Source organism: Burkholderia seminalis (assembly GCF_001718535.1).
Classification (GTDB): domain Bacteria; phylum Pseudomonadota; class Gammaproteobacteria; order Burkholderiales; family Burkholderiaceae; genus Burkholderia; species Burkholderia seminalis.
Map to the genome: position 1 here is coordinate 2446855 of NZ_CP013398.1, position 57671 is coordinate 2504525.

Annotated in this window: 50 protein-coding genes, 3 tRNA genes, 3 rRNA genes and 1 pseudogene (2 of these 57 only partly in view); 24 read left to right on the forward strand and 33 right to left on the reverse strand. The window is 63.3% G+C overall.

Features of this window, described 5'->3' with window-relative positions:
* The 9 genes and pseudogenes from WJ12_RS11040 to WJ12_RS11080 form a co-directional block, all read right to left on the reverse strand.
* Positions 1-143: the 5' portion of a TerD family protein gene (locus tag WJ12_RS11040; RefSeq protein WP_034190370.1), read on the reverse strand. 514 nt of this gene lie to the left of the window's left edge; 143 of the gene's 657 nt are visible here — the first part of the coding sequence; the start codon lies at positions 141-143; the stop codon falls past the left edge of the window.
* A 100-nt stretch (positions 144-243) separates the two neighbouring features.
* The gene (locus WJ12_RS11045; RefSeq protein WP_034190369.1) at positions 244-1260 is read right to left on the reverse strand and encodes a DUF475 domain-containing protein; all 1017 of its coding nucleotides are present in this window, start codon (positions 1258-1260) and stop codon (positions 244-246) included.
* Between the two features lie 44 nt (positions 1261-1304).
* Positions 1305-2045 carry a VWA domain-containing protein gene (locus WJ12_RS11050; RefSeq protein WP_059560150.1) on the reverse strand — a complete coding sequence of 247 codons (741 nt, stop codon included), beginning with the start codon at positions 2043-2045 and terminating at the stop codon, positions 1305-1307.
* 20 nt (positions 2046-2065) lie between these two features.
* The gene (locus tag WJ12_RS11055) at positions 2066-3151 is read right to left on the reverse strand and encodes a toxic anion resistance protein (RefSeq protein ID WP_059560147.1); all 1086 of its coding nucleotides are present in this window, start codon (positions 3149-3151) and stop codon (positions 2066-2068) included.
* A gap of 422 nt (positions 3152-3573) precedes the next feature.
* Positions 3574-4924, reverse strand: a pseudogene (locus WJ12_RS11060) (virulence factor).
* 22 nt (positions 4925-4946) lie between these two features.
* Entirely contained in the window at positions 4947-5210 is a 264-nt protein-coding gene (locus WJ12_RS11065) for a PAAR domain-containing protein (protein WP_027784933.1), read from the reverse strand.
* A gap of 9 nt (positions 5211-5219) precedes the next feature.
* Entirely contained in the window at positions 5220-6701 is a 1482-nt protein-coding gene (locus WJ12_RS11070; RefSeq protein WP_082744744.1) for a virulence factor, read from the reverse strand.
* Positions 6698-8959 (reverse strand): T6SS effector phospholipase Tle3 domain-containing protein, encoded by a 2262-nt coding sequence (locus tag WJ12_RS11075; RefSeq protein ID WP_059560143.1) that lies wholly within the window; start codon positions 8957-8959, stop codon positions 6698-6700. Before WJ12_RS11075 ends, WJ12_RS11070 begins: the two co-directional genes overlap by 4 nt.
* 23 nt (positions 8960-8982) lie before the next feature.
* The gene (locus WJ12_RS11080) at positions 8983-11760 is read right to left on the reverse strand and encodes a type VI secretion system Vgr family protein (RefSeq protein WP_034190365.1); all 2778 of its coding nucleotides are present in this window, start codon (positions 11758-11760) and stop codon (positions 8983-8985) included.
* Between the two features lie 350 nt (positions 11761-12110).
* Between WJ12_RS11080 and WJ12_RS11085 the strand changes: the two genes are divergently transcribed.
* Positions 12111-12201: transfer RNA gene (locus WJ12_RS11085), tRNA-Ser, on the forward strand.
* A gap of 193 nt (positions 12202-12394) precedes the next feature.
* Here the strand turns inward: WJ12_RS11085 and WJ12_RS11090 are convergent.
* The 3 genes from WJ12_RS11090 to acs all read right to left on the reverse strand — a co-directional run bounded on the left by WJ12_RS11090 (position 12395) and on the right by acs (position 16827).
* Positions 12395-14410, reverse strand: a complete 2016-nt coding sequence (locus WJ12_RS11090) for a sodium:solute symporter family protein (protein ID WP_034190364.1) — start codon at positions 14408-14410, stop codon at positions 12395-12397.
* 3 nt (positions 14411-14413) lie between these two features.
* Entirely contained in the window at positions 14414-14761 is a 348-nt protein-coding gene (locus tag WJ12_RS11095) for a DUF4212 domain-containing protein (protein WP_059560139.1), read from the reverse strand.
* Positions 14762-14844: 83 nt separating this feature from the next.
* Entirely contained in the window at positions 14845-16827 is a 1983-nt protein-coding gene (acs, locus tag WJ12_RS11100; protein ID WP_059560137.1) for an acetate--CoA ligase, read from the reverse strand.
* A 316-nt stretch (positions 16828-17143) separates the two neighbouring features.
* Here acs and WJ12_RS11105 point away from each other — a divergent pair, with 316 nt between their 5' ends.
* The 9 genes from WJ12_RS11105 to WJ12_RS11145 all read left to right on the forward strand — a co-directional run bounded on the left by WJ12_RS11105 (position 17144) and on the right by WJ12_RS11145 (position 24456).
* Positions 17144-18058: a DMT family transporter gene (locus tag WJ12_RS11105; RefSeq protein WP_059560133.1), complete on the forward strand. Its 915-nt coding sequence runs from the start codon at positions 17144-17146 to the stop codon at positions 18056-18058.
* Positions 18059-18171: 113 nt separating this feature from the next.
* Positions 18172-18789, forward strand: a complete 618-nt coding sequence (locus WJ12_RS11110; protein WP_034190360.1) for a TIGR00645 family protein — start codon at positions 18172-18174, stop codon at positions 18787-18789.
* A gap of 34 nt (positions 18790-18823) precedes the next feature.
* Positions 18824-20347: a fumarate hydratase gene (locus tag WJ12_RS11115; RefSeq protein WP_006478316.1), complete on the forward strand. Its 1524-nt coding sequence runs from the start codon at positions 18824-18826 to the stop codon at positions 20345-20347.
* A gap of 193 nt (positions 20348-20540) precedes the next feature.
* The gene (gene bfr, locus WJ12_RS11120) at positions 20541-21017 is read left to right on the forward strand and encodes a bacterioferritin (RefSeq protein ID WP_006478315.1); all 477 of its coding nucleotides are present in this window, start codon (positions 20541-20543) and stop codon (positions 21015-21017) included.
* Positions 21018-21045: 28 nt separating this feature from the next.
* Complete coding sequence (murI, locus tag WJ12_RS11125; RefSeq protein ID WP_376698818.1) at positions 21046-21909, forward strand: glutamate racemase; 864 nt, start codon at positions 21046-21048, stop codon at positions 21907-21909.
* A gap of 150 nt (positions 21910-22059) precedes the next feature.
* On the forward strand, positions 22060-22296 hold the full coding sequence (locus WJ12_RS11130; protein ID WP_034190359.1) for a (2Fe-2S)-binding protein: 237 nt from the start codon (positions 22060-22062) through the stop codon (positions 22294-22296).
* A 218-nt stretch (positions 22297-22514) separates the two neighbouring features.
* On the forward strand, positions 22515-23246 hold the full coding sequence (locus WJ12_RS11135; protein ID WP_059560131.1) for an energy transducer TonB: 732 nt from the start codon (positions 22515-22517) through the stop codon (positions 23244-23246).
* 36 nt (positions 23247-23282) lie between these two features.
* Entirely contained in the window at positions 23283-24014 is a 732-nt protein-coding gene (locus WJ12_RS11140; RefSeq protein WP_034190357.1) for a MotA/TolQ/ExbB proton channel family protein, read from the forward strand.
* A gap of 13 nt (positions 24015-24027) precedes the next feature.
* Positions 24028-24456, forward strand: a complete 429-nt coding sequence (locus WJ12_RS11145) for an ExbD/TolR family protein (protein ID WP_059560128.1) — start codon at positions 24028-24030, stop codon at positions 24454-24456.
* 401 nt (positions 24457-24857) lie between these two features.
* Here WJ12_RS11145 and WJ12_RS11150 read toward each other — a convergent pair whose 3' ends face one another.
* A complete protein-coding gene (locus tag WJ12_RS11150; protein ID WP_034190356.1) occupies positions 24858-25832 on the reverse strand; it encodes a LysR family transcriptional regulator in 975 nt (324 codons plus the stop codon).
* A 122-nt stretch (positions 25833-25954) separates the two neighbouring features.
* Here WJ12_RS11150 and WJ12_RS11155 point away from each other — a divergent pair, with 122 nt between their 5' ends.
* From WJ12_RS11155 to hemP, 3 genes are all read left to right on the forward strand, one after another.
* On the forward strand, positions 25955-26827 hold the full coding sequence (locus tag WJ12_RS11155; protein WP_034190355.1) for a pirin family protein: 873 nt from the start codon (positions 25955-25957) through the stop codon (positions 26825-26827).
* A gap of 100 nt (positions 26828-26927) precedes the next feature.
* On the forward strand, positions 26928-27410 hold the full coding sequence (locus WJ12_RS11160) for an SRPBCC family protein (RefSeq protein WP_034190392.1): 483 nt from the start codon (positions 26928-26930) through the stop codon (positions 27408-27410).
* A gap of 138 nt (positions 27411-27548) precedes the next feature.
* Positions 27549-27794 (forward strand): hemin uptake protein HemP, encoded by a 246-nt coding sequence (gene hemP / locus WJ12_RS11165; RefSeq protein ID WP_034190354.1) that lies wholly within the window; start codon positions 27549-27551, stop codon positions 27792-27794.
* A gap of 272 nt (positions 27795-28066) precedes the next feature.
* Here the strand turns inward: hemP and WJ12_RS11170 are convergent, their stop codons facing one another.
* The 5 genes from WJ12_RS11170 to uvrB form a co-directional block, all read right to left on the reverse strand.
* The gene (locus WJ12_RS11170) at positions 28067-29464 is read right to left on the reverse strand and encodes a 4Fe-4S binding protein (RefSeq protein WP_059560125.1); all 1398 of its coding nucleotides are present in this window, start codon (positions 29462-29464) and stop codon (positions 28067-28069) included.
* Positions 29461-30303: an FTR1 family iron permease gene (locus tag WJ12_RS11175; RefSeq protein WP_034190352.1), complete on the reverse strand. Its 843-nt coding sequence runs from the start codon at positions 30301-30303 to the stop codon at positions 29461-29463. The genes WJ12_RS11170 and WJ12_RS11175 overlap by 4 nt, the downstream gene beginning before the upstream one ends.
* A gap of 58 nt (positions 30304-30361) precedes the next feature.
* Positions 30362-30694: a cupredoxin domain-containing protein gene (locus WJ12_RS11180; protein ID WP_034190351.1), complete on the reverse strand. Its 333-nt coding sequence runs from the start codon at positions 30692-30694 to the stop codon at positions 30362-30364.
* Between the two features lie 55 nt (positions 30695-30749).
* A complete protein-coding gene (locus tag WJ12_RS11185; protein WP_034190350.1) occupies positions 30750-31301 on the reverse strand; it encodes an iron transporter in 552 nt (183 codons plus the stop codon).
* A gap of 227 nt (positions 31302-31528) precedes the next feature.
* A complete protein-coding gene (uvrB, locus tag WJ12_RS11190) occupies positions 31529-33619 on the reverse strand; it encodes an excinuclease ABC subunit UvrB (RefSeq protein ID WP_034190349.1) in 2091 nt (696 codons plus the stop codon).
* Between the two features lie 260 nt (positions 33620-33879).
* On the opposite strand from uvrB, the gene WJ12_RS11195 reads away from it, so the two are divergent.
* On the forward strand, positions 33880-35079 hold the full coding sequence (locus WJ12_RS11195; protein ID WP_059560121.1) for an amino acid aminotransferase: 1200 nt from the start codon (positions 33880-33882) through the stop codon (positions 35077-35079).
* Positions 35080-35197: 118 nt separating this feature from the next.
* Here the strand turns inward: WJ12_RS11195 and WJ12_RS11200 are convergent, their stop codons facing one another.
* Complete coding sequence (locus WJ12_RS11200; RefSeq protein ID WP_069245676.1) at positions 35198-35986, reverse strand: 3-hydroxybutyrate dehydrogenase; 789 nt, start codon at positions 35984-35986, stop codon at positions 35198-35200.
* A gap of 163 nt (positions 35987-36149) precedes the next feature.
* On the opposite strand from WJ12_RS11200, the gene WJ12_RS11205 reads away from it, so the two are divergent.
* Together WJ12_RS11205 and WJ12_RS11210 are read left to right on the forward strand one after the other, a co-directional pair.
* Positions 36150-37121, forward strand: a complete 972-nt coding sequence (locus WJ12_RS11205; protein ID WP_034191151.1) for a potassium channel beta subunit family protein — start codon at positions 36150-36152, stop codon at positions 37119-37121.
* Positions 37122-37232: 111 nt separating this feature from the next.
* Entirely contained in the window at positions 37233-38078 is an 846-nt protein-coding gene (locus tag WJ12_RS11210; protein WP_034191150.1) for a 23S rRNA (adenine(2030)-N(6))-methyltransferase RlmJ, read from the forward strand.
* Positions 38079-38093: 15 nt separating this feature from the next.
* Here the strand turns inward: WJ12_RS11210 and WJ12_RS11215 are convergent, their stop codons facing one another.
* From WJ12_RS11215 to WJ12_RS11245, 8 genes are all read right to left on the reverse strand, one after another.
* Complete coding sequence (locus tag WJ12_RS11215; RefSeq protein WP_049032286.1) at positions 38094-38462, reverse strand: hypothetical protein; 369 nt, start codon at positions 38460-38462, stop codon at positions 38094-38096.
* Between the two features lie 114 nt (positions 38463-38576).
* Positions 38577-38723, reverse strand: coding sequence for a DUF3563 family protein (locus WJ12_RS34690; protein ID WP_006478295.1), 147 nt, complete (start codon positions 38721-38723; stop codon positions 38577-38579).
* Between the two features lie 215 nt (positions 38724-38938).
* The gene (cueR, locus tag WJ12_RS11220) at positions 38939-39343 is read right to left on the reverse strand and encodes a Cu(I)-responsive transcriptional regulator (protein WP_034191148.1); all 405 of its coding nucleotides are present in this window, start codon (positions 39341-39343) and stop codon (positions 38939-38941) included.
* 248 nt (positions 39344-39591) lie between these two features.
* Positions 39592-39704 (reverse strand): 5S ribosomal RNA (gene rrf, locus WJ12_RS11225).
* Positions 39705-39836: 132 nt separating this feature from the next.
* Positions 39837-42718: ribosomal RNA gene (locus WJ12_RS11230) — 23S ribosomal RNA — on the reverse strand.
* Between the two features lie 289 nt (positions 42719-43007).
* Positions 43008-43083 (reverse strand) — tRNA-Ala (locus tag WJ12_RS11235).
* 39 nt (positions 43084-43122) lie between these two features.
* Positions 43123-43199 (reverse strand) — tRNA-Ile (locus tag WJ12_RS11240).
* A gap of 63 nt (positions 43200-43262) precedes the next feature.
* Positions 43263-44795, reverse strand: a 16S ribosomal RNA gene (locus WJ12_RS11245).
* Together the 16S, 23S and 5S rRNA genes with 2 tRNA genes alongside form the textbook arrangement of a ribosomal RNA operon.
* A gap of 567 nt (positions 44796-45362) precedes the next feature.
* On the opposite strand from WJ12_RS11245, the gene WJ12_RS11250 reads away from it, so the two are divergent.
* From WJ12_RS11250 to WJ12_RS11265, 4 genes are all read left to right on the forward strand, one after another.
* Positions 45363-46580, forward strand: a complete 1218-nt coding sequence (locus WJ12_RS11250; protein ID WP_034190826.1) for a DUF2863 family protein — start codon at positions 45363-45365, stop codon at positions 46578-46580.
* Between the two features lie 211 nt (positions 46581-46791).
* Positions 46792-47628, forward strand: a complete 837-nt coding sequence (locus WJ12_RS11255) for a response regulator transcription factor (RefSeq protein ID WP_034190825.1) — start codon at positions 46792-46794, stop codon at positions 47626-47628.
* A 75-nt stretch (positions 47629-47703) separates the two neighbouring features.
* The gene (locus WJ12_RS11260) at positions 47704-48378 is read left to right on the forward strand and encodes an energy-coupling factor ABC transporter permease (protein ID WP_034190824.1); all 675 of its coding nucleotides are present in this window, start codon (positions 47704-47706) and stop codon (positions 48376-48378) included.
* A gap of 139 nt (positions 48379-48517) precedes the next feature.
* On the forward strand, positions 48518-49168 hold the full coding sequence (locus WJ12_RS11265) for a BspC domain-containing protein (RefSeq protein ID WP_049028785.1): 651 nt from the start codon (positions 48518-48520) through the stop codon (positions 49166-49168).
* Between the two features lie 82 nt (positions 49169-49250).
* Here WJ12_RS11265 and WJ12_RS11270 read toward each other — a convergent pair whose 3' ends face one another.
* Both WJ12_RS11270 and yaaA read right to left on the reverse strand, forming a co-directional pair.
* Positions 49251-50405 carry a M14 family metallopeptidase gene (locus tag WJ12_RS11270; protein WP_034190822.1) on the reverse strand — a complete coding sequence of 385 codons (1155 nt, stop codon included), beginning with the start codon at positions 50403-50405 and terminating at the stop codon, positions 49251-49253.
* 136 nt (positions 50406-50541) lie between these two features.
* The gene (gene yaaA / locus WJ12_RS11275) at positions 50542-51324 is read right to left on the reverse strand and encodes a peroxide stress protein YaaA (protein ID WP_034190821.1); all 783 of its coding nucleotides are present in this window, start codon (positions 51322-51324) and stop codon (positions 50542-50544) included.
* A 57-nt stretch (positions 51325-51381) separates the two neighbouring features.
* Here yaaA and WJ12_RS11280 point away from each other — a divergent pair, with 57 nt between their 5' ends.
* Positions 51382-51879 (forward strand): putative toxin-antitoxin system toxin component, PIN family, encoded by a 498-nt coding sequence (locus WJ12_RS11280; protein ID WP_034190820.1) that lies wholly within the window; start codon positions 51382-51384, stop codon positions 51877-51879.
* A gap of 33 nt (positions 51880-51912) precedes the next feature.
* Positions 51913-53085 (forward strand): pyridoxal phosphate-dependent aminotransferase, encoded by a 1173-nt coding sequence (locus WJ12_RS11285; RefSeq protein ID WP_034190819.1) that lies wholly within the window; start codon positions 51913-51915, stop codon positions 53083-53085.
* Positions 53086-53126: 41 nt separating this feature from the next.
* Here WJ12_RS11285 and WJ12_RS11290 read toward each other — a convergent pair whose 3' ends face one another.
* A complete protein-coding gene (locus WJ12_RS11290; protein ID WP_059558091.1) occupies positions 53127-53783 on the reverse strand; it encodes a glutathione S-transferase family protein in 657 nt (218 codons plus the stop codon).
* 202 nt (positions 53784-53985) lie between these two features.
* Here WJ12_RS11290 and WJ12_RS11295 point away from each other — a divergent pair, with 202 nt between their 5' ends.
* Both WJ12_RS11295 and WJ12_RS11300 read left to right on the forward strand, forming a co-directional pair.
* On the forward strand, positions 53986-54777 hold the full coding sequence (locus WJ12_RS11295) for an oxepin-CoA hydrolase, alternative type (protein WP_034190817.1): 792 nt from the start codon (positions 53986-53988) through the stop codon (positions 54775-54777).
* Between the two features lie 240 nt (positions 54778-55017).
* A complete protein-coding gene (locus WJ12_RS11300) occupies positions 55018-55710 on the forward strand; it encodes a glutathione binding-like protein (protein ID WP_059558204.1) in 693 nt (230 codons plus the stop codon).
* A gap of 47 nt (positions 55711-55757) precedes the next feature.
* Here the strand turns inward: WJ12_RS11300 and WJ12_RS11305 are convergent, their stop codons facing one another.
* The 3 genes in view from WJ12_RS11305 to WJ12_RS11315 are tightly spaced (at most 38 nt apart) and all read right to left on the reverse strand, a layout consistent with a single transcriptional unit that may run on beyond the window.
* Positions 55758-56234: a MaoC family dehydratase gene (locus tag WJ12_RS11305; RefSeq protein WP_059558092.1), complete on the reverse strand. Its 477-nt coding sequence runs from the start codon at positions 56232-56234 to the stop codon at positions 55758-55760.
* Positions 56231-56692, reverse strand: coding sequence for a MaoC family dehydratase (locus WJ12_RS11310; RefSeq protein ID WP_034190838.1), 462 nt, complete (start codon positions 56690-56692; stop codon positions 56231-56233). The genes WJ12_RS11305 and WJ12_RS11310 overlap by 4 nt, the downstream gene beginning before the upstream one ends.
* 38 nt (positions 56693-56730) lie before the next feature.
* Positions 56731-57671 carry the 3' portion of an acyl-CoA dehydrogenase family protein gene (locus tag WJ12_RS11315; RefSeq protein ID WP_059558094.1) on the reverse strand. The gene runs 193 nt beyond the window's last position, so the window shows 941 of its 1134 coding nt (coding positions 194-1134); its start codon lies beyond the right edge, outside the window; its stop codon occupies positions 56731-56733.

Sequence of the window (57671 nt, forward strand, 5' to 3'; positions counted from 1 at the left end):
CACAGGAACACCGACACGTCGAGATCGAAATCCGTGCCCGTGTCCGTCGCGTTCGCGTCCCAACCGAGACCGATGCGGAATTTCTGCGTGCCGGGCGCTTCCTTCGACAGGTTGACGCGACCGCCTTTCGACAAATTGATCATCTGAACCTCTTCTGCTGGAACCGCCGTTGCGCCGGCGGCGATGTCGGGCCGCATGGTGCGGCCCTTCGTTGATGGTGTTCGTGTCGCGCGTGACGCGCGCTTATTTGCCCGCCACCGCGGTGCGGCCTTCCCTGCGCTGCACGACGATCGACGACCACACGGCCGCGGCGATCGTCGCTGCACCGATCAGGCCGGTGACGACCTCGGGCACCTCGAGCTTCACGCCGAGGAACATGATCGCGGCGAGCGCACCGATCGCCCAGAACGCGCCGTGTTCGAGATAGCGGTACTGCGCGAGCGTGCCCTTCTTCAGCAGCACCAGCGTCATCTCCCGGATGTAGGCTGCACCGACACCCAGGCCGAGCGCGATCAGGAAGATGTTGTTCGACAGCGCGAACGCGCCGATCACGCCGTCGAAGCTGAACGACGAATCGAGCACTTCCAGGTACATGAAGCCCGCGACGCCTTCGCGTACCACGCGCGTGCCCGTATCCTCGCCGCCGATCAGGTCGCCGATGCCGTGCGCGATCACGAAGCTGATCACGCCCAGCGCGCCCGCGAGCAGGAAGCTGACCTGCTCGGCCGCCGGCACGTAGAACGACGCGACGATCACGATCGCGAGCGTCAGCGCCACTTCCAGCGCGGTGATGCGGCCGAGATGGCGCATCGGGCCTTCGAGGAAGCCGATCCAGTGCTCGTCCTTCTCGGTGTCGAGCATGAACTTGAAGAACACCATCAGCAGGAACGCGCCGCCGAATGCCGACACCTGATGATGCGCGGAGGTCAGGATCGCCGCGTACTGCTCGGGCGACTCGATCGCGAGCGTCAGCGCATCCCACATCCCGATGTGGCCGATCACCGCGACGATCAGCAGCGGGAACACGAGCCGCATGCCGAACACCGCGACCGGCAGGCCGAACACCATGAAGCGGTTGCGCCACTTCTCCGACCAGTTCTTGAGCACCGATGCGTTGACGACCGCGTTGTCGAGCGACAGCGAAATTTCGAGCACGCACAGGACCGCGACGATCAGCATGTCCTTCACGCCGCCGAGGAAGTAGGCCGCGATCAGCGCGAGCGCCGTGAGCGACAACGGGATCTTGAAGTCTTTCAACATGATGGGGTAATCGAGTTCTGAAAAAATGGGCAGGCGGGCCGCGCTTACTTCGCGCGCACCCAGTCGCAGAATTCCTGCGTGATCAGCTGTTCGTAGATCTGTTCGTCGCTGAGGTCGAGCGATTCGAGATGCAGGAAGCCGACGTTCGGCATTTCGTTCGCGACTTCCGCGAGGAAGTCGAATTCGCGCGGATCGCCGACGCCGACGAGCGACCAGTACAGCGGGAAGTGCTGCGACTCGACCAGCAGCTGGCGCACGCGCTTGCGGTCGTTCTTCGGGTTCTGGCCGTCGGTGACGAACAGCACCCACGCGGGCAGATGGCCGTTCGCCGGGGCGGAGGCGGCCGGCGCGGACGTCTCGTCTGCACTGCCGAACAGCCGGCTCAGGAAGCCGCGCCTTGCTTCGCGCTTCGGCTCCGGCGCACGGAAGAAGAAATCGACGATGTCGTTCATGACCGGCGCGTACTGCGTGCCGCCCCACTTCTCGATCCGCGCGTCGAGCACGTGATCGGAGATGTACGAGCCGTAGTTCTCCGGCGTGGCGGTCGGCAGGCGGTCGTAGCCTTCGGTGAAGGTCCACGTGTCGACTTCGCCGTTGTCGTCGAACTTCAGTGCGATGCCGAGGATCCGGTCGTGCGTCTCCTGGATCACGCCCGACTGGTACAGCGGCTTCGCGGAGCCCGAGATGTCGAGCGCCGCGCCGACACGCACGACGGGCGGCTTCAGGATCTGGCGTTTTTCAAGGACGATCGCGACCTTCGCCGCGCGCTTCTCAAGCGTAATCATGCGGTGTTCTCTCAGTTCTCTTAGTTGTGCTTCGGAGCGAATCGGGTGATCAGGTCCTGTTCGATCTGACGCAGGCGCGGCGCGTCCTGTTCGCGCTGACGCTTGCCGTCGGCGATGATCTGCGTGATGTCGTCGAACGCGCCGAACAGCTGCTGCTGCGCGTATTCGAACGTGTCGGTCGAGATCACCGGACGCTGGCCGAGCTTCGCGACTTCCTGCGCGTTCTGGCGGTTCAGGTCGGCCTGCGCGCGGATCGCCTCGTCGGCCGCGTCGTACGTCGCGTTCGCGAGCGCCGCCGCGCGCTTCGTGCCGAGCTGTTCGAGGTAGAGCGCGAACGCGTTGGTCCACGCGGGGATCAGCACGGTCTTGATCGTCATGAACTTCGACGTCAGCGTACGTTTCTGGTCCTGCTCCATCCGGATCTGCGGCGCGAGCTGCTTCGACATCAGCATCGCGCGGTCGAGGTCGTCGAGCTTGCTTTCGAGTGCATCGACCTTGCGCTTCACGTCGAGCAGGCGTTGCGCGGCGAACGCATCGTCCGCCGGCTGCTGGCCAGCCGCGAGATGCGCGCGCAGCGTCGCGAGCGCCGTTTCGCCGTGCGCCTTCGACTGCGCGAGTTCCTGGTGCAGCGCGTAGTTGTCGTTGTACATCCGCTCGAGCTCGTCGATGCCGGCCTTCTGCCGCTGCGCATGGTTTTCGAGCTCGACGACGAGCGTGTCCATCCGCTTGCTCACCGACTCGTATTGCGACAGCAGCTTTTCCTTCGTCGAGCGGAACAGCCGCGTCACCTGCGTGAGCAGCCCGCCCTTGTCGGCGCCGCGCGGGTCGAGCCCCTTCGCGGTCACGATCAGTTCGTTGAGTTTGTCGCCGAACCGGTCGGCATCCGATGCGCGGACGCTCGCCAGAATCTGCTGGGAGAAGGCGGCGATCCGCGTGCCCTGCGTCGCGCCGAGCTGGTCGATCTCGTCGACGGTGATCAGGCGGGCGTTCTCCGCCGGGCGGGCGGCCGGTATGGCTGCGGCTGGCACGGCGGCAGGTGACGAAGACGGAGTGGAAGGACGATCGCTGACCGCATCGGATGGGTTGTCGTCGAATAGCGGCTTCATGTGGCTACCACGTTTCCTTTTCTGCTTTTTGCTGCGTGTTGTCGTGCGCGCAACGTGCACATGCGCGGTTGCCGTCGTGCTCTCTCACGGGCGGCAGACGGACAATAAATGGCGACAGTGCGGCGCGTCAAGAGACGAAATCCTTTCAATCACAATACATTTTGTAATGTACGTGATGGAATTCCCGATGACGTTTCTGGTGAAGTGAAGACAGATGCCTTGATGGGACGGCAGCCGGGATTTCTCTAGATGCGCAGATAACCAGAAATATGGAAAGTATTTTGAAAGAATTGCGCACCACCATTCCGCTGATTGTTACAGAATGCTTTACATCATCGCGATCGCTGCCGGGACTCATCAATCGGTGTACCGGACGATATGGCGACATGCGGCCGTACTGTGGCGGTCGTCCTGCGTCGGCCTTACCCCGAAAAGCCTTGGGACGCCGGACGCGCATCATGGCGACGCCCCCACCAAGGCAAATACGCGTTGTTTCCGCCGCGCGCGCGGAACCAGTCCTTGCCCGCGTCGATCGGCGTAAGTTTTGAAGGCGCCACAACGACCACTGCCGTCGGGTGCTCGGTATCGGTCGTTCCGGCCACGAGTACATTTCCGCCGAGATGATTCGCACGACCGATGGCCAGCGCCACGTCGGTCAACGCCGCGCCGGCCCCCATGTCGCCGAGCAACGCCGACGTATTGAAGGACTGCGTACGGAAATCGTATTCCGGCCGCACTTCCGCCAATGCCTGCGACAGTGACGCAATCCGTGTCGATGCAGCGTCACTGCCCTTGCCTGCGTCGTGCACGATGAAATTCACTGACGACATCGTCACACCCGCATTGTTCGCCGCCGCATCGATCGTCGACTTCCATGCCTGTGCCGTGTGGCTCACGCCGCTCGCGCCTTGTTTCGCCTCGAAATCCCCGATGTTGCTTCGCGCGGCTTTACCGATCCATGCCAGCGGCTCACGCTCGGTCTTCAGATCCGGGCCGGCGAGGAACAGCACTACCATATTCTCGTTGAGCTGTTCGTCCTGCGGTGGGAAGTTCGGCGCGTCCCAGTTCATCAACCAGGCACTTTTGTCTGGATGTGCCGCCAGATAGTCCAGTGCGGCGTTCAGCGACGTAAAGCCGGCATTGCCCTGACCCGACGTCACGTGTACATCGGGCGGCGTGTCGCGGCTCCATAGATTTTTTGCGGAGGGGTTGCCGATTTCGAAGATGTTGACCACATGATCCTGCAGGTATGACGCTGCCAGTTCAGGGGCCAGCCTACTGGGAATAGCCAACTCGACTCGCATGCCAGCCAGTTCCCTCTATTTCCGCCGCGCTCTCGCACTGACGGTATAGAAGTAGTCCTCAATCGTGAAATATCGCACTCGAAAGAGGAACAGAAGTTTGTCGACGTACTTTTCATAGAACCCGGAAAACGTCTCACTTCCCCGGTTGCCGTCCGCGACGATAGATACCGCTTCCGGGCGCGTCCGGACCATATCGTCGTTGATGTTCGGCTTCACCAACCCGAGTGTCCAGAGCAATTGCCACTCTGTCGGATAGTCACGGCGTTGGAGCGGATTGAGCCATTTAAGTCCGACAACCTGGGGAACAAACGGCGCAGTGGACGCACCTCCGGCAGATTGTGCCGGTGCGGTACTAATCTCGGCCTGCAACGGCGAGCCGGACAAGAGTGTCGCCATGACGATCGAGATGCACCCGGTGCATCTTGCAAGAGTGAGGCAGCGCATGAATACTCCCGATCGAACCGGCCAATCCAGAGCGCCGGGTTGGCAATTCATTCCCGTCCGGACGACGCCAGACTCGAAATCAGCGTCGCGCCACACGACGTTTTGTGACCATCGAATGCGGCCGGTTTCCCGTCGACGATGACCTGCGGATCGCCTTCGGCGATAAAGCAGGCCTGATGGCCCGCGATCGGACAGACACACGTATCACCGAGCCGGGCGACCGGCCGCCCCATCACTTCGCTGACCGCGCTGCCGGTCACGACCTGACCGCCGTGGCTCGTTGCGTCGCCGACTCGAATGATTCCGCGCATGCGCGCTCCTTATTCCGAATAGCCTTGCGATGCCGGACGCGCGTCATGACGGCGCCCCCACCACGGCAAGTACGCGTTGTTCTCGCCGCGTGCGCGGAACCAGTCCTTGCCGGCGTCGATGGGCGTCAGCTTCGAAGGCGCGACGACGACGACTGCCGTCGGATGCTCGGTGTCGGTCGTTCCGGCTACGAGCACATTTCCACCGAGGTGATTCGCTCGGCCGATCGCCAGCGCCACATCGGTCAGCGCCGCGCCGGCGCCCATGTCACCGAGCAACGCCGATGTGTTGAAGGTCTGCGTGCGGAAATCGTATTCCGGCAGGACTTCCGTCAGCGTCTGCGACAGTGAGGCAATACGTGTCGATGCAGCATCGCTGCCCTTGCCCGCGTCATGCACGACGTAATTCAGCGACGACACCGGCACGCCTGCATTACTCGCCGCCGTATCGATCGTCGACTTCCATGCCTGCACCGCGCGGCTCGCGCCTTGCTTCGCCTCGAAATCCTTGACGTTGCTTCGTGCAGCCTTGCCGATCCAGGCTAGCGGTTCACGCTCGGTCTTCAGGTCGGGGCCGGCAAGGAACAGCACCACCATGTTCTCGTTGATCTGTTCGTCGTTCGGCGGAAAGCTGGGCGCATCCCAGTTCATCACCCACGCGCTTTTGTCGGGGTGGGCGGCCAGATAGTCCAGCGCCGCGTTCAGCGACGTGAAACCGGCATTTCCCTGGCCCGATGTCACGTGCACATCCGGCGGTGTGTCGTGGCTCCACAGGTCTTTTGCCGATGAATTTCCGATCTCGAACGTGCTGATTATTTGATCACGCAAATACGTCTTTGCCTTGATGGGATCAAGACGGCCACCAGGAATTGCTAATTCAACATGCACACCAGCCAACTCGCGCCATCCACTTCTATCACCAGGCTTTACGGTGTAGAAATAATTGGAATTTGCAAAATATCTGGTCCGGAACAAAACGAGCAACTCGTCGATATATTTCTCGTAAAATCCACCAAATGATTCACGTCCAGAGCTGCCATCCGCGATGATTGAGATCGCTTGAACGGCAGAGTACTTTTTAGGGTTGGCGCGCACCATATCATCATTCTTGTTCGCAGAAACGAGGCCCAACGTCCATAACAACTGCCATTCCGTCGGATAATCCCGGCGTTGCAGAGGGTTGAGCCATTCAAGGCCAACGACCTGTGCCACAAAGGGCTTCACCGAATCACTTTTTGGTTCAGCGTCGCCCACGGCGCGTGGCGTCGCAGCTGCGGCACTCGACGTCGCAAACATGGTCGAAAACACAAATACCAACATAGCCACCAATCCAGGAACCAGCACCATTCTCTTCATCAGATCTCCTGCACTTGAGTTTTCGGCAGATGCACTACTTGGCAGCGTCATCGTTGCATACAACACGATCGCAGCCAACAGCATGACGAAAATCGCCAATCCAAATCGCCGCTGCCAGGTGGCAACAATCACCTTCATAGCACACTCCCCAACCGCAGGAAAAATCCTCCATCACGCTCGTCGTAGATTTTTTCGGGCATGCTTGCAACCGGATCATTTTTAACCCACTTATGCAGGAACATGTCCTTATATTTTCCCTTTTTTATATATTCCGCAAATAATTCATTTTGACCATCCCTCACCAATCCATTCAAAAATCGCCAATCCGCCTGCTTTCTGATATCTGCAAAGTCGCCCTCCGTCAGATAGCAAAGCCCAATAGCAATATCGTAAGCCAAAGCCTTTTCCGCATGCTCACCATTCGTCATGATAGTTGAATGATTGGTAGGATTATTCTTATCCCCGCCATTCAGCATGTCGAATATCTCTTTGTTTCTCCATTTCTTGTAACCTTCGCTTGCATCCGCAGGGCGGTCCTCCCCAACAACAACTCCATTTTCATCAACCCAGTCGCGCTTGTTCAACCTTCTCGCTTCCATCCGGAGAATGGAATGATCCTCGTATCGCTGCGCAGCTTCGGATGCGGCATCGCCCTGCGCTTTCAGCGCGTCACCCTCGGTCGCGAACTTTTCCGACTTGGCGTCGAAGGTGTCGTATGGATCGTCATCCCGCTTGTTCTCCTTGGTGGCGTCACGCCCAGCCGACGGCGGATCGTAACCCTCGTTGAAGCACCCTTCCTCAATCGGTTTCCCTTGCGCATCGCGAGCGCCCGATGGTTTGCCATAGCGGAACGCCTGCGGGAGGAAGCGCGTTTCCTTATCGAGCATCGGTGCGGTAATCGGGATTTCCCAATTTTTCGGTGGATCGGCATTGACCGCCATGTTCGTCAAATTGAACAGGTAGAGGGCCGGGCTCGTTGCAATCGTGAAAAACTTCGCGATCCACCCTTCATTGGAATGCGTGCCTCGCCCAAGACCATACCGCGCAGGTGGTGATGGCGGATACCAGAAACCCTCCTTCTGGTTCTTGTCCTTGCGCCAGTCATCCTGCCAATACCGATAGAGCTTGTTCTCTCCACCGACCTCGAAATTCGATGCAAACACGCGTTGCGAAAAAACACCCCACGCGTTCGTCGCACTGATGTCGTCGACACTCATCCCGCGCCAGCCGATTCCCTGAACGGTCAGGGCAGAAATGACCTGATCGTGCGGACAACAGTACAGCGTCACTCTCCCGTAGGTGTTTTTCTGATACAGCCCATGTGCCTCCCGGTCCTTGGCTGCGCTATACGGCTTGCCCCCGTTCTTCGACGGCCTTGCGTTTTCCATTGCGCGATCGAGATCCTCCGCGGGCATCTCGAGATCGGCCCGGGCACGCAGGATATCGAAGTACTCCCTCAGCGTTTCCTTGCGCGCGACATAGGTCTCGCGCCCCACGTGCCCGTTCTTGTCGCGCACCCCGCGCTGGGCCCATGAGTCGGTCATGTTGGCCTCGACGAGACTGTACGGGGGATTGGCGAGAACATAGGTGTCGGCGACGCAGCGCCCTTTCTTGCCCCACTGATCCGTCACCTCTGGCAACCGGTCACCGAGAAACGCTGCGGCAAGGCCGATCATGTTTCCTTGGCTGTGGCAAACGATCGTGACCGGCGCGTCGGCCTGTCGCTTGCGGATCGACTCGACCAGACGTGCAAGCCGCAGTGCGCCAAGCACACCGTAAGTGCGCGGTGGCGTGGAGTAGATCTTTCGATTGCCGATGCCATTCATGTGCTGGACGGTCAGCCACAGAAAAAGCCGATCGTTCAATCCGTCGTTCCACAGATCCGGCAGACTCGAACACCCGCCCGCGAACGGGCCACCGCCCCAGTAATTCCTTTCGTTGAGCATGATCTTGTCGCCATACTCCTTCAGCTCCTCCGCATTCGCGGCATAGCCCCACCGAAAGTGGATGACGGGCGAAAAGGACGGATCGGGCTTGATGTACGTCTTCGACGACATGTCCGGATTCAGGAAACCGTCTGGCGTCAGGCTTTCGATATAGCTGACCGGTGTCATCTGCCCGGCCACCGGCCCCCAATGGAACAGCTGATCGTCATAACGCCCCATGCGCCGGTTCAATCCGGCACACAGCCCCTTCTCGGCCTCCTTGAACCATTCCCCTTCCGAATTGACCCCGTGCACGAAAATGACGACGCCCGGCAGCGGCATCTGCATCACGCACTCGAGGTCGTTGCGGTTGAATAGCGTCGTCCCCAGTCCACCGCCCACCGAAGTCTGCGACGGTTCGTCCGTCGACGGTTGCCCGCCCGGGTTTTGCGCAAAGTTGTAGTTGAACATGTTGTTTTTCTGGAAGACTCAACTCAGGTTCTCGACTTGAAGAAGCGAACCGCCAATTGTTCGAACTGGTCGCTGCTGACCGGCGCGAGCTTGCCTTGCGCGTCGGTCTTCCCCTTGATCAATTCGCCCGACGCCTTTCGCACCTCGGCTTCCATGCCCTCGACCGGCTGCCCGTCCGTGGCCCGGACCAGCTTCGGCACCCGCCCCAGCGAGCCCTGGTCGAACTTCGGAAAATCGGCGCTCATGCTCGCCGGCCCGGCCCACGTATGCGACGCGGACTTGACGGTGAAACTCCCCGGACATCCGAGCTCGATATCGCCGCCATGCAGCTTCAGATACGCGCCGCCCGACGTCACGAACACGACCTGCTCGCTGGCCATGCCCGCGAGCTTGCCGCCGCCCGCCGACATCTGGATGTTCTTCGCCGAATCGATTTGCGTGTCGTCGTTCTGGCTCTGCAGCGCCACTTTCCCCTGGTTGGCGATCGCCGACACGCCCTCACTGTGCGCAAACATCGCCACGCCATGCCCGGCCTGCAGGTTGATCCGCTGCCCGCTCGTGTACTGCAGGTGGTTCTGCGCGACGACATCGATATTGCCGCCCGCATGGGTCGTCACGGTCTTCGGCGTCGCCATGCTGATGCCGGCCGGCGCGGTAATACCGATCGCGGCCATCGACGCGCCTGACGACTCACCGCCGCCGGACGCCTCGCCATTCGGCCAGCCTTTCACCGTGGTCATGAGTGCATCGTGCGGCTGCGTATCCGGCGCCACGCCCTGATGCTGGCCCGCATAGTCGCCGAGACTCTTGAACAGCTCGACGCATTCCTGCATCAGTTGCAGATACTCGTCCCGCGCGAGGTGGCCGTCACTCGCGCGCAGCCGCTCCCAAGCCGAAATCAGCATCGCCTTGCCGCTTCGAATCGCCACGTGCGCATCGCTGCGCAATTCGGCGCCTTCGCCGCGTGCCGCTCCTTGCCCGTTGTCGCGCGGCTGCGTCAGATAGCCGAGGTTCAGCTGACTGTACGCATGCTCGCTCGCCAGTTGGCTGCTGATCTGTCCGGGCGTATCGTCGAAACGGATCTGGTTGTACCGCTGCCCTTTGATTTCCTTCGTCTTCGTGCCGGAAAGATAGCGGTTTCCCGGCAGCGCGCCGGTGTGGCTGAAGGTCGCCGGCATGTTCGGCCCGTTGGCCAGCACGCCCATCACGACGAGCCGGTCCGGATCGCCGCCGATATGGCCGATCAGCACTTCCATGCCGACGCGCGGCAACGTATTCGCGCCGAAACTCGGCCCGGCGAGCGCGCAGGCGACGCGCACCGGCGCGCTGTCGGACGGCGTGCCGCTCGTACCGGCGCCCTGCGCGTGCGCATGATCGTCCGCGCTCAGTCCCTGGATCCGCACGCGGATGCGGCCCATTTCATCGCAGAACACCTCCTCGCCCTCCGGGCCGACGACGACGGCCGTCATCGGATGCACGGGCGGCAAGTCGACGTGCGGATCGTAGGCCGGCGTCAGCGGCACGCCGCGCCGCACGCACGAGAATGTGTTTTCGTAGCGTCGATCGCTTTCGTCGCCCGGCTTGCCACTCACGTCGGTCGGCACCGCGTCGAACAGCACGCGGCTTGCCGCGAACAGCGATTGCGCGCGCTCGTTCAGTTCCTTCGGCAGGTTGTTCCGCACGCAATGATGAAGCGACGTGACGACAAACTGCCGCTGTTCGGCCGGCAACGTATCGAGTTGCGGATGCTCCGCGAGCGCAAACCAGTGACCGACGGCCAGATCACGGACATTGCTCACGCCGTCGACGGATTCGGCACGCAGTTCATGCGCCAGCATCCGGTCCTTGCCGATCCGGTCGAGATCGGACGACGAATCCCCGGCGTGCGGGATATCGATGACGACATCGGCCAGCAAATGCCCGAGGTCGTTGCCGCCGTCGCCCTGATCGACGATCGTCGCCTGCTCGGTCTGGGACATCCGGCCGCTCTTGTAGTCCCACGTCGGTCGGACGATCTTGCCCGGGATCAACCGGCGGCTCGTCGCCCACAGCGTGATCGAGTCGCGCGCTTCGGTGGCGGCGTCGCGGTGGTAGCGGATGGTGCCGGCGGCCGTCGCCGGCAACTTCATCGAGTCGTCGGCAAAGACGAGTGTATGAACCGGCGTGTCGTGCGCATTGCCGCTCGCCCGCTCGCCGGCCTTGCCCGCCTTGACGAATACGGTCGCCCCCTCCCGTCGCAACAGCCGCCGGATGAAATGCGAGTCCGACTCGTTGACCTGCCGCGTAAGTTCACGCGCGGGGTAACGCTCGGCTTGCAGGCCGGACAAGTCGAACTCGAATGCGCCCGCGAGCGCCGAACTGCGCTGGCGCCATTCCTGAAGCAGCACACCCAGGATGTCGGGCAGGCTCTTCGACCGAAACAACCGCGAATTGGTCCGCCGCTCCATCACGGAAAGCACGTCGCGAATCGTCAGCTGGTAGCAGGTCAGTGAACCGTCCGATTGGCCGGTGCGAACGTCGGTGACAATGCCGTTGATGGTATGGAGACGCCCGCGATCGGTCGTCATCTCGACGGAGACCGGCAGCCCGATGAAGCTGCGAATCGGAAGATCGGCCCGTGCCGACACGCAGGTCAGATGCCCCTCGATGCCCGTCATCAACCCTTCGCGGATATCGGCATACTGGAGCGCAAGCACCTGCTCGAGCGTCTTCTGAGCAGGCCCCCAATTCATGCGAACCGGCCGATTGTTCTGATCGACCACCCCGGACGCAAACGTGCGTAGCAATTCGGCTGTATTCACAGCGTGACTCTCAGGATTTTGTTTGACTTCGTTGTTCGGCGAGCCATCACGCCCGCTGGTCCGTCCTGGGAGTGCCGCCCGTCTGGTTTTCGGCGAGCATAGCAAATTTGTCGGATTGGTGACGGCTTTTTGACAGGATTTAGAATCCTTTCTGCGAAGCGTCCGAACGGACTCAACAGTTCACATTCTTTCGAACCGGGACGGTCCATGTCCGAAGTAGCCGACAGGTCGTACGGCTCGTCACGATCTGACGTCGGGCGACGCGCGCTCGGTATGGATCGACGAATTTCTGACGGGTGCGGAAGGGAGTGGCGGGCTGCCGCCAGAGTTTGCTATACTCTCGGTCTTCCGGAGAGATGGATGAGTGGTTTAAGTCGCACGCCTGGAAAGCGTGTATAGGTTAATCGCCTATCGGGGGTTCGAATCCCCCTCTCTCCGCCAGAATTCGATGCCCGCGCCAGCGGGCATTTTCGTTTCCGGGGAGAAAAGCAAGCCGATCGTTCGGCTTGCCCGCGCTGTCTGGGCGAATCCGCCTCTCTCCGACAGAAATACGCGAAGCCCCCTGATTGCCCCAGGAATCAGAGGCTTTTCAACTTGGCGCGCCGGCACGCCATGCATCGCCCCCCTTCCCGCCTCACGGATGCCGGATGTAATCCACCAACGCCCGCGTATACTCATCCGGCCGCTTGTCGCACAGACTCACCGCGATCGCCACCGCAAACCCCGCCGGCACGCCGAACACGCCCGAACTGATCGGCTCGATCCCGAACCACGTGCGCCCCGCGAACCCGGTCAACTGCGTGAAGTACGGATACGTCGACACGATGTAGTACACGCATACCGCCAACCCCGTCACCATCCCGGCGATCGCCCCGCGCGTCGTCGTGCGCTTCCAGAACACCCCGAGCACCAGCACCGGAAAAAAGCTCGACGCCGCCAGCGAAAACGCGGCGCCGACCAGAAACAGGATCTTCCCCGTATTGAGCGACGCGACATACGACGCGAACAGCGCGACGCCGAGCAGCAGCACCTTCGAGATCGTCACGCGCCGCTGGCTCGATGCATCGGGTGCGACCATGCAGTAATACACGTCGTGCGACAGCGCGTTCGCGATCGTCAGCAGCAGCCCGTCCGCGGTCGACAGCGCCGCGGCCAGCGCACCGGCCGCGATCAGCCCCGACACGACGTACGGTAACCCCGCGATCTCCGGCGCGGCCAGCACGACCATGTCCGGCTGCATCTGGATTTCCGACCAGTGCACGATCCCGTCGCGAATCACCTCGACGACGCTGATCAGGTCCGGTTCGAAGTGATGCCATTGCGTGACCCACGCCGGCAATTCCGCGAACGGCCGCCCGACGAGGTTCGCAAGGATCTCGTACTTGATCAGCACCGCGAGCACCGGCACGCTCAGGTAGAACAGCGCGATGAAGAACAGCGTCCAGCCGACCGAGCGTCGTGCCGATGCGACGGAGGTCGTCGTGTTGTAGCGCGTCAGGATGTGCGGCAGGCTCGCGGTGCCGAGCGACAGGCACAGCAGCAGCGCGAGAAAATTGCGCTCGCGCGGCTTGCGTTCGTCGTCGCTTGCAGCCGGAAACGGCTCGTGCATCGGCACGGGCGGCTCGGCGCGCGCCAGCAGGTCGTCGCGCGCCTGCGTCCACGCGACGCGCGCCGCTGCCGGGTCGCGCGGGAAGTCCGCCAGTTCGCGCTCGCGCAGGCTGATCTCGCGCAGCGGCCCGTTATGGCGTCGCAGGTCGGCCAGCTGGTCGACCAGATGCCGGCGCGCGTCCGCATACGACGACGGCAGCCGGTCGAGTCGCGTCTGGATCTCCGCGGCCTGCCGGCGGTACGCGTCGCGTACCCGCTGCTCGTCGGACGCCTCGCGCACCTGCGCCTCGCGCGCCGCGACGCGCTCCATCAGCTTGCCGTAATTGAATTGCGGCACGGGTCCGAGCCCGTTCTTCATCGCGATCAGCGACACCGGGATCAGGATCGCGCTGATCAGGATGATGTACTGCGCGACCTGCGTCCACGTGACCGCACGCATCCCGCCGAGAAACGAGCACACGAGAATGCCGGCGAGCCCGCAGAAGATCCCGATCGCGAAATCGACGCCGATGAAGCGCGTCGCGATCAGGCCGATCCCCTGGATCTGCGCGACCAGATACACGAACGAACACAGGATCGCCGCGCCGGCCGCGAGCGCGCGCACGGCCGTGCTCGAGAAGCGCGTGCCGAGAAAATCGGGAATCGTGTAGCGCGCGAGCTTGCGCACATACGGCGCGAGCAGGAACGCGACGAGGCAGAAGCCGCCCGTCCAGCCCATCATGTACGCGAGCGCGTCGTAGCCGGTCGCGTAGAGCGAGCCGGCCAGGCCGATGAACGACGCGGCCGACAGCCAGTCGGCCGCCGTCGCCATCCCGTTGAACGCGGACGGCACGCGCCGCCCGGCCACGTAGTACTCGACGAGATCGGACGTGCGCGACAGCAGCCCGATCACCGCATACACGGCGATCGGCACGAACAGGAACACATAGCCGATCCAGACGCCCGAACCGGTCGCGCGCTCGATCCGCCACATCAGCAGCACGAACCCGAGAAACCCCAGCGTGTAGAGCGCGTATGCGCGGATCAGTCGATGCGTCAGCATGGGTCAGCGCCCGCCGCCGTTCGCGATGCCGGAGCGCGCCGCATGATCGTCGTACGCGCGGCGCAGCGTGCGGTCCGCGCGCTGCATCAGCCCGATGTAGACGACGATCAGCACGAGGTACACGAGAATCGCGCCCTGCGCGCCGACATAGAACGGCAGGCTGAAGCCGGCGAAACGGACCGCGGCGAGCGCGGGCCCGAAGAACGGCACGATGAACGACACCGCGAAACCGATCGCCATCAGCACCGCGATCAGCGCGACGTTGAAGCGCCAGTAGCGCGCGTGGGCACGCGCGAGCGGCTCGGGAACGGGCGGTGGCGCCGCAGGCGCCGAACGGGTCGGAACAGTCATGCCGTTATGTAGCAAAAAGCCCCTGCGCGGGCAATCGGGATTGCCGCGCAGGGGCTCGTGCGCGAGACGCGCAGCCGGTACGATCAGCGCACTTCGGCGAGCTGCTCGAGGATGGCCGGATTCTCGAGCGTGGACGTATCCTGCGTGATCGCCTCGCCCTTCGCGAGCGAGCGCAGCAGGCGCCGCATGATCTTGCCCGAACGCGTCTTCGGCAGGTTGTCGCCGAAGCGGATGTCCTTCGGCTTCGCGATCGGCCCGATCTGCTTGCCGACCCAGTCGCGCAGCGTCTTCGCGAGCGCCGCGGCTTCGTCGCCTTCCGGACGCGCACGCTTGAGCACGACGAACGCGACGACCGCCTCGCCCGTCGTGTCGTCCGGGCGGCCGACCACGGCGGCCTCGGCCACGAGCTCGTGCGAGACCAGCGCCGATTCGATCTCCATCGTGCCGAGCCGGTGACCCGACACGTTCAGCACGTCGTCGATCCGGCCCATGATCGTGAAGTAGCCGGTGTCCTTGTCGCGCACGGTGCCGTCGCCGGCAAGGTACAACGTGCCGCCGAGTTCTTCCGGGTAGTAGCTCTTCTTGAAGCGTTCCGGGTCGCCCCAGATCGTGCGGATCATCGCGGGCCACGGGCGCTTGACGACGAGGATGCCGCCCTGCCCGTTCGGCACGTCCTGGCCCGTCTCGTCGACCACCGCGGCCATGATGCCCGGCAGCGGCAGCGTGCACGAACCGGGCACGGTCGGCGTCGCGCCCGGCAGCGGCGTGATCATGTGGCCGCCGGTTTCGGTTTGCCACCACGTATCGACGATCGGGCAGCGCTCCTGGCCGACGTGCTTGTGATACCACATCCACGCTTCCGGATTGATCGGCTCGCCGACCGTGCCGATGATGCGCAGGCTCGACAGGTCGTAGCTCTTCGGATGCACCTTGTCGTCGGCTTCGGCCGCCTTGATCAGCGAACGGATCGCGGTCGGCGCGGTGTAGAACACGGTGACCTTGTGATCGCCGATCATCTTCCAGAAGCGGCCGGCGTCCGGGTAGGTCGGCACGCCTTCGAACACGACCTGCGTGCCGCCGCATGCGAGCGGGCCGTACGTGATGTACGTGTGGCCCGTGACCCAGCCGATGTCGGCCGTGCACCAGAACACGTCGGTCGGTTTCCAGTCGAAGGTCCACTTCATCGTTTGCGCGGCCCACAGCAGGTAGCCGCCCGTGCTGTGCTGCACGCCCTTCGGCTTGCCGGTCGAGCCCGACGTATACAGGATGAACAGCGGGTGCTCGGCGCCGACCCATTCCGGCTCGCAGGTGTCGGACTCGCCGTCGGTCAGTTCGTGCATCCACAGGTCGCGGCCGGCATGCCAGTCGATCTTGCCGCCGGTGCGGCGATAGACGATCACGCTCTTCACCGCTTCGCAGCCGCCCAGCGCGAGCGCCTCGTCGGCAATGCTCTTGAGCGGCAGCGTCTTGCCGCCGCGCGCCTGCTCGTCGGCCGTGATCAGCGCGACCGCGCCGACGTCGACGAGCCGCTCGTTCAGCGATTTCGCGGAGAAGCCGCCGAACACGACCGAGTGCGTCGCGCCGATGCGCGCGCACGCCTGCATCGCGACGATGCCTTCGATCGACATCGGAATATAGATGACGACGCGGTCGCCCTTGCCGATCCCGCGTTTCTTCAGCGCATTCGCGAAGCGCGACACGCGCGCCAGCAGATCCGCATAGGTGACGCGCGTGACGGTGCCGTCGTCGGCCTCGAAGATCACCGCGACGCGCTCGCCGTTGCCGGCTTCGACGTGACGGTCGAGACAGTTGTACGACGCGTTCAGCTCGCCGTCGTCGAACCACTTGTAGAACGGCGCATTGCTCTCGTCGAGCACCTTCGAGAACGGCTTGTGCCACGTGAGGCCCTCGCGCGCGAGACGCGCCCAGAAGCCTTCGTAATCCTGCTCGGCCTCGGCGGCGAGCGCGCGATAGGCCGGCATGCCGGAAATGGTCGCCGCCTTCTCGAGCGCCGCGGGCGGCGGGAACTGACGGGTTTCGTGAAGAACCGATTCAATCGCAGACATCGACTACCCCTTGGTGAACATGAATCCTCTGGCGGCGCGATCGTGCGCGCCGCACGTGTCTTGGCCGGCGCATGCGCGCCGCTGTCTCCTACCCACCCGCACGCGGCCACGAAGGCCGCGCACGATGCTGCACCGCACCACATCACGCGAACGTGAACGGGCGGCCCGACGGTTTCCACGATAAGCGCCCGAACTTACCCGTCACTTACGCGGCATGGCCGTTTCGCACACCGGGCGGCACCGCATGACGGTCGGCTTTACGCTGTTACAACCGCGACCCTACAATCCTAACTGAACTCGCCTTCCGGATTCCAGCTTGAATCGCTACGCCCTCTTCCTCATCCTGTCGATGCTGTTCGTCGGCAGCAACGTCGGTATCGGTAAATCCATCGTCGCATTCGTTCCCGTCGCGATCCTCGCCACGCTGCGCTTCGTGATCGCGATCGCCGTCCTGTGGCCGCTGTTCAGCCCCGTGAAGATGCGCGCGGTCAAGCGCGGCGAATGGCTGAACCTGTTCCTGCAGGCGTTCTTCGGCACCTTCATGTTTACGCTGCTGATGCTCAACGGCGTGCAGCGCACGAGCGCGGTCGCGGCCGGCGTGATCACGAGCACGATCCCGGCGATCGTCGCGCTGTTCGCATGGCTGATCCTGCGTGAAAAACCGAACGGCCGTGCGCTCTTGTCGATCGCGCTCGCGATCGCCGGCGTCGTCACGATCAACCTCGCCAACGGCGGCGCGGCCGGGCATGACGGCCACGGCCACGGCGACGCGTCCGGCTCGCTGACCGGCAACCTGCTGATCCTCGGCGCCGTGTGCTGCGAATCGATCTACGTGATCCTGTCGCGCCGGCTCACGCAGACGCTCGCGCCGATCGACATCTGCGCGTACACGCACCTGTTCGGCCTGTTCCTGATGCTGCCGCTCGGCGCGACCGCGCTGTGGCATTTCGATTACGCGAGCGTGCCGGCCGGCACCTGGGCGCTCGTCGTCTGGTATGGCCTGTCGGCCAGCATCTTCTCGTTCTGGCTGTGGATGAAAGGCATCCGGCACGTGCCGGGCAGCCTCGCCGGCGTGTTCAGCGCGGTGCTGCCGATCGCCGCGGCCGCATACGGCATCGCGTTCCTCGGCGAGCGCCCGACGCTCGCACACGGCGTTGCGCTCGCCTGCGTGGTCACCGGCATCGTGCTCGCGAGCCTGCGCGTGAAACGCGTGCCGGCCGCCGCGTCCTGATCCGTCCCCGGCAGACCCGGCGCGTCGCTGCAGTCGCGCCAGCCGACGCGTTACAATAGCGCGCCTTTTCAAGATTACCCCCGATACCTGCGCACCGCGCCCGTACCTCCATCATGTCCGCCCCGCATTCGCCCGGCCACCCGGCCCGCCGCCCGCTTCGCCCGCTTCCCGCGCTGATTTTCATGAGCCGCTGGCTCCAGGTTCCGCTTTACCTCGGCCTGATCGTCGCGCAGGCCGTCTACGTGTTCCTGTTCCTGAAGGAAGTCTGGCACCTGCTGTCGCATGCGGCCGGTCTCGACGAGATCAGCGTGATGCTCGCGGTGCTCGGCCTGATCGACGTGGTGATGATCTCGAACCTGCTGATCATGGTAATCGTCGGCGGATACGAAACGTTCGTGTCGCGCCTCGGCATCGAGGGCCACCCCGACGAACCCGAATGGCTCGACCACGTGAACGCGGGCGTGCTGAAGGTCAAGCTGTCGATGGCGCTGATCAGCATTTCGTCGATCCACCTGCTGAAGACCTTCATCAACCCCGACCAGCACACGACGCACGCGATCATGTGGCAGGTGATCATCCACGTGTCGTTCCTCGTGTCGGCGCTCGTGATGGCGTGGGTCGACCGCCTGACGACGCACACGCACCCGGCCCATTTCCACGAGACGCACGCGCCGCACGCGAGCGCCGTGCCCGCGTCCCGCAAGCCGGCCGAAGCAGCCGCCAACGCATAAACGCATTCCCCACTGTCCCCACAGAGTCTCAGCCATGACCGTCATCAAACAGGAAGACCTGATCCAGAGCATCGCGGATTCGCTGCAGTACATCAGCTACTACCACCCGCTCGACTACATCCAGGCCCTCGGCCGCGCGTACGAGCTGGAAGAGAGCCCGGCCGCGAAGGATGCGATCGCGCAGATCCTCACGAACAGCCGCATGTGCGCGGAAGGCAAGCGCCCGATCTGCCAGGACACCGGCATCGTCACGATCTTCGTGAAGGTCGGCATGGACGTGCGCTGGGACGGCGCGACGATGGGCCTCACCGACATGATCAACGAAGGCGTGCGCCGCGGTTACACGCACCCGGACAACGTGCTGCGCGCGTCGATCGTCAATCCGCCGGAAGGCGCCCGCAAGAACACGAAGGACAACACGCCGGCCGTGATCCACTACGAGATCGTGCCGGGCGACAAGGTCGACGTGCAGGTCGCGGCGAAGGGCGGCGGCTCGGAGAACAAGTCGAAGTTCGTGATGCTCAATCCGTCCGATTCGATCGTCGACTGGGTGCTGAAGACGGTCCCGACGATGGGCGCGGGCTGGTGCCCGCCGGGCATGCTCGGGATCGGCATCGGCGGCACGGCCGAGAAGGCGATGCTGATGGCGAAGGAATCGCTGATGGAGCCGATCGACATCCAGGAAATCATCGCGCGCGGCCCGAAGGACTGGGTCGAGGAACTGCGCGTCGAACTGCACGAGAAGGTCAACGCGCTCGGTATCGGCGCGCAGGGCCTCGGCGGTCTCGCGACCGTGCTGGACGTGAAGATCATGGCGGCACCGACGCACGCGGCCTCGAAGCCGGTCGCGCTGATCCCGAACTGCGCGGCCACGCGCCACGCGCACTTCGTGCTCGACGGGTCGGGCCCGGCCAAGCTCGAAGCGCCGTCGCTCGACGCCTGGCCGAAGGTGCAGTGGGAGCCGAACACGGAAACGAGCAAGCGCGTCGACCTGAACACGCTGACGCCGGAAGAAGTCGCGAGCTGGACGCCGGGCCAGACGCTGCTGCTGTCGGGCAAGATGCTCACCGGCCGCGACGCCGCGCACAAGCGCATCGCCGACATGCTCGCGAAGGGCGAGAAGCTGCCGGTCGACTTCACGAACCGCGTGATCTACTACGTCGGCCCGGTCGATCCGGTGCGTGACGAAGTGGTCGGCCCGGCCGGCCCGACGACGGCCACGCGCATGGACAAGTTCACCGAGACGATGCTCGCGCAGACGGGCCTGATCTCGATGGTCGGCAAGGCCGAGCGCGGCCCGGTCGCGATCGATGCGATCAAGAAGCACAAGGCTGCGTACCTGATGGCGGTCGGCGGGGCGGCCTACCTCGTGTCGAAGGCGATCCGCGGCGCGAAGGTGCTCGCGTTCGAAGACCTCGGCATGGAAGCGATCTACGAGTTCGACGTGCAGGACATGCCGGTGACGGTCGCCGTCGATTCGTCGGGCACGTCGGTGCACCAGACCGGTCCGAAGGAGTGGCAAGCGAAGATCGGCAAGATCCCGGTCGCAACCGCTTAAGGGCGATCGAACGAAAGGCCGGACGGACGTCCGGCCTTTTTGCTTCTCGTTCTCATTATTGTGTACGGCCGGTTGTTCGAGGCTGATTCTCATTACACGCAAAAGGCAGGCCAGATAAGGCTTCGAGGCTTGGCTTTTCTCGTTCGAGCGATTATCGTTCGGTTTCTGAAGCCCCACTGAACAAGGAACAGCCATGCAAGGCGACAAGAAAGTCATCGAATACCTGAACGCCCAACTGAAGAACGAACTCACGGCGATCAACCAGTACTTCCTGCATGCCCGCATGTACAAGCACTGGGGTCTCGACAAGCTCGGCAAGCACGAGTACGACGAGTCGATCGGCGAAATGAAGCACGCCGACTGGCTGATCGAGCGCGTGTTCATGCTCGACGGCCTGCCGAACCTGCAGGACCTGCACAAGCTGCTCGTCGGCGAGGAAACCGAAGAGATCCTGAAGTGCGACCTGAAGCTCGAGCAGATCTCGCAGTCCACCTGCAAGGAAGCGATCGCCTACTGCGAATCGGTTCGCGACTACGTGTCGCGCGAGATCTTCGAAAAGATCCTCGACGACACCGAAGAACACATCGACTGGCTGGAAACGCAGATCGACCTGATCGGCAAGGTCGGCCTGCAGAACTACCAGCAAACGATGATGGGCTCGGCCGAGTAACCGGCCACATCGCCACCTTGCCGTCCGCATGACGATGACGCACCAGCCAGTCGCCTCCGGGGTCCGCCCCGCCGCCCCTGTCGGCATCTTCGACTCGGGGCTCGGCGGCCTGTCGGTGCTGCGCGCCGTGCGTGCGCACCTGCCCGGGGAATCGTTCGTCTACGTCGCCGATTCGCATCACGCGCCGTATGGCCCGCGCGACGAAGCGTTCATTACCGAGCGCACGCTGGCGATCGGCGAATGGCTCGCGCGCGAAGGCGCGAAGGCGCTCGTCATCGCGTGCAACACGGCAACCGCACGTGCGATCGCGGCCATCCGCGAACGCCTGGCGATTCCGCTCGTCGGCGTCGAGCCGGGCATCAAGCCGGCCGCCGCGCTGTCCGCGACCGGCGTCGCCGGTGTCCTCGCCACGCAATCGACACTGAACAGCCCGCGCTTCCGGGCGCTGCTGGATCGCTACGGCGCCGGCCGCCGCTTCATCTGCCAGCCCGGCCACGGGCTCGTCGAGGCGATCGAACGCGGCGACACGAACTCACCCGCCCTACGTGCGTTGCTCGAGCGTTACCTGCAGCCGATGCTCGACGACGGCGCCGATACGCTGGTGCTCGGCTGCACGCACTACCCGTTCTTCACGGAAACGATTCGTGACCTTGTTGGCGATCGCCTGACGATCGTCGACACGAGCGACGCCATCGCGCGCCAGCTCGCGCGGGTGCTCGACGAACGCGGCCTGCGCGCGCCGGCCGGCACCCAGGCCGCGCCGCCCCGCTTCTGCTCGACGAGCGACGGCGTGCAACTGCGCGCCCTCGCGTCGACGCTGCTCGGCCTCGATGCGCCGGTCGAATCCGTCACCATTTCCTCGCCGAACGCGCGCGCCTGCGCGACCGCCTGACGCGGGCCCGCAGGCCCGCTCCCGCCGCAGTTCCGCCGCCCCAGCCGTTTCAAGGGTCCGATGACCTTAAAAAAAGCCGGACCCAGGCTTGTCAACGTCTGCAAAATTAATGATAATAATTCGCATTAACGTTAGCTATCGCAACTCATCATGATCGTCTGCGTGTGCAAGTCTGTTTCCGATCGCAAGATTCGCGCGTCCCTCGCCGAGGGCGTCCACTCTTTCGATGAACTCCAGTTCGAACTCGGCGTGGCCACGTGCTGCGGCAAGTGCGAGGAGTCCGTACGCGACCTCATGGCCGAGCAAGGCGTCTGCGCAAGCCGGTGCGGTGTCGAGCATCACGCTCACCCGATCCCGGTCACGTTCTACGAACGCAAGGCAGCCTGAGCGGCGCCGAGCGTGCACATGCGGCCCAGGCCGCATTTTTTGTTTTGACCGTCAGCAAGCCACCGTCTGCGCGAGCCAGCGGCTTACCTGCCAAGGAGCCTGTCATGGAATTGCTGATCGGATTTGTGACCACCGTTTGCATCTCGCTGCTGATCTTCCGCAAGTGATGCCGATTCACCCGCCGCGCCCCGGGTGCGACATCGTTCTTTCAAGCTAACATGCAGGCTTCGCATCTCGCTCCTGCCGGCGCCATGCCGGTTGCACCACGTATGAATTCCCGAGTGATCGTCGTCGCGGTCGGTGTGCTTGCCGCACACGCGATCATGTTGACGGCCGCCTGGCTCCATCGCAACGCGCCGCCGCCGAAATCGGTCGAGGTCCAGACGATCACCGCGCAGCTCATCACACCTGCCCCGATCGCGCAGCAGGTTGCGGCCGAATCGATCCCGCAGCCCGCGCCGCCGAAGCCCGTGCCGCGCGTGAAGCCGAAGGTCGAGCCGAAGCCGGTGCAGAAAGCGGCGAAGCCGACACCTCAACCGGTTGCGCAATCGCCGGCCCCGTCGCCCACCCCGGCGCCGGCCGCCGATCCGACGCCCGCGCCGGCCGCGCCCGCCCCCGCGGCACCGGCCGCCGCCCCCGGCCCGGCGCGCGAAACGATGCAGGTCAGCGCGCCGAAGAACGTGCCGACGCTCCAATGCAACTTCGTGAAGCCCGACTACCCGTCGATGTCGCGCCGACGCGGCGAATCGGGTACGGCCTACGTTCACTTCGTCGTCGGCGTGACCGGCAAGATCGAAAGCATCGACCTGCAGAAGAGCAGCGGCTACCCGCGCCTCGACGACGCCGCACTCGACGCGATGCGCTCGACCACCTGCCGTCCGTACATCGAGAACGGCCAGGCGATCCGCGCCGCCCGCACACAGCCCTACAGCTTCGGGCTCACCGACTAACCTGCCTCATCCGGAAGATTCAAAGGAAACAAGAAAATGCAAAGCTACGGTATCGCGCACGTCTGGGCGCAAGGTGATTTCGTCACGCGCGCCATCGCGATCACGCTGCTCGTGATGTCGGTCCTGTCGTGGATCGTGATCGTCATCAAGGGCTGGAACGTGATCCGCCTGAACCGTCTCACGAAGAATGCCGAACAGGCATTCTGGCATTCGGACAATTTCGACGACGGCATCAAGAAGCTCGGTCTCGCCGCATCGACGCCGAACGACAACCCGTTCCTCGCGCTCGCGCTGTCGGGCAAGGAAGCCGCCGACCACCACCACCAGACGCAACCGCACCTGCACGATCGCATGGACGTGTCGGACTGGGTCACGCGCTGCCTGAAGGACACGATGGACGAAGGCATCTCGCGCATGCAGAGCGGCCTCGCGATCCTCGCGTCGGTCGGCAGCACGGCACCGTTCGTCGGCCTGTTCGGCACGGTCTGGGGGATCTACCACGCGCTGCTCGCCATCGGCGCAACCGGCCAGACGTCGATCGACCAGGTCGCCGGCCCGGTCGGCGAATCGCTGATCATGACGGCCTTCGGCCTGTTCGTCGCGATCCCGGCCGTGCTCGGCTACAACGCGCTGACGCGCGCGAACAAGGGTGTCGTCAGCAAGCTGCGCCGCTTCGCGCACGGCCTGCACGCGTACTTCGTGACGGGCGCGAAGCTCGCATCGTCGTCGACGCGCGACGGCCTGCGTCTCGCGACGCGCGCCAGCTGAGACGAGGTGAACCATGGCCATGAACACCGGTTTCAGCGACGATGACGACGATGCAGTGATGAGCGAGATCAACATGACGCCGCTCGTCGACGTCATGCTCGTACTCCTGATCATTTTCCTCGTGACGATCCCGGCGATGCAGCATGCGGTGAAGATCGACCTGCCGCACGCCAGCAGCCAGCCCGTCGACGAAAAACCGCAGACGGTCGACGTCGCGATCCAGGGCGACGGCACGATCCTGTGGGACGACCACACGGTCACGCGCGAACAGTTGCAGGCTCGCATCGCGGAAGCCGCGAAACGCACGCCGCAGCCCGAGTTGCACCTGCGTGCGGATCGCAAGGTGGCATACGAGCACGTAGCGGAAGTGATGTCGGATGCGCAGGCCGGCGGCCTGAGGAAGCTCGGCTTCGTCACGGAGCCGGGCGCGAAAGCGAAGTAACACGCGCCCGTCTCGCGATAACGCATCGCAGGCACCTCGCCGGCCGCACCTAGCCGGCCACACCTCGCCGGCCGCCCACAAAGTAAAAGGCCTTCATCGCCAGATGAAGGCCTTTTTTCATGCGCACGCGGGCGCCTTCGGGCGGCGGGCTCTTCGGCGGTATCGGTTACGCCTCGAGCAACGCAAATGCGACTCTGCCGTGGTCTGCACGGACTGCGCGTTCTGCCCTATCTGGCTCACAATATATGCGGCCACCTGATTTCGCTCAGAACTTCCTTCACGAAATGGGATTTCAATATAGGCCCGCACGCGCACGCATTCAAGGTTCCAGCGATTGAAACTTGCGATTGCAGGCGACGCTTCAATGACAAAACAAATTTGCGTCGTCGTGCACGCTGTGTTCAGGTCGCCGAAACATCGGCCGCCGCTTCCTTCTTCGCGCGCTCGGGGCAACCGGGCTCTTTGTACGCGCCATGATCGAGCTTCTCGACCAGGTAGTCGACGAACGCGCGCACCGCGGGCGGCATCCCCTGCCGCGACACGAACACCGCATACAGTTGCGGCACCGGCAGCGTCCAGCCCGGCATCACGGGTGACAGCTGCCCCGCACGCAGCGCGTTGCCGTACATCATCTCCGGCAGCGCCGCGATGCCGAGGCCGTCGAGCACGGCCTCGCGGATCGTCATCAGGTCGGCCGTCACGAGCCGCGGGTCATGCTCGTGCACGTGACGCGTGCCGTCCGGCGCGATCAGGTTGAACACGTGCCGCCCGTCGACGCTCGGCGTATCGAGCGTCTCGAAACCGGTCAGGTCGTCCGGCACCAGCGGCGGCGCATTCTGGCTCAGCAGGCTCGGCGCGCCGACCAGCATCTGTTCCGTGCGCCACAGCGGCCGCACGACGATGTTGGCGTTCTGCGGCGGTTCCGAGCGTACGCGCAGCGCGACGTCGATCGAATCCTCGAACAGGTCGATCACGCGATTCGTCACGCGGACGTGCACCTTCACCTCGGGATAGCGGCGCAGGAATTCGGGCAGGATGCGCGACAGCATCGTCTGCGACAGCGTGACGGGCACGCTGACCCGCACCGAACCGCGCGGCGACGCGCGCAACTGCTGCACCGCGTTCATCGCGGCCTGCGCTTCGGCCAGCATCGCCTGGCAATGCTGGTAGAACAGTTCGCCCGCCTCGGTCAGCGCGAGCTTGCGCGTCGAGCGCTGCAGCAGGCGCACGCCGAGCGCCGCCTCGAGTTCGGTCAGGCGCCGCGACAAGCGCGATTTCGAGATGCCCAGCACGCGCTCCGCGGCCGAGAAACCGCCATGTTCGACGACCTGGGAAAAGTACATCAGGTCGTTCAGGTTATGTGCATCGATATTCATCTCATCGTTCCAATTTCAGAACAATCCATTGCGAACCACCGCAAATCGAACGGTAAAGCGCCCAATATAATAGCGCTATGTTTCAGAAATGACGCTATTCCGATGATCTCGAGGGCTTCCTCATGACGACCGCTCGCTCGCTTGACCGTACCTACCCCGCGCTTCGCACCACCGAAGGCGGCGGGTTCGTGGTTCACCGTCCGTTCCCGACCCGATTGCTGATGGACTTCGATCCGTTCCTGCTGCTCGATGAAATGGGCCCCGTCGACTACGGCCCCGGCGAAGCCGTGGGCGCGCCCGACCATCCGCATCGCGGCTTCGAAACCGTGACGTATGCGCTCGACGGCCGCTTCCGCCATCGCGACTCGTCCGGCCACGCCGGCACGCTCGGCCCCGGCGACGTCCAATGGATGACGGCCGGCGCCGGCGTCGTGCACAGCGAGATGCCCGATCCCGCGTTCGCACAGGCGGGCGGCCGCTCGCACGGCTTCCAGCTGTGGGTCAACCTGCCGCGCCGCGACAAGATGATCGCGCCGCGCTACCAGGAGATCCCGGCCGACCGCATCCCGACCGCGACATCGCCGGACGGCCGCGTGCACGTACGCGTGATCGCCGGCGAAGCGTTCGGCGTCCAGGCGGCGATCGAGACGCGCACGCCGATCCTCTACCAGCATTTCACGCTGGAGCCCGGCGCAACGGTCACGCAGCCCGTGCCGGCCGGTTATCGCGTGTTCGCCTATCCGATCGACGGAACGGGGCTCTACGGGCCCGACAGGCAGGCTGTCGACGCCCGGCACATGATCGTCTACGGCGACGACGGCGATACGGTCGCGTTCGCCGCCGGCGACACGCCGCTCGACCTGCTGCTGATCGGCGGCGTGCCGCTCAACGAGCCGATCGTCCGCTACGGCCCGTTCGTGATGAATACGGAGGAAGAGATCCGGCAAGCCGTCGTCGACTACCAGACGGGCCGCATGGGCCGCATCGACGCATGACGCCCGATCGGGGCGGCAGGTGCCGCGAAACCGGTGGTTTTGCGTCACAATAACTTCTTGAACCATGTGGCCGCCCGCCACCCAGAAGGAACCCGTCCCCTTGAACTTCGAACACCTGATCCAGATCAATTCCGACGATCCGGCCGTGCCGACCCTCACCCGCGACCAGCTCTGGGAGGGCCTCGTGCTGCGCGCCGAACAGCCGCAACTGTTCGTACTCGGCCTCGACAGCTGCGTCGTCCTCGAACGGACGGACACGACGCTCGAACGTGAGTTGCACTACGGCCATGCGACCGTGCGCGATCACGTCACGTTCACGCCGAACCAGCAGGTTCGCTACGACATCCGCGCGGCCGATGGCGAGATCGGCGGCTCGCTGACGATGACGATCGAGGAACGCGACGACCACGCGCTGTTCCTGCGTTTCGAGTACCGCACCACGCTGACCGTCACCGACGACAGCGAAGATGCGCGGCAGACGCACGGGATCGTCAAGGAGGCCTACCGCACGTCGGACATCGACACGGTGCGCCTGATCCGCGAATACGCGCAGGGCCGCAAGGACCCCGATCCGCTGCACTGACCGCGGCGGCGGCCTGCGGGCCGCCTTTTGATTCAAGCTATCAAGTCTGATGTTTCGATCGATAAAGAGTTTTTGTAAATGGGAATAGTTATCATTTAGAATTCATTCCATCGTATCGACAGTCACCGATCAAACCGAATGACCGACACCATGCGCCCGACCACGCTGACCCTGCGCCGCACGACCGGCACCGCGGCCAGCAGCCGCCAGAAGACGGCAGCGGTCACCACGCCGGCGAAACCGGCCGGCAACCGCGACACAGGCACGCGGGTCGTAAATAGCGACGCGCTATTGCAGGGCCACAGCCACATCAGCATCGCGCACAACGGAGAGACGTATCAGTTGCGTGCCACGCGGCTCGGCAAACTGATCCTGACGAAGTAAGACAGAGTATTGTGGGGACCACCTCCCTGAGAGGTGTTGGGCAGTAGCCAGCGTAACGGCTTGCACGCGAGATCTAGACCCCTTCGTGCAAACACACTCAAGCAGCCGTTGCAGCAAGCCAAGCCACTTTTTTTGGTTCTCGCACAAGGGTGAAAAAAAGCGGCACGTCGAAGGACGTGCCGCTTTTTTGTTAGCGCGGTCGATGCAGAAGGCATGCTGTCCACCTGCGTCGATACGCTGATGCATGCCGCCGAAGCCGCATGCAAAACCCGTCAGAAACCCCAGAACATCAGCCACCACGCACTGTCGACGACCGCCAACCCGACGGCGAACCACGCGAATGCCGCGAGCCGGCGCGGCCACGCCGCATAGCGCCCCGTCACTTTCCATGCGAGCCACGCGCTCCATGCATTGGCGCCGACCAGGATCGCGATGCGCACGTCGGTCGCCCACCCGAGCGGCACATGCTCGGCGCGCAACAGCGACAGCGTCGTGGCCGACAGGCCGAGGAACACGCCCGCTCCCGCGATCGGGATCAGTGCCTGCGCGAGATGATGCAGCCGCACGCGATCGAAGCGGCCGAGCATCAGCGTGGCGCCGCCCAGCAATATCAGCAGCGCCGTGCCGTACACGAGCCCCGTGCCGACGATGTAGCTGACGATCAGCCCGCCGTCGAGCCAGGAGAACACGTCGTTGCGATCCGGATAGTGCGTGAGCAGGAACCACGGCGCATTCGTTTCGAGCGGCCACGTGATGTCACGGTCGATCAGCCAGCCCGCGAGCCATTGCTTGATCTGCACGAACCACGGGCTGACGGTCCAGTGGAACGCGCCGATCGCGACACCGAGCAGGCCGTACAGGATCAGTGCGGTGTCCCACGCGCTCGCCTGCTGCGCACCGAGGTTCACGACCTCGTCGGACGGCGAGCGCAGCGACAGCGAGATCGCGTCGCGATGCCCGCTGCAGCGGCCGCACATATGGCACGCCGCCGCCCCCTTCATGCTGCGCAACGGCACGAGCGGCGCGCAGTTGATCGGAATCACGCGATGGCCGTGCTCGCCGTTCTTGTACGATCGGCGCCATGCATCCTCGTCGACCTTGTAGCGCATCGGCGCGAGCCGCGCGAGCAGCCCGAAGACGCCGTTCACCGGGCACAGGTACTTGCACCACACGCGCTTCTCGCGGCCATACAGCAAGCCGATCACGATCGCGCCGACGGTCGAGCCGCCGAGCACGAACAGCACCGCGAGCGGGTACTGGTACACGCTCACCATCTGCCCGTAGATCGTCGTGATCCCGAACGCGACGAACGGCCAGCCGCCCCACCGGATCCAGCGCGGAATCGGGCCGCCGCGACCGAACTTGCTCGCGTATTCGGTGAGCGCGCCTTCCGGGCACAGCACGCCGCACCACACGCGGCCGAGCATCACCATCGACAGCAGCACGAACGGCCACCAGATGCCCCAGAACGCGAACTGCGCGATCAGCGTGAGGTTGCTCCACAGATGCGCGGAATCGTCCGGCAGCGGCAACACCGCCGGGACGATGATCAGGAATGCGTAGACCGCGACGACGATCCACTGGATGCCGCGGATCAGCGCGCCGTGGCGCTGCATCCACTGGCCGGCCTGTGCGAGCCAGCCCCGCTTGACTGCGGCGACCACGCTCATGCCGCGCGGCCCGCGGCGACGGCCGGACGGCGGCTCGCGCGCTTCATCAGCAGCCAGACGACGGCCCAGTACACCGCATAGGCGACCAGGTTGGTCAGTGCCGGATGCGCACGATAGCCGGTCAGCGTCGCGACGAGCGAGCCGAACGTGCCCGAGTCATCGAGGATCGCGGACGTATCCCACACCTGCGAGATGCCGAGCGGCAGGATTTCCTTGTCGATCAGCTTGTCGACACCCGTCTGGAACAGGCCCGCGCCGAGGAACAGCAGCATCACTTCGGTGACACGGAAGAAATGCCGCCACGAGAAGTACTTGCCGCCGAGCTGCAGCAGGTAGAACGTGAAGAACGCCAGGCCGAGACCGATCAGGACCGCGAGCATCTGGTTGCCGTCGACGTGACCCGACTGGCCGAAACCGAGACCGTACAGGAAGATCACGGTCTCGCTGCCTTCACGCGCGATCGCGAGTGCGACCAGCACGGCGACGCCCCACCAGTTCGAATCGCGCGTGCTCTGCTGCAGCGATTGCTCCATGTCGCGCTTCAGCGTGCGGCCGTGCCGGCGCATCCACAGCACCATCTGCACGATCAGCACGCACGCGATCAGCACCATCGCGGTCTGGAAGTAGTCCTGCGCGTCGCCGGACAGCACTTCGGTGAAACCGACCAGCGCGGCGCCGAGGCCGACGGCCATCAGCAAGCCGACGCCGACGCCAGCCCACAGGAAAGGCAGGCCGCGGCGCGCGTCGTCGTCGCCGTTTTTCAGCCATGCATAGAGAATGCCGACGACGAGCAGCGCTTCGACGCTCTCCCGCCAGACGATGAACAAGATCTGACCCATCGATACCTCCTGACGCGCGGGGCAAGGGACTCGTACGCCCGCACGCAGATAAAACGCGTTACTTCGCGACGATCACGCCCTGTGCCTGCTGGTGGAAATCGTCGAAAAACTTGTATTCGCCCGGCGACAGCGGAGCGACGACCACGAACGAATCGGCGCCCGGTGCAAGCACCTTCTCCTTGCGCAACTGCACGCTCTCGAATTCGGCGGCGCCCTTGCCGGTGTTCTTGATCTCGATCTTGAAACGCTGGCCGGCCGGCACCTCGATGCGGGCGGGATTCAGCTTGCCGTCCGTCATCTCGAGCTTGAACGTCGGCAGATCGGCCGCGTGTGCGGCGCCGGCAAGCCACAGCGCAGCGGCCGCGGCAACGATTTTCTGGGGAATTTTCATTCTGGGTTCTCTACGCCGACGGCGCGCCGAAGCGCGCCGTTCGTGATGCTGCCGATCAGTAACCGCCCTTCTTGCCGATACCGGCGAACGGGAAGTCGTACTCGAGCGTGATGGGCTTGAACCATGCACCCACGCCCGTTTCCTTGTCGACGTGGCGGCCGAATGCCATGTGGCCCGACTGCATCGGCGGCTTGACGACCATCGTCAGGTGATACTTGCCGGGGCCGTTCAGCTTCACGTTGTCGCCATAGTGCGGGCCGTCGCTCGCGACCATGCCCATCAGGTCGCCTTCAGCCTTCCACTTCGTGTCGCCCTGCTTCGTCAGCTTGTACGTGACCTGCAGGTACGGCATCCAGTCGCCCTCAGCGAAACCCGTCGGGTTGTTCTTGACCGCATGGATGTCGGCCTCGAGGTGGATGTCGGAATCCGACGCCTTGCGCATCATCCCTTCCGGGTCCATCGTGATCGGCTGCAGGTACACCGCGCCGATTTCCATGCCGCCCTGGATCTGCTGCTTGCCGATCGGATATTCGGCAGCCGAGGCCGACATCGCGGCAAGCGCCGCCGCTACCGCAACCGTCGTGCGGATGAACGAAGAACCCAACATGGACACTCCTTGTTATTTGTCTGACTATCTTGACGACACCCGGGCCGCCGCCGGGGCCGCCCGCTGGAAACACTAACGCGACGAAGAACGTTAATGCGAACAATTCTCAATCATGGCGAAGTTTAGCACCGAACCCGATTCGGAACAAACGAAGAGCCACGTAAACCCCTGATCCGACAAGGCTTACAGGCGCTTTACCGCAAGGTTTCGGTGACGCTTGGAAAGAGTTACCGGCCGCCGCTGATGTGGTCGCCGACGTTCGCGCCGAACACGCGCTCGCGCAGCACGGCAAGCTGGTCGCGCGTCGCGGCGGCCTTCTCGAATTCGAGGTTCTTCGCGTAATCGGCCATCTGCTTCTCGAGACGCTTGATTTCCTTCGCGAGTTGCTTTTCCGACATGTCCTCGAATTTCGCGCGCTGCTGCGCTTCTTTCAGCTCCGCACGCGCGTCGTCGGCGTTGTAGACGCCGTCGATGATGTCCTTGATGCGCTTCACGACGCCGCGCGGCGTGATGCCCATCTTTTCGTTGTAGGCCATCTGCTTCGCGCGGCGCCGCTCGGTCTCGCCGATCGCGCGCGTCATCGAATCGGTCATGTTGTCCGCGTAGAGGATCGCCTTGCCGTTCACGTTCCGCGCGGCACGGCCGATCGTCTGGATCAACGAGCGCTCGGCGCGCAGGAAGCCTTCCTTGTCCGCGTCGAGGATCGCGACGAGCGACACTTCCGGAATGTCGAGGCCCTCGCGCAGCAGGTTGATCCCGACCAGCACGTCGAACGTGCCGAGCCGCAGGTCCCGGATGATCTCGACGCGCTCGACCGTGTCGATGTCGCTGTGCAGGTAGCGCACCTTGACGCCGTGGTCGGCCAGGAATTCCGTGAGCTGCTCGGCCATGCGCTTCGTCAGCACGGTGATCAGCACACGCTCGCCGGCCTTCACGCGCGCGTTGATCTCGGTCAGCACGTCGTCGACCTGCGTGCTCGCGGGCCGCACCTCGATTTCCGGATCGACGAGGCCCGTCGGCCGCACGACCTGCTCGGCGATCTGCCCCGTTACGCGCTTCTCGTAGTCGGCCGGCGTGGCCGACACGAACACGACCTGGCGCATCTTGCGCTCGAACTCGGGGAACTTCAGCGGCCGGTTGTCGAGCGCCGACGGCAGGCGGAACCCGTAATTGACGAGGTTTTCCTTGCGCGCGCGGTCGCCGTTGTACATCCCGTTCAACTGGCCGATCAGCACGTGCGATTCGTCGAGCAGCATCAGCGCATCGGGCGGCAGGTAGTCGACGAGCGTCGGCGGCGGGTCGCCGGGCGCCGCTCCCGAGAAATGCCGCGAGTAGTTCTCGATGCCCTTGCAGAAGCCGAGCTCCTGCAGCATCTCGAGATCGAAGCGCGTGCGCTGCTCGAGACGCTGCGCCTCGACGAGCTTGCCCTCGCGATGGAAGAACTCGAGGCGTTCGCGCAATTCTTCCTTGATCGTCTCGACGGCCCGCATCACGGTGTCGCGCGGCGTCACGTAGTGCGACGACGGATACACGGTGAAGCGCGGAATCTTCTGCCGCACGCGCCCCGTCAGCGGGTCGAACAAGTGCAGCGTCTCGACCTCGTCGTCGAACAGCTCGACGCGTACGGCCATTTCCGCGTGTTCGGCCGGGAAGATGTCAATCGTGTCGCCGCGCACGCGGAACGTGCCGCGCTGGAAATCCTGCTCGTTGCGCGTGTACTGCATCGCGATCAGCCGCGCGATCACGTCGCGCTGGCCGAGCTTGTCGCCGGTGCGCAGCGTCAGGATCATCTGGTGGTATTCGGACGGGTTGCCGATACCGTAGATCGCCGACACCGTCGCGACGATCACCACGTCGCGGCGCTCCATCAGGCTCTTGGTCGCCGACAGCCGCATCTGCTCGATGTGCTCGTTGATCGACGAATCCTTCTCGATGAACAGGTCGCGCTGCGGCACATACGCCTCAGGCTGGTAGTAGTCGTAGTACGAGACGAAGTACTCGACCGCGTTGCGCGGGAAGAACTCGCGGAACTCCGCATAGAGCTGGGCCGCGAGCGTCTTGTTCGGCGCGAACACGATCGCCGGGCGGCCGAGCCGCGCGATCGTGTTGGCCATCGTGAAGGTCTTGCCCGACCCCGTCACGCCGAGCAGCGTCTGGAAGGCAAGGCCGTCGCCGACGCCTTCGACAAGCGTCTCGATCGCGGTCGGCTGGTCGCCGGCGGGCAGATACGGCTGGTACAGCTGGAACGGCGACCCTTCGAAGGTGACGAATTTGGATTCGTCGAGCGCGTCGCCGACTTCGGCATGATGTTCGGACATGGAGTGCGGCCGGAGCAAGGGCAAAGAAAGCATTCTAGCGCTTCGCGGCCGCGCGAACTGCTGTCGGCTCCTGACGCGCCACGGCCGCCCGAAATCGCGATTCGGCGGCGAATCGCGACGGATTCGCCGCCCCCGCCGGCGCGAATTCGCTACAATATCAGGCTGCTGCGCTTTCCGGCGCCGTGCCGTTGGCGCGCGGTCCGCTGCGCCCGCCCTGCCGGCTGAAAGCCTGACCCTCTTTTCACTACTGCCGAATCATCATGTCGCTCTTCTCCGCTGTCCAGCTTGCTCCCCGCGACCCGATCCTGGGCCTGAACGAAGCCTTCAACGCCGATGCGCGTCCGACCAAGGTCAACCTCGGCGTCGGCGTGTACACGAACGAAGACGGCAAGATTCCGCTGCTGCGCGCGGTTCGGGAGGCCGAGCAGGCGCGTGTCGAGGCCGGCCTGCCGCGCGGCTACCTGCCGATCGACGGGATCGCCGCCTACGATGCGGCCGTGCAGAAGCTGCTGCTCGGCAACGACTCGCCGCTGATCGCGGCGGGCCGCGTGGTCACGGCCCAGGCACTGGGCGGCACGGGCGCGTTGAAGATCGGTGCAGACTTCCTGCGCACCGTGAACCCGAACGTGAAGGTCGCGATCAGCGATCCGAGCTGGGAAAACCACCGCGCGCTGTTCGAAGCCGCCGGCTTCGAAGTCGTCGCGTACCCGTACTACGACGCGGCCACCAACGGCGTGAACTTCGAAGGCATGCTGTCGGCGCTGAACGGCTACGAAGCCGGCACGGTCGTCGTGCTGCACGCGTGCTGCCACAACCCGACCGGCGTGGACCTGACCGAAGCGCAATGGCAACAGGTCGTCGACGTCGTGAAGGCGCGCAATCTCGTGCCGTTCCTCGACATGGCGTACCAGGGCTTCGGCGAGAACATCGAGGCCGATGCCGCCGCCGTGCGTCTGTTTGCCGCGGCCAACCTGAACGCATTCGTGTCGTCGTCGTTCTCGAAGTCGTTCTCGCTGTACGGCGAGCGCGTCGGCGCGCTGTCGATCATCACGTCGAGCAAGGAAGAAGCGACGCGCGTGCTGTCGCAACTGAAGCGCGTGATCCGCACGAACTACTCGAACCCGCCGACCCATGGCGGCGCCGTCGTCGCAGCCGTGCTCGCGTCGCCGGAACTGCACGCCTCGTGGGTGCAGGAACTCGGCGAGATGCGCGATCGGATCCGCGCGATGCGTAACGGTCTCGTCGAGCGCCTGAAGGCGAGCGGCGTCGATCGCGATTTCAGCTTCATCAACGCACAGCGCGGGATGTTCTCGTATTCGGGCCTGACCTCGGCGCAAGTCGATCGCCTGCGCGACGAGTTCGGCATCTATGCGGTCGGCACGGGCCGGATCTGCGTTGCCGCGCTGAACACGCGCAACCTCGACGCGGTCGCCAACGCGATTGCGGCCGTCCTGAAGTAACGCGGCACCGGGTGGCAGCCGTCAACGGCTCCGCCCTCCGACATGAAAAACGCGCTCCACGGAGCGCGTTTTTTTCTGCCGTCCTACCCGGCAGGCGGCCATGCCGCCCGCCCCCGCGTTACTGCATGAACCAGCCGTGGCTGACGACGAGCGACTGGCCCGTGAGCGCGGCGCTCGGGAACGCCGACAGGAACAGCACCGTCTGCGCGACGTCCTGCACCGTCGTGAACACGCCGTCGACCGTGTTGCCGAGCATCACCTTCTTCACCACTTCCTCTTCGCTGATGCCGAGCTCCTTGGCCTGCTCCGGAATCTGCTTGTCGACCAGCGGCGTGCGCACGAAACCCGGACACACGACGTGCGAGCGCACGTTGTGCTTCGCGCCTTCCTTCGCCAGCACGCGGGCGAGGCCCAGCAGGCCATGCTTGGCCGTCACGTACGCCGACTTCAGCGGTGACGCTTCATGCGAGTGCACCGAACCCATGTAGATCACGACGCCGCCGCGATCGTCCTTGTACATGTGCTTGAGCGCGGCTTTCGTCGTCAGGAACGCGCCGTCGACGTGGATCGCCTGCATCTTCTTCCAGTCGGAGAACGAATAGTTCTCGATCGGGTTGACGATCTGGATGCCGGCGTTCGACACGAGGATGTCGACCGAGCCGAATGCCTCGGCAACCTTGTCGATGCCGCTGTTCACGGCGTCCTCGTTCGTCACGTCCATCGCGACGCCGATCGCCTTGCCGCCCGCCTTGTTGATCTCGTCGGCGACCGCGTTCGCGCCGTCCTGGTTCAGGTCGGCGATCGCGACGGCCGCGCCCGCCTTGGCGAGCTCGAGGGCGATTTCCTTGCCGATGCCGCTCGCGGCGCCCGTGACGACTGCGGTCTTGCCATTCAGATCTGCTGCCATGTCCGTCTCCTCCCGTTATCGGATCAAAAAGTGCGCGCCCGCCCCTTCGGCATTCGTCGCCGGTGCGACGCGGCGGGCCAGCCGTCATTGTGCACGATCGGCCCCGCCGTTCGCGCGCAAAACGTCTAAGCTTAAGGTCGGTTCCGTCACGCGGGAGATTCACATGCACTATCGACGGCTAGGCCGCTCCGGCCTGCAGATCAGCGCGCTTTCGCTCGGCTCCTGGGTCACGTACGGCAACCAGGTCGACCAGCGGGTCGCGCGCGAATGCCTCGCCGCGGCACGCGACGCGGGCGTCAATTTCTTCGACAACGCCGAGGTCTACGCCGGCGGCAAATCCGAGGAGATCATGGGCCACGCGCTCAAGTCGCTCGACTGGCCGCGCGTCAGCTACATCGTGTCGACGAAGTTCTTCTGGGGGCTCGCCGAGGCGCCGAACCAGTATCACACGCTGAACCGGAAATACCTGTTGAACGCCATCGACGGCTCGCTGCGCCGGCTCCAGCTCGACTATGTCGATCTCGTCTATTGCCATCGCCCCGATCCGAACACGCCGATCGAGGAAACCGTCTGGGCAATGAGCGACATGATCGCGCGCGGCAAGGCGCTGTACTGGGGCACGTCGGAATGGAGCGCCGACGAAATCCGTGCCGCATGCGAGATCGCCGAACGGCATCACCTGCGCAAGCCCGTCGTCGAACAGCCGCAGTACAACCTGTTCCACCGCACGCGGGTCGAGCACGAATATGCGCGGCTCTACGAGGATTACGGTCTCGGCCTCACGACCTGGAGCCCGCTGGCGTCGGGCCTGCTCACCGGCAAGTATCGCAACGGCGTGCCGCCCGGCAGCCGCGCGCAGTTGCAGGGTTACGACTGGATGCGTGACCGCCTGACCGATCAGGCGGCCAACGATATCGTCGAGCGGCTCGGCGGAATCGCGGCCGAGCTCGGCTGCAGCACGGGCCAGCTCGCGATCGCGTGGGCACTCGCGAATCCGCACGTCAGTTCGGTGATCACGGGCGCGTCGCGGATCGAGCAGATCGGCGACAACATGCGCGCGCTCGACGTCGCGGCGAAGCTGACGCCGGACGTGAAGCAACGCATCGAGGAGGTGGTCGGCGACGCATATGAATAAGGCGATGCACGGCCACTCGCGTACAATACGCGGCCGCATCGGCGCCCGGCCCGACGGCCGCGCGCGATCGACCGCTTTCATCGATTCACCTTTCGTTTCAGGCAGCCCGCCATGCTCAGTTATCGTCACGGTTTTCACGCAGGCAACCACGCGGACGTGCTCAAGCACGCCGTCGTCGTCCAGCTGCTGCGCTACCTGAACAAGAAGGACAAGTCGTACTGGTACATCGACACACATGCGGGTGCCGGCGTGTACTCGTTGCGCGACGGCTATGCGGCAAAAACGTCGGAATTCGACACCGGCATCGGCCGGCTGTGGGACGAAAAGAACCTGCCGGAAGCGCTGGGCGAGTATGTCGACGAAGTCCGCGCGCTGAACGACGATGGCGAACTGCGCTTCTATCCCGGTTCGCCGTACATCGCCTGGCGATCGATGCGCGAACAGGACCGCATGCGCCTGTTCGAAATGCACACGACCGAAATCGACGTGCTGCGCCACAATTTCCGCGACGCGGGGCGACGCGCGATGATCTTCGCCGGCGACGGCTTCGAAGGGATCAAGGCGCTGCTGCCGCCGCCGCCGCGACGCGCACTCGTGCTAATCGACCCGTCCTACGAGGACAAGAAGGACTACGCGCGCACGGTGAGTTGCGTGACGGAATGCCTGAAGCGATTCGCGACGGGCTGCTATGCGATCTGGTACCCGCAGGTCACGCGGCTGGAGTCGCAGCGCTTTCCCGAGCAGTTGAAGCGCCTGCAGCCGAACAACTGGTTGCACCTGACGCTGACGGTATCGAATCCGCCGACGGACGGCCTGGGCCTCTACGGCAGCGGGATGTTCATCCTGAATCCGCCGTACACGCTCGCGCAGAGCATGAAAGAAACCCTGCCCTATCTGGTCGAGAAGCTGGGACAGGATAGCGGCGCCCGCTGTCAGATCGAGCACCGCGGCAACTGATCCGGCGACCGGCCGTTACGGCTGCGGCCTCGGCGCGAGCCGCGGCTGATTGACTGGCTGCCCGCCCCACGTGGGAACGTTGATGTAAGGCGCGACGAACAGCGGAACCGACGTGTTCGGCGCCTGCCCGGCCGGGGCGCGCATGCCCGCCGGCTCGACGATCGGCTCCGCAGACAGCGGTGCTGTCTGCAAGACCAATCCGCCCTTGCCGTCCTGGATACCGCGTTGCGTATCGAGAACCAGCGGTTTGGACGACGTTGCGGCACTGGCCGCAAGGCCATGGACAAGCACCGCCGCGCCCAGAACGAGACGCGCGCGAGCACTGCGACGCACATCGAGACGCAAACGCATGATCGTGTCCTTCAGGATGAAAAGCAGGCCCATACCATAGCGCTGCACTGACGATTTCGCCAGATCCGGTGCACAAAAAAACAAAGCCCCGTCAATACGGGGCTTGCTAATCGTTCGGTGCCACACGGCACCTGACGGTAACTCCGATTACAGCGAGTAGCCGTTGGTTTCGAGCGAGCGGATACGGCTCTCGAGCTGGACGATGTCCGACGACGTGGCGAGGTAAGCCTCACGGCGTTCACGTTCTGCGGATTCGAACCAGTTGCTCAGCTTTTCGACGATGTAGGCGATCATGACATTCTCCAAGGAAGAGGGACCCCTGGTGAATCGAGATTCAGGGATTTCCCGTATAGGGTTATCCCGAATTATAGCGATGCCGCACCAAGATGCCAGTGAAATACTTGCATGGAGACCATTCCAAATCGGAATGGCTGATCGCAAAACAAACCTAACTTGTTGATTTTTATAGATATTGAATTCGGGCGCGTTTTGCGACTCGAGCGCGCGCACTAATTTGGTTCACCGACCGGGTCGGCAAGGCGCGCCAAAATCGGGCATTCCGGCCGACCGTCACCATGGCAGTGCGCGGCGAGATCGGCCAGCGTGTTGCGCATGTCGCTCAGCTCCGCGATACGTTTGTCGAGCTCGGCCACGTGCTCAAGGGCGATCGACTTCACTTCGGCACTCGCACGGGAGCGATCCTGCCAGAGCATCAGCAGTTTGCGGATGTCCTCGACGAGAAAGCCAAGCCGCCGGGCCTGACGGATGAATCGCAGGATATGGATTTCGTCCGCACCGTAAATCCGGTAGCCGGCGTCGGTACGCTTGCTCGGTGCAAGGAGGCCAACCTGTTCGTAGTACCGGATCATCTTTGCGCTGACTCCGGATTCGCGTGACGCATCGCCGATATTCATTCCCCGCCCTCTCCATCAAGCCCCGGTTTCGACCGTGAACGTCGACGAATGCAATCGTTGCAATCGTTGACGACATGTCGATCGTATCAAATCACGCGGTTTCGTTCCGCGATCGGGGGCTGGCAGCTGGATAGCGGTGGATCTGGCGAGCAGTGACGGGACGCGATGAGTTTTCTGCGCCGACGCGCATTTTCGCCGCCGAAATGCAAAAACCCCCGCCTTTCGGGCGGGGGTTTCTGGCTTAGGGAGCCTGACGATTACCTACTTTCACACGGGAATCCGCACTATCATCGGCGTAGAGTCGTTTCACGGTCCTGTTCGGGATGGGAAGGGGTGGGACCGACTCGCTATGGTCATCAGGCAAAGAGGGTTGTTGTGCTGACTTCGCAGCACAACCAATCTTGGAAGAAGCAGTAATTTTGAGTTGTGTGTATCACACACGAGAATCCAACCAGTCCGACGCGCTCATCTTAGCGCGAGACAGACTTGTTATAGGATCAAGCCTTACGGGCAATTAGTATCAGTTAGCTGAACGCATTACTGCGCTTACACACCTGACCTATCAACGTCCTGGTCTCGAACGACCCTTCAAGGGAATCTAGTTCCCAGGGATATCTCATCTTAAGGCGAGTTTCCCGCTTAGATGCTTTCAGCGGTTATCTCTTCCGAACATAGCTACCCGGCGATGCCACTGGCGTGACAACCGGTACACCAGAGGTTCGTCCACTCCGGTCCTCTCGTACTAGGAGCAGCCCCCTTCAAATATCCAACGCCCACGGCAGATAGGGACCAAACTGTCTCACGACGTTTTAAACCCAGCTCACGTACCTCTTTAAATGGCGAACAGCCATACCCTTGGGACCGGCTACAGCCCCAGGATGAGATGAGCCGACATCGAGGTGCCAAACACCGCCGTCGATATGAACTCTTGGGCGGTATCAGCCTGTTATCCCCAGAGTACCTTTTATCCGTTGAGCGATGGCCCTTCCATACAGAACCACCGGATCACTATGACCTGCTTTCGCACCTGCTCGACTTGTCGGTCTCGCAGTTAAGCACGCTTATGCCATTGCACTATCAGCACGATTTCCGACCGTACCTAGCGTACCTTCGTACTCCTCCGTTACGCTTTGGGAGGAGACCGCCCCAGTCAAACTGCCTACCATGCACTGTCCCCGACCCGGATCACGGGCCAAGGTTAGAACCTCAAACAAACCAGGGTGGTATTTCAAGGACGGCTCCACCGAAACTAGCGTTCCGGTTTCATAGCCTCCCACCTATCCTACACAGATCGGTTCAAAGTCCAATGCAAAGCTACAGTAAAGGTTCATGGGGTCTTTCCGTCTAGCCGCGGGTAGATTGCATCATCACAAACACTTCAACTTCGCTGAGTCTCGGGAGGAGACAGTGTGGCCATCGTTACGCCATTCGTGCAGGTCGGAACTTACCCGACAAGGAATTTCGCTACCTTAGGACCGTTATAGTTACGGCCGCCGTTTACCGGGACTTCAATCAAGAGCTTGCACCCCATCATTTAATCTTCCGGCACCGGGCAGGCGTCACACCCTATACGTCCACTTTCGTGTTTGCAGAGTGCTGTGTTTTTATTAAACAGTCGCAGCCACCAGTTTATTGCAACCCCTTCACCCTCCTGGCGCAGGCCAGTCAAGCTACAAGGGCGTACCTTATCCCGAAGTTACGGTACCAATTTGCCGAGTTCCTTCTCCCGAGTTCTCTCAAGCGCCTTAGAATACTCATCTCGCCCACCTGTGTCGGTTTGCGGTACGGTCATCGTTAGACTGAAGCTTAGAGGCTTTTCTTGGAACCACTTCCAATTGCTTCGCTCCCTAAGGAGCTCGCGCCACACCCTTGAATTGCGCACCCGGATTTGCCTAAGTGCCTTCTCCAATGCAGCGACCGGGACTTCCAACACCCGGACAACCTTCCGCGATCCGTCCCCCCATCGCATCTAACAATGGTGCAGGAATATTGACCTGCTTCCCATCAGCTACGCATTTCTGCCTCGCCTTAGGGGCCGACTCACCCTACGCCGATGAACGTTGCGTAGGAAACCTTGGGCTTACGGCGAGGGGGCCTTTCACCCCCTTTATCGCTACTCATGTCAGCATTCGCACTTCCGATACCTCCAGCACGCTTTTCAACGCACCTTCGCAGGCTTACGGAACGCTCTCCTACCATGCGTGCAAAGCACGCATCCGCAGCTTCGGTATATAGCTTAGCCCCGTTACATCTTCCGCGCAGGACGACTCGATCAGTGAGCTATTACGCTTTCTTTAAAGGGTGGCTGCTTCTAAGCCAACCTCCTGACTGTTTTAGCCTTCCCACTTCGTTTCCCACTTAGCTATATTTGGGGACCTTAGCTGGCGGTCTGGGTTGTTTCCCTCTTGACACCGGACGTTAGCACCCGATGTCTGTCTCCCGTGATTGCACTCTTCGGTATTCGGAGTTTGCTATGGCGGGGTAATCTGCAATAGACCCCCCAACCATGACAGTGCTCTACCCCCGAAGGTGAGACACGAGGCACTACCTAAATAGTTTTCGGAGAGAACCAGCTATTTCCAGGTTTGTTTAGCCTTTCACCCCTATCCACAGCTCATCCCCTAACTTTTCAACGTTAGTGGGTTCGGACCTCCAGTACGTGTTACCGCACCTTCATCCTGGCCATGGATAGATCACCTGGTTTCGGGTCTACGCCCAGCAACTGAACGCCCTATTCGGACTCGCTTTCGCTACGCCTGCCCTATACGGTTAAGCTTGCTACTGAACGTAAGTCGCTGACCCATTATACAAAAGGTACGCCGTCACCCCTTACGAGGCTCCGACTGTTTGTATGCATGCGGTTTCAGGATCTATTTCACTCCCCTCCCGGGGTTCTTTTCGCCTTTCCCTCACGGTACTGGTTCACTATCGGTCGATCACGAGTATTTAGCCTTGGAGGATGGTCCCCCCATCTTCAGACAGGATTTCACGTGTCCCGCCCTACTTGTCGCACACCTAGTTCTTTCATACTGTTTTCGCCTACAGGGCTATCACCTGCTATGGCCGCACTTTCCAGAGCGTTCGGCTAACAATACAAATAAAGAGTGCAAGGCTCATCCCATTTCGCTCGCCACTACTTTGGGAATCTCGGTTGATTTCTTTTCCTGCGGTTACTTAGATGTTTCAGTTCACCGCGTTCGCTTCGCATGGCCTATGTATTCAGCCATGGATACTCCAAAAGGAGTGGGTTTCCCCATTCGGACATCTACGGATCAAAGCTCGTTTGCCAGCTCCCCGTAGCTTTTCGCAGGCTACCGCGTCCTTCATCGCCTGTGATCGCCAAGGCATCCACCACATGCACTTGTTCGCTTGACCCTATAACGAGTCTGTCTCATCGACAGCCGCTACAGGTTGAGTTCTCGCGTTGTGCCGTATTCCAAATTGAGTCGAACATAGAGTTCGAATCATCTTGAGATACATCGATACAATCACAACCCGGATAGTTTTCACGTCCATCTCAAGACGCTTCCGCTATCCAAATTACTTACTTCTTCCAGATTGTTAAAGAACGACAGCCGATATCTGTTGATATCCTCTGACTGGCTCAATCGCCAATGCAAAATTCTCGGTTCAGCGTGTGAACCAAGCACTTAGCGTTGGTGATTGGTGGAGGCAGACGGGATCGAACCGACGACCCCCTGCTTGCAAAGCAGGTGCTCTCCCAGCTGAGCTATGCCCCCATTGAGTACAGATGCCTCAGGTGTGTTACCGCCAGACAATGGTGGGTCTGGTTGGATTCGAACCAACGACCCCCGCCTTATCAAGACGGTGCTCTAACCGACTGAGCTACAGACCCCTGAGTCTGTCTTTAAATTACAGCCGATAAGCGTGAGCGCTCAACTTGTGCGAGAAGCTCTGGAAAGGAGGTGATCCAGCCGCACCTTCCGATACGGCTACCTTGTTACGACTTCACCCCAGTCATGAATCCTACCGTGGTGACCGTCCTCCTTGCGGTTAGACTAGCCACTTCTGGTAAAACCCACTCCCATGGTGTGACGGGCGGTGTGTACAAGACCCGGGAACGTATTCACCGCGGCATGCTGATCCGCGATTACTAGCGATTCCAGCTTCATGCACTCGAGTTGCAGAGTGCAATCCGGACTACGATCGGTTTTCTGGGATTAGCTCCCCCTCGCGGGTTGGCAACCCTCTGTTCCGACCATTGTATGACGTGTGAAGCCCTACCCATAAGGGCCATGAGGACTTGACGTCATCCCCACCTTCCTCCGGTTTGTCACCGGCAGTCTCCTTAGAGTGCTCTTGCGTAGCAACTAAGGACAAGGGTTGCGCTCGTTGCGGGACTTAACCCAACATCTCACGACACGAGCTGACGACAGCCATGCAGCACCTGTGCGCCGGTTCTCTTTCGAGCACTCCCGCCTCTCAGCAGGATTCCGACCATGTCAAGGGTAGGTAAGGTTTTTCGCGTTGCATCGAATTAATCCACATCATCCACCGCTTGTGCGGGTCCCCGTCAATTCCTTTGAGTTTTAATCTTGCGACCGTACTCCCCAGGCGGTCAACTTCACGCGTTAGCTACGTTACTAAGGAAATGAATCCCCAACAACTAGTTGACATCGTTTAGGGCGTGGACTACCAGGGTATCTAATCCTGTTTGCTCCCCACGCTTTCGTGCATGAGCGTCAGTATTGGCCCAGGGGGCTGCCTTCGCCATCGGTATTCCTCCACATCTCTACGCATTTCACTGCTACACGTGGAATTCTACCCCCCTCTGCCATACTCTAGCCTGCCAGTCACCAATGCAGTTCCCAGGTTGAGCCCGGGGATTTCACATCGGTCTTAGCAAACCGCCTGCGCACGCTTTACGCCCAGTAATTCCGATTAACGCTTGCACCCTACGTATTACCGCGGCTGCTGGCACGTAGTTAGCCGGTGCTTATTCTTCCGGTACCGTCATCCCCCGACTGTATTAGAGCCAAGGATTTCTTTCCGGACAAAAGTGCTTTACAACCCGAAGGCCTTCTTCACACACGCGGCATTGCTGGATCAGGCTTTCGCCCATTGTCCAAAATTCCCCACTGCTGCCTCCCGTAGGAGTCTGGGCCGTGTCTCAGTCCCAGTGTGGCTGGTCGTCCTCTCAGACCAGCTACTGATCGTCGCCTTGGTAGGCCTTTACCCCACCAACTAGCTAATCAGCCATCGGCCAACCCTATAGCGCGAGGCCCGAAGGTCCCCCGCTTTCATCCATGGATCGTATGCGGTATTAATCCGGCTTTCGCCGGGCTATCCCCCACTACAGGACATGTTCCGATGTATTACTCACCCGTTCGCCACTCGCCACCAGGTGCAAGCACCCGTGCTGCCGTTCGACTTGCATGTGTAAGGCATGCCGCCAGCGTTCAATCTGAGCCAGGATCAAACTCTTCAGTTTAAACCTGTTACTGTTTTCGGTTCGGTTAAGAACCGGTCGCTCACTCAAAGCTGACAGGAATATGAATCACTTCATAAACCTGACTTACTTTAGTGTGAGACTCTTGATACTTTCGCTATCTGATCCGAGGATCAGCTCGCTGCCATCAAGCGCCCACACTTATCGGCTGTTAATTTTTAAAGAGCAATCTGCGAGGAACATCGTGTTTCCCGGCAGCGCTGCGTTTTCAGCAGCAGAGAAGCGAGATTATGAACCGTGTTTCGCAGCTCGTCAACAACTTTTTGCACTACGTCGTTGCGACCGCGGGGCTCAACTTCCGTACCGCCGAGGCCGTTCCTGCCGGGCCCCAACCGCACTGCTTCCCTTCCTCCCGCGCCGCGTTTCCGTGAGCGCGAAAGAGGCGTGATTCTATGCACCCGTCGGCAATCGCGCAAGGGGCTCGACGCAACTTTTTCTACGAAAGCCGCATTTCGGCCCGCCACGCATGTCCCGGCACGAGACCGCTTATGGTGCACAGAACGGACTAGAATGTGAGGTTCTTCGCCTCTTTCTATATACGTCTTTAATATGCGCCAGCGAATCGCCAAACGCCTCCCCCCCGATGCCGACAAACTGGTCGGTCTGTCGCTTGCGCTCTTCGCCTCGGGCAGCCGCATCGAGGATCGCTTCTGGGAAGCGAAGCTCGATGCGCTGCTCGCCAAGATTGTCCGCAACGGCAACCAGACCACGCTCGACGCAGCACTCGATCATCTTCAGCAGAATCACCCCGACGCGTACGGTGCACTGGCCGACATGGCCGAGACGCACAGCGAGTCGATGGTGATCGAGCACGACGGCCAGCCGTACGATGCGCTGCTGGTCGCGGTTCCAGTGCTCGCGTGGACGCGCTACATGATTCCGTCGGGTCCGCTCAAGGGGGACGTTACCGACGCGCTGCGAACGCACCTGCAAGCACACGTCCTCGCGAACGGCACGCTCGTCGGGCTGGCGCCGTTCCTCTACAGCATCGACCAGCTGCCGCGGCATCACGTCGAGACCTACCGCCTTGCGCAGCAGCTCGCGCATGCGGCGATCGGCCAGCACACGCCCAAACTGGGCTTCGGCGACCTGCCCGAAACGTCGCCGATCCTGGCCGATCCCCGCTTCCTCCTTGCGGTCGTCGCCGCGCCTGCCGGCGCGCCGCTGTTCCGCTGGCAGGAAGAGGAGAACGGCAGCCGGATCGAACGCGGCCAGTGTCTCGAGCAGTGGACGGCCCAGGGCGGCCCGAACCTGTCGATCGCCCTGCCCGGCTGCGAATTCGAATGCCTGCTTCCGGACGCGTACTACTCGGCCTGCCGCGATGCGGACGAGCGTATCCGTCCGCACACGGTACGAACGGCCATTCGTTATCTGTTTGACACACTTGGTGCGGCGCCGCAGGAGTTGCGCGCGGTGGTCGCCGGCTTCGGCGAACGCCGCATCGACGAGTATCGCGTCGGCTTCACGCGGCGCGCCAGCAACGACGTGATCTACGGTGTCGTCTGGCCGCTGTACGGCCGCGAAAACGGCGACGTGTCGATCGACAACGCGACGCTCGAAGACGAAGCGCCGATGGAAGGACCGCTCGAGGAAATCGTGAGCCTGCTGAAGGAATGCGGCGTAACCGACGTCCGCAGGCACGCGGGCCGCTTCGAACCGGAATACTGCGACGACTGCGGCGTGCCGCTCTACGCGGATCCGCTCGGCGAAATCGTCCATGCGGAAATGCCGGAAGACGCATCGCCCGCCCAGCCGCACTTCCACTGATCCGACGCCGCAGGCCGCCACGGCCTGTCGGTCCGAAGCCGCTCCCGGTTCCCGCCGGAGCGGCTTTTTTCTTGTCCGATCCTTTTCCGCCCGAAATTTCGGACAACTCCTAAGCCTTTCAGCCTAGCAGACATCGTGTAAGGTCTTTGTCATGATCGGAATCAACGCATGCCCGACAGCAATCAATGACTCAACCTAACGGAGATTGAATATGCGGTTCCTGATGCTCAATTCAGACGCCGAGCGGCGTGATGGACTGAAGGCCCTGCTGCGGCAGATCGACCGTCACGCCAGCATCAACGATGCGCCCGACAGTTTCCAGGCGCGCCGCCTGCTGCGTGCCCAGCGCTTCGACCTCGTCGCGATCGACTGGCTCGACGTAGGCCGGCTCGGCGAGCTTCAGGCGATCTGCAGCGCGTGCTCGCCGACACCGGCCGCCGTGCTGGTCGACGAAGCGCCACCCGATGCCGTCCAGCGCTTCTTCAACCATGGTGTCGCGGGCGTGATCCCGCACTCCACGCGGCCGCACCTGATCGTGCGGGCGCTCGAGATCGTGCTGCTGGGCGGGCACTACATTCCGCCGAGCGCGCTGAGTCTGCTGCCCTCCGTGGCCGCGGCACGCCACGATGCCCATTTCCAGACGCTTGCCGGATCGCTTCCCCGCCGCCCGCCCAGCGGCCTCCTGTCGCCGCGGCAAGCGCAGATCATGCGCTTCGTCCACATGGGCAGCACGAACAAGATGATCGCCCGGACGCTCGGCATCAGCGAAGGCACCGTGAAGATCCACCTCGCCAGCATCTTCCAGCAGCTCGGTGCCGCAAACCGCGCCGCCGCGGTCGCGATCTACAACGGCTGGCTCTCGCCGCACCTCGAGGTGCTGCTGGCGAACCGCAACCGCGCACGCAAACCGAACATCGGCGAACGCGGTCCGGTTCCGCTGCGTGCACAACGGAACGACCATCCGTACCCATTGCCGGCCGTGAACGCCGGCACGCAAGACCTGCCACTCGCCGCCGAGCCACCGGCACGGTTCCGGCGCGGGCGCTAGGCAAACAGTCTCGATATTGCGACGGTCGGTATGTGTGGATTCCCACCTTTGATGCTCAACGAGTAATATGAACGCATGGGTTTTCTTTTCACACCGCTTCCGCTCTGGGTTGGCATCGGTGGCTGGATCGCCGCCGCGGCCCTGCTCGCGCTCGCGATCTGGAATCGCCCGTTCGTACGCCTGCAGGATGCCACGCTGCAGCACGTGTGGCTCGCGCTCGTCACCGCAATTTCGGTCCTCTGGGCATCGAATGCCTGGCTCGAAGACGGCATCGTCATGCATTTGCTTGGCGCCACGCTGCTCGTCACACTGTTCGACTGGACACTCGCGCTGATCGCAATGGGCGCCGTCACGGCGGTTGCCGCGATCATCTTCGACGCGCCGTGGCAGGGCATTGGCCTGACCTATCTGATCTACGGGGCGCTCCCTGTCGCCGTGTCGGCGTTGCTGCAGCGCGCCGCGCTCGCGTGGTTGCCGCACAATCTCGCATCGTTCATCACCGGGCAGGGGTTCCTGTCGCCGGCCATCGCGATCGTCGCGGTCGCCGCAGCGGCGGCCGGTGTCCAGCTCGCGCTCGCGGACGGCGTGCCCGTCGTCATTCCGGCCGGCTATCTGCTGAACACCGCGCTGCTCGCGCTCGGCGAAGCGTGGTTCACCGGCATGGCGACGGCACTCATCGCCGTCTACCGCCCTGCGTGGGTCACGACCTTCGACGTCCGGCGCTATCGCCTCGGCGGCCCGCGCGCCTGAATTTCCTCCGGATTCACACACGGTCCACGCATGCCGCACGCCTCTTCCGCGGCGCGGCAGAACAGGCCGTCTACTGCCGCACAACTTTTTTACGCTAAGATTGAACTCCTGTTCTTCATCGGGCATCTATAGGAGCCCGATGTCTCATTCGCTCCTCACCAATAACCAGATGGACAGCTCACCTGCCTCGCTCCGGATTTTCCGGGCGCTCGGCAAGCTGGCAGCCTGTATCGCGGGCCTGTCGCTTGCGCTTCCCACACCGGCATTCGCCGACCTGCTCGACCAGCGCTCCGAACTGATCAACAAATTCGTCAACGAGATGCATGCCGATCCGCTCGCCGCCGATTGTGCGGCGCACGGCAGCTTCATCGCCAGTACCTCGACAGCGTTCGACCGCGTCGACTTCGCGCCGAACGCATTCGACAGCGGCAACGCGACGATCACGCCGTGGAACGACTCGTTCGACCAGGGCAAGCAGCGCGTGAAGGTCGACAACATCGTCACGGTCGACGGGCAAGGCATTCACAGCGACGGCAGCGACCCGACGCCGCTGAAATTCCGTTGCGGTTATGTCGGCCAGCAAATGCTCGCGTTCAGCTGGAACGACCCCGTCCCACCGCTGAAGCCGCGCGTGGAACGCTCGTCGTCGACGAAGAAGTTCAAGGGCAAGTCGCACCGCGGCAAGGCCAAGGCGAAGGCATCGGGCCGCACCGGCAAGAAGGCCGTGACCACGAAGAAATCGAGCGGCCAGAAGAAAGCCGTCAAGAAAAAAACCGCGAAGAAGTCCTGATACGACCGAGCGGCAACGACAGACGCAAAAAAGCCGGGGCATCCTGTGATGCCCCGGCTTTTTTCATATGACGACGATACGCTTACGCGAACGTGTCGACGTGCACCAGGATCGCGGCCAGCATCGCCGCGCCAAGCGCCGCGCTGCGCTCGCCGTTCCAGCCGACACGCTCGTCGGGCAGGTTCGCGTTGTCCTTGAACGGCATCTCGAGCGTCAGCGACAGGCAACCGAACTGGTGGCCGATGTATTTCGACGCCAGCTTGAGCGCATCTTCCTTGTACTTGCTTGCCGCATAGCCGTGCTCGGTCTGGAAGTCGGGACTCGCGACCTTGAACGCGTCGATGAACGCGGCCTGTTCCTTGCCCTGCTGCGCGGTAAAGCTCGGCAGCATCTCCGAACCGGCGACGAACACGTACGGCAGATCCTCATCGCCGTGAATGTCGAAGAACATGTCGCAGCCGATCGCATGGATCGCGTCACGGACGGCCAGCACTTCGGGGCTGCGCTCGGCATCCGGCGCCATCCACTCGCGATTCAGGTTCGCGCCTGCCGCATTGGTGCGCAGGTTGCCATGCACGCTGCCGTCCGGGTTCATGTTCGGGACGATGTGGAACGTCACGCGATCGTAGAGCTTGCGCGCGACCGGATCGCCAGCCCAGTCGCCCCATCCCGCCAGCCGCTTGACGAGGCCCTCGACGAACCACTCGGCCATCGACTCGCCCGGATGCTGGCGCGCGATGATCCATACCTTCTTCTTCGGCGCGTCGCCGGTTTCCGGCGTGCCGAGCGTCAGCAGCGACATCGGACGGCCTTCGACCGTACGGCCAAGTTCGACGACGCTCGCCTGTGGCAGCTGCTGGACCGCGCCGAGAAACGCCGCATGACGCTCTTCCGAATACGGCTCGAAATACGCGTAGTAGATGCTGTCGAACGCCGGCGTATGGTCGATGGTCATCGTCTTGCCGTCGAACGTCGTCGGCACGCGAAACCAGTCGACCCGATCGTAGCTCGCCACCGCCTGATAGTTGCGCCAGCCCGACGGATACGCGCATTCGGCCGCGTTCTCGAACGTCATCACGCACCGCTCGCCGCGCGCGCCCGTCAGCCGGTAGTAAAACCATTGCGCGAATTCCGAGCGATTGTCGCCGCGCACGCGCAGCCGGATCGCGTCGGGGCTGTCGCACGACACGACGTCGATCGCGCCTGCGTCGAAATTGCTGGTGATCGAAAGGGCCATCTGTCTCTCCTTTGTCGATCGGCGTGAGCGCTTTGACGCTCGCACCGGTCCCATGTAAAGCGGGCGGCCGAACGCACGGTATGCCGCGCGCCGGGCCTCATGCATGTGCCGGCCGTCTCGTGAACGGCCGGCCGGGTCACTCGCCGACTCGCCGGCGATATACGTACGTCGAATCGTTCGACGCAGCCGCGTCGAACGCATAGCCTTCCGTCGCAAAATCCTTCAGTGCCTTCGGGTCGGCAATCCGGTTCTCGACGACAAAACGCGCCATCAGCCCGCGCGCGCGCTTCGCATGGAAGCTGATGATCTTGTAGCGGCCGCCCTTCCAGTCCTCGAACACCGGCGTGACGACCGGCGCGGCCAGCAGCTTCGGCTTGACCGACTTGAAGTATTCGGTCGACGCGCAGTTGACCAGCACACGCGCCGCGCCGCTGCGCGTCTCGAGCTGCTCGTTCAGCGCCCGCGTGATGCGATCGCCCCAGAACGCGTACAGATCCTTGCCGCGCGCGTTCGCGAAGCGCGTGCCCATCTCGAGCCGGTACGGCTGCAGCAGGTCGAGCGGACGCAGCAATCCGTACAGGCCCGACAGCACGCGCACGTGCTGCTGCGCATAGTCGAGATCGGCCGACGACAGCGATTTCGCGTCGAAACCTTCATAGACGTCGCCGTTGAACGCGAGCACGGCCTGCTTCGCATTGGCCGGCGTGAAGGACCGCGACCAGTCGGCATAGCGCTGGAAATTCAGGCGCGCAAGCGGATCGGAGATATCCATCAGCGTCGCGATGTCCTGCGGCGACAGCTTGCGCAGGCCGTCGATCAGCTCGGACGCGTCGTCGACGAATGCAGGCTTCGTGTAAGACTGGACGTGCGCGGGCGTATCGTAGTCGAGGGATTTGGCTGGAGAGAGAACGATTATCATAGAGGCTCGCTGGCACGCCGTGCCTTGCGGTCAGACGAAAACCACCGATTGTAACGAATGACCCGCTCTCTCGCCCCGCACGCCGCGCACCGCGTCGTGCTCGACTCGAACGTCTGGATCGACATCCTCGTATTCGACGACCCCGCTACGCGCCCGATCCGGGCCGCGCTGGAAAGCGGCGCGCTTGCCGCCGTGATCGACGGCCGCTGCCTGACCGAGCTCGAATACGTGCTCGACTATCCGCAGTTCCAGTCGCGCGCGATCGACAAGGCGGCCGCACTCGCGACCGTCGCCCGCCTCGCGAGCCTCGTCGAGCCGCCGCCTGTCGACGCCGACGCGCCGCCGCTGCCGAAGTGCAAGGACCGCGACGACCAGAAGTTTCTCGAACTTGCCCGCGCCGCGCAGGCCGAGTGGCTCGTATCGAAAGACCGCGCGCTGCTGAAGCTCGCGAAGCGCACCGCACGCGACTTCGGCTTCCGGATCGCGCAGCCCGCGCCGTTTGCCGAGGCCTGCGCGCTCGACGCCGCACCGGACACGACGACCACGCCGGCCTGACCTGCGCCGCATCACCCGAATCCGACCGTATCGATGAACGCTCCTTCAGACATGCCAACGACTCCCGTTTTCCCCTCGCGCCTGCCGAACGTCGGCACGACGATCTTCACGGTCATGAGCGCGCTTGCCGCCGAAAAAGGCGCGGTGAACCTCGGCCAGGGCTTCCCGGATTTCGATTGCGATCCGCGCATCGTCGATGCGGTCGCGACCGCGATGCGCAACGGGCACAACCAGTATCCGCCGATGGCCGGCGTCGCACCGCTGCGCGACGCGATCGCCGACAAGATCGCGCAGGTCTATGGCCGGCGCTACGATCCGGCCACCGAGATCACGGTGACGGCCGGCGCGACGCAGGCGCTGCTGACGGCGATCCTGTGCGCGGTGCATCCGGGCGATGAAGTGATCGTCGTCGAACCGACCTACGACAGCTACCTGCCGTCGATCGAGCTCGCGGGCGGCAAGCCCGTGTTCGTCACGCTCGAGGCGCCCGATTATGCGATCCCGTTCGACCGCCTCGCGGCCGCGATCACGCCGAAAACGCGAATGATCCTGATCAATACGCCGCACAACCCGACGGGTACCGTGTGGCGCGAGGCGGACATGCGCAAGCTCGCGGACATCGTGCGCGGCACCAACGTGCTGATCCTGTCCGACGAAGTGTACGAGCACATGGTCTACGACGGTGCACGCCACGAAAGCGTTGCGCGCTACCCGGAACTCGCCGCACGCAGCTTCATCGTGTCGAGCTTCGGCAAGACCTATCACGTGACGGGCTGGAAGGTCGGCTACGTCGCGGCGCCTGCCGCGCTGACCGCGGAATTCCGCAAGGTCCACCAGTTCAACGTCTTCACGGTGAACACGCCGATGCAGATCGGGCTCGCCGACTACCTGCGCGACCCGGCACCGTATCTGTCGCTGGCCGGTTTCTACCAGAAGAAGCGCGACTTCTTCCGTGCGGGCCTCGAGCGCACGCGCTTCAAGCTGCTGCCGTGCACGGGCACGTACTTTCAGTGCGTCGATTACTCGGCGATCAGCGACCTGCCCGAGGCGGAATTCTCGAAGTGGCTCACGTCGGAGATCGGCGTGGCCGCCATTCCGGTGTCGGCGTTCTATCACGAGCCGCATGAATCGGGCGTCGTACGCTTCTGCTTCGCGAAGCAGGAAAGCACGCTCGCGTCCGCGCTCGAACGGCTCGCCCGCCTGTAAACCCCGTATGGGCGGCCCCCGCCGCCCTGCCGGAACCGCGCTTACGAGCGCGCGACGCGCGTCGCTTCGATATATGCCTTGCGCTCGGCGGCCACGCGCTGCGCGGCCGGACGCTCGCCGACCTGCTTCGCGTGCGCCTTCCAGTCGATGCCGGCGTCGAGCAGGAAATCGCGCCCGAATATCGCCTTCGTCGCCATCCCGATGACCGGCAGATGAACCCACGCGGCGATGTCCGCGAGGCCAAACGTCTCGCCGAGCACATACGGCGAAAACCGCGTCATCTGCTTGAACGCATCGATCGCACGCGGCAGGCGCTTCTCGACGTGCGCCTTCGTCCCGTCGCTGACCTTGCCGCCGAAAAATGCCTCCGTATAGACCTCGCGCGTCATCCATTCGAGATACAGCTCGAGCGTCTCGACCAGTTCGCGCACCTTCGCGGCCGCGAACGGACTCGCCGGGAAAATGCCTTTTTCGGGATAGCGCGCGGCCAGGTATTCGACGATCGCCTGCGACTCGAACAATGCGCCTTCCTCGGTCTTCAGGAACGGAATCTTGCCGAGCGGCGAATCGACGAGCCGGGCCGGATCGCTGATCGGCAAACCGCACACCGACTCCTCGAACGGAATGTCGTGCTCGAGCAGCACGAACTTCACCTTGTTGTAATAGTTGGACAACGGCATACCGCACAGCTGTAGCATCAGGGTCTCCTTCCTTGCTGAAGCGCGGCCGTAACGGTGCCGGCCGCATCGAGATTCGTCGCGCCGAAAAGCACGTTCGTGCTAGTCTAAAGCAAGTTTTGCGTTCGTCACGACAACATTACATCCGCTGCGGCAGCCATTCCGGCTGTTCGCGCAACATGCGCGGCGCAGCCGCCCCGCCATCCGATGGAGACACGCTCGCATGAGTGCTGAACTGCTGGCCTCGCGTCCGCCCGAGAGCGATTCGACGCTCGTCCTCACGCTGTCCAATCCCGGCGCGCGCAATGCGCTGCATCCCGACATGTACGCGGCCGGCATCGAGGCGATTGCCACCGCCGATCGCGATCCCGCGATTCGAGCAGTCGTCCTGACCGGTGCCGATCGCTTCTTCTGCGCGGGCGGCAACCTGAACCGGCTGCTCGAGAACCGTTCGAAGGATCCGTCCTACCAGGCCGACAGCATCGACCAGCTCGCCGCTTGGGTCACGGCGATCCGCGCGTCGACGAAACCGGTGATCGCAGCCGTCGAAGGCGCCGCGGCCGGCGCGGGTTTCTCGCTCGCGCTCGCGTGCGACCTGATCGTCGCCGCGCACGACGCGAAATTCGTGATGTCGTATGCGCGTGTGGGCCTCACGCCGGACGGCGGCGGTTCGTGGTTCCTCGCGCGCGCACTGCCGCGCGCGATGGCGGCCGAACTTCTGTTCGAAGGCAAGCCGGTCACGGCCGAACGCCTGCATGCGCTCGGCGTCGTCAACCGGCTCGCCGTGCCCGGCGCGGCACTGACCGACGCGCTCGCGTGGGCCGACGCACTCGCCGGCATCTCGCCGAACGCCCTCACACGCATCAAGTCGCTGCTCGACGATGCGACGACGCAATCGCTCGAACCGCATCTCGGTACCGAGCGCGATCATTTCGTCGCGTCGCTGCATCATGCGGACGGGCTCGAAGGCATCACCGCGTTTCTCGAGAAACGCCAGCCGCGTTACAAGCGCTGATCGAGCCAGCCTTCTCCCGTGACGACGCGACGCCGCCCGGTCGTAACGGCGCTCGATACCGCGCAAGAAATGCACTGACGCACGTCGCGCCCGACGTCGGCGGCGCGCTTCACGCCGCCTGCGCACACGCATCGCCAGGCACGTTTCCGTCGCCAGCAGCCCGCGTCGATCCATGCTCTAATGTCCGCCTGTCGCGGCGCCCCCGGCGCCGTTTTCGCGCATGCAACCGAGGAGTTGACGATGATCGACGTCTATAGCTGGGCGACCCCGAACGGCCACAAGGTACACATCATGCTCGAGGAAACGGGCCTCGCATACCGTGCACATCCGGTCGATATCGGCGCAGGCGACCAGTTCAAGCCCGACTTCCTGAAGATCAGCCCGAACAACAAGATCCCGGCCATCGTCGATCCGGACGGTCCCGGCGGCAAACCGATCTCGCTGTTCGAATCGGGCGCGATCCTGATCTATCTCGCGGAGAAGACCGGCAAGTTCCTGCCGACCGATCCGGCCACGCGCTATGCAACGCTCGAGTGGCTGATGTTCCAGATGGGCGGCGTCGGCCCGATGCTCGGGCAGGCGCACCACTTCCGCCTGTACGCGCCGGAGAAGATCGAATACGCGGTCAACCGCTACACGAACGAAGCGAAACGCCTGTACAACGTGATGGACAAACGCCTCGGCGAATCCGAATATCTCGCGGGCGACGCGTACACGATCGCAGACATTGCGACGTTCCCGTGGACGCGTTCGTGGCAAAACCAGGGCATCGTGCTCGACGAGTTGCCGAACGTGAAGCGCTGGTACGACGCGATCGCCGCGCGCCCCGCCGTGCAGCGCGGCGTCGAGGTGCTCGCGTCGATGCGCAAGGCACTGCAGGACGACAAGGCTCGCGAAGTGCTGTTCGGCGCGACGCAGTACGCGAAGCACTGACACGCAGGTGACGGACGGGGCGGCAAGCGTGCCTGCCGCCCCGCGCGTCAGAAGTAGTGCAGCGTGATGAACTCCGCCGCGCACACCAGCAGCGGCGCATCGGGACGCTCGACCTGGATCGACACCGACCACGTCACCTGCACCCCGCCCTGCGCGGCGCCGGCGGTTTCCTTCACCGCGAACAGCGCACGCACGCGTGCACCGACCGGCACCGGCTTCAGGAATCGCACGCGATTCAGCCCGTAGTTCACGCCCATCTTCTGCTCGAAGCGCATCGCATCGGTCATCAACGCGGGAATCAGCGACAGCGTCAGGAACCCGTGCGCGATCGGTCCGCCGAACGGCGACTCGCGTCGGGCGCGCTCGGGATCGACGTGAATCCATTGATGATCGCCGGTCGCGTCGGCGAAACCGTCGACGCGATGCTGGTCGATCGCGATCCAGCCGCTCGCGAGCGGCTCCGCGCCGACCCGTGCCTGCAACACCTCGGCCGACGCGATCAGCGGCAAGGTCACGTCCGTCATGCGCTCGCCCCTCCCGGATGGCGCAGCCCGAAAAGCACCTTCGTATGCACGCTGATCACCGTCTCGCCGGCTTCGTTCACGCCGACCCACTCCGTCGACACGATGCCGCGGTCGGGCTTGCTCTCCGACACGCGCTTGTCGTGAACCTTCTGGTACATCGTGATCGTGTCGCCGGCCCGCACCGGCTTGAGCCAGCGGATCGAGTCGATGCCCGGCGAGCCCATGCTGGTCGAATCCGGCCCGAGCTTCCGGACGAGCAGGCTCATGAACACCGAGCACGTATGCCAGCCGCTCGCGACGAGGCCGCCGAAATGCGATGCCTTCCCGGCCGCCTCGTCGAGATGGAACGGTTGCGGATCGTAGCGCTGCGCGAACGCCTTGATGTCGTCGGGCTCGAACGTGTAGCGGCCCACTTCGGTCGTGCTGCCGACCACCAGGTCTTCGTAACTGATACCCACTTGCAAGTCTCCTTGTCTGGCGCGCTCGCGCGTCGCCGTCATGCCGCGTCGGCCTGCGCGAAATCGGGCAGCGCCGCGATCCGGGCAAGATGATGGTCGGTGTCGCCGAGCGTCGTCTCGATGATCGTCAGCCGCTTGAACAAATGCGCGGCAGCGACCTCGTTGGTCACGCCCATGCCACCATGCAACTGAATGGCCTGCTGGCCGACGAAACGCGCGGCCGCGCCGACACGTGCCTTCGCGGCGGACACGGCCTTGCGCCGCGCATCGGCGTCGCCGCTCGCGTAGCGCACCGCCGCCAGATAGGTCAGCGAGCGCGCCTGCTCCGCATGGATCAGCATGTCGACCATCCGGTGCTGCAGTGCCTGAAAACGCGCGATCGGCACGCCGAACTGCTCGCGCGTCTTCGTGTATTCGACCGTCGCGCGATTCAGCTCGTCGAGTGCGCCGACCGCTTCCGCGCACAGCAGGAACGTCGCGTAATCGGCAACCTGCTCGAGCGCCGCCGCGTCGCGCGCACCGCCCGTCAGCAGCCGGGCCGGCGTTGCGTTGAATTCGATCGTCGCGGCACGCTGGCCGTCGATCGTCCGGTAGTCGGTCACCTTCGCGTTCGCCGCGTCGCGTTCGACGACGAACAGGCCGATGCCGCCGCCATCGACACGCGCGGGCACGATCCACGCATGCGCCTGTGCGCCGTGCTGAACGACCGACTTGATGCCGGTCAGCCGGTACGTGCCGCCGTGCTCGCGCGCATGCGTGTCGAGCTCGTACAGATCGTAGCGCGCCTGCGGCTCATGGAACGCAACCGCCAGCCGTTTCTGTCCCTGCGCCACCGCCTCCAGCAACGCGGCATCGTCGCCCGCGCCGGAGCCGGCGATGCGCAGTGCCTCGACGCCGACCGCCGTGGCCCAGTACGGCTCGATCACGAGCGCGCGGCCGAGCTCCTGCATCACGATCAGCATGTCGACCGGACCGCCGC

Bases quoted from the DNA above. Each gene is read 5' to 3' on its own strand.
- WJ12_RS11295 (WP_034190817.1), top strand. From the start codon at position 53,986: ATGAGTGCTGAACTGCTGGCCTCGCGTCCGCCCGAGAGCGATTCGACG.
- WJ12_RS11210 (WP_034191150.1), top strand. From the start codon at position 37,233: ATGCTCAGTTATCGTCACGGTTTTCACGCAGGCAACCACGCGGACGTG.
- hemP (WP_034190354.1), top strand. From the start codon at position 27,549: ATGACCGACACCATGCGCCCGACCACGCTGACCCTGCGCCGCACGACC.
- WJ12_RS11045 (WP_034190369.1), bottom strand. From the start codon at position 1,260: ATGTTGAAAGACTTCAAGATCCCGTTGTCGCTCACGGCGCTCGCGCTG.
- WJ12_RS11195 (WP_059560121.1), top strand. From the start codon at position 33,880: ATGTCGCTCTTCTCCGCTGTCCAGCTTGCTCCCCGCGACCCGATCCTG.
- WJ12_RS11250 (WP_034190826.1), top strand. From the start codon at position 45,363: ATGCGCCAGCGAATCGCCAAACGCCTCCCCCCCGATGCCGACAAACTG.
- WJ12_RS11265 (WP_049028785.1), top strand. From the start codon at position 48,518: ATGTCTCATTCGCTCCTCACCAATAACCAGATGGACAGCTCACCTGCC.
- murI (WP_376698818.1), top strand. From the start codon at position 21,046: ATGACGATGACGCACCAGCCAGTCGCCTCCGGGGTCCGCCCCGCCGCC.
- WJ12_RS11075 (WP_059560143.1), bottom strand. From the start codon at position 8,959: ATGTTCAACTACAACTTTGCGCAAAACCCGGGCGGGCAACCGTCGACG.
- WJ12_RS11180 (WP_034190351.1), bottom strand. From the start codon at position 30,694: ATGAAAATTCCCCAGAAAATCGTTGCCGCGGCCGCTGCGCTGTGGCTT.
- WJ12_RS11150 (WP_034190356.1), bottom strand. From the start codon at position 25,832: ATGAATATCGATGCACATAACCTGAACGACCTGATGTACTTTTCCCAG.
- acs (WP_059560137.1), bottom strand. From the start codon at position 16,827: ATGTCTGCGATTGAATCGGTTCTTCACGAAACCCGTCAGTTCCCGCCG.
- WJ12_RS11260 (WP_034190824.1), top strand. From the start codon at position 47,704: ATGGGTTTTCTTTTCACACCGCTTCCGCTCTGGGTTGGCATCGGTGGC.
- WJ12_RS11300 (WP_059558204.1), top strand. From the start codon at position 55,018: ATGATCGACGTCTATAGCTGGGCGACCCCGAACGGCCACAAGGTACAC.
- WJ12_RS11175 (WP_034190352.1), bottom strand. From the start codon at position 30,303: ATGGGTCAGATCTTGTTCATCGTCTGGCGGGAGAGCGTCGAAGCGCTG.
- WJ12_RS11255 (WP_034190825.1), top strand. From the start codon at position 46,792: ATGCGGTTCCTGATGCTCAATTCAGACGCCGAGCGGCGTGATGGACTG.
- WJ12_RS11130 (WP_034190359.1), top strand. From the start codon at position 22,060: ATGATCGTCTGCGTGTGCAAGTCTGTTTCCGATCGCAAGATTCGCGCG.
- WJ12_RS11110 (WP_034190360.1), top strand. From the start codon at position 18,172: ATGTCCGCCCCGCATTCGCCCGGCCACCCGGCCCGCCGCCCGCTTCGC.
- uvrB (WP_034190349.1), bottom strand. From the start codon at position 33,619: ATGTCCGAACATCATGCCGAAGTCGGCGACGCGCTCGACGAATCCAAA.
- WJ12_RS11070 (WP_082744744.1), bottom strand. From the start codon at position 6,701: ATGAAGGTGATTGTTGCCACCTGGCAGCGGCGATTTGGATTGGCGATT.
- WJ12_RS11135 (WP_059560131.1), top strand. From the start codon at position 22,515: ATGCAGGCTTCGCATCTCGCTCCTGCCGGCGCCATGCCGGTTGCACCA.
- yaaA (WP_034190821.1), bottom strand. From the start codon at position 51,324: ATGATAATCGTTCTCTCTCCAGCCAAATCCCTCGACTACGATACGCCC.
- WJ12_RS11065 (WP_027784933.1), bottom strand. From the start codon at position 5,210: ATGCGCGGAATCATTCGAGTCGGCGACGCAACGAGCCACGGCGGTCAG.
- WJ12_RS11280 (WP_034190820.1), top strand. From the start codon at position 51,382: ATGACCCGCTCTCTCGCCCCGCACGCCGCGCACCGCGTCGTGCTCGAC.
- WJ12_RS11145 (WP_059560128.1), top strand. From the start codon at position 24,028: ATGGCCATGAACACCGGTTTCAGCGACGATGACGACGATGCAGTGATG.
- WJ12_RS34690 (WP_006478295.1), bottom strand. From the start codon at position 38,723: ATGATCGCCTACATCGTCGAAAAGCTGAGCAACTGGTTCGAATCCGCA.
- WJ12_RS11285 (WP_034190819.1), top strand. From the start codon at position 51,913: ATGAACGCTCCTTCAGACATGCCAACGACTCCCGTTTTCCCCTCGCGC.
- WJ12_RS11140 (WP_034190357.1), top strand. From the start codon at position 23,283: ATGCAAAGCTACGGTATCGCGCACGTCTGGGCGCAAGGTGATTTCGTC.
- WJ12_RS11200 (WP_069245676.1), bottom strand. From the start codon at position 35,986: ATGGCAGCAGATCTGAATGGCAAGACCGCAGTCGTCACGGGCGCCGCG.
- WJ12_RS11090 (WP_034190364.1), bottom strand. From the start codon at position 14,410: ATGCTGACGCATCGACTGATCCGCGCATACGCGCTCTACACGCTGGGG.
- cueR (WP_034191148.1), bottom strand. From the start codon at position 39,343: ATGAATATCGGCGATGCGTCACGCGAATCCGGAGTCAGCGCAAAGATG.
- WJ12_RS11215 (WP_049032286.1), bottom strand. From the start codon at position 38,462: ATGGGCCTGCTTTTCATCCTGAAGGACACGATCATGCGTTTGCGTCTC.
- WJ12_RS11115 (WP_006478316.1), top strand. From the start codon at position 18,824: ATGACCGTCATCAAACAGGAAGACCTGATCCAGAGCATCGCGGATTCG.
- WJ12_RS11305 (WP_059558092.1), bottom strand. From the start codon at position 56,234: ATGACGGACGTGACCTTGCCGCTGATCGCGTCGGCCGAGGTGTTGCAG.
- bfr (WP_006478315.1), top strand. From the start codon at position 20,541: ATGCAAGGCGACAAGAAAGTCATCGAATACCTGAACGCCCAACTGAAG.
- WJ12_RS11205 (WP_034191151.1), top strand. From the start codon at position 36,150: ATGCACTATCGACGGCTAGGCCGCTCCGGCCTGCAGATCAGCGCGCTT.
- WJ12_RS11050 (WP_059560150.1), bottom strand. From the start codon at position 2,045: ATGATTACGCTTGAGAAGCGCGCGGCGAAGGTCGCGATCGTCCTTGAA.
- WJ12_RS11155 (WP_034190355.1), top strand. From the start codon at position 25,955: ATGACGACCGCTCGCTCGCTTGACCGTACCTACCCCGCGCTTCGCACC.
- WJ12_RS11270 (WP_034190822.1), bottom strand. From the start codon at position 50,405: ATGGCCCTTTCGATCACCAGCAATTTCGACGCAGGCGCGATCGACGTC.
- WJ12_RS11290 (WP_059558091.1), bottom strand. From the start codon at position 53,783: ATGCTACAGCTGTGCGGTATGCCGTTGTCCAACTATTACAACAAGGTG.
- WJ12_RS11095 (WP_059560139.1), bottom strand. From the start codon at position 14,761: ATGACTGTTCCGACCCGTTCGGCGCCTGCGGCGCCACCGCCCGTTCCC.
- WJ12_RS11170 (WP_059560125.1), bottom strand. From the start codon at position 29,464: ATGAGCGTGGTCGCCGCAGTCAAGCGGGGCTGGCTCGCACAGGCCGGC.
- WJ12_RS11185 (WP_034190350.1), bottom strand. From the start codon at position 31,301: ATGTTGGGTTCTTCGTTCATCCGCACGACGGTTGCGGTAGCGGCGGCG.
- WJ12_RS11055 (WP_059560147.1), bottom strand. From the start codon at position 3,151: ATGAAGCCGCTATTCGACGACAACCCATCCGATGCGGTCAGCGATCGT.